This window comes from Sulfolobales archaeon, from assembly GCA_038897115.1.
In the GTDB taxonomy this organism is placed as follows: domain Archaea; phylum Thermoproteota; class Thermoprotei_A; order Sulfolobales; family AG1; genus AG1.
Genome location: JAWAXC010000007.1, coordinates 1 through 46,254 on the forward strand (window position 1 = coordinate 1; position 46,254 = coordinate 46,254).

Consider the following 46,254-nt stretch of genomic DNA (forward strand, 5'->3'; position numbering starts at 1 on the left):
CTACCCTCTTTAAGGATTATAACAGGGATCCCCGCTGGCTCTATATACTGGGCTGCCATTTTCTAGCACCACAGATAAAGTCTCAGGGGTTCTATATAAGCTTTTAGCTGTGAAATGATCTAGTCAAACATATATATCCATCGCATACCTCATATTACAGGGAAGGATAAGGTGGGTAAGGTAAGGCCCACACCAATCAAAAGAATATCGAGGGAGCTCCTCGAGAAATACCCAGATCTATTCACTAAGGATTTCCAGAAGAACAAGGAGATCCTAAAAACACTTTTAAGGACACAGAATAAGAAGCTTAGAAACCAGATAGCAGGCTATATAACACATCTTGTGAAAATAAGGGAGAGAATGCAGGAGAGGAAAGTAGAGCCTGTGGAGGAGATCCCAGAATAGATTCGTGAAGGTGGCTCCTCTGAAGATAAGGCTTCTAGGCTCGCTCAAGCTATATGCTGGTAAAGAGGAGATAGAGATGAAGATAGATAGGGAGGTAAGGCTTAGAGATGTGCTGAGGGATCTAGTTAGAAGAGAACCCTCACTCTCAAGAGCAATAGAGGAGGATGGAAGGGTTAAGCCGGGCTATCTAATTTTTATAAACGACGCTGACTACATGGTCTTTGAGGGACTAGAAACGATTGTGAGGGATAGCGATATAATAACTATATTACCTGTAAGCCATGGGGGAGCTAATGTATAGAGATCTCGAGGAGTATTTAAACGAGCTACAAACTATTATAAACAGCTGTAGGATTGAATATTATAGGATCAAAGATAATGTTAGAAATGCAATAGATCTTATCGAGCAGAGAATCCGATGGAAATGTGGTGAAGAAATAGTCTTCCAGATATATGGAGAAGGAATCGCGATAACGGATAGGGTGGCCATCGCATCTCTTATAAGGCTTAGAAGAGCCTATCAGAGGAGAAGGACGGTTGCAAAGAAGATCTCTATTGAATATCTCTTAAGAACACTTGGTACGAGGAAGATCTCGCAGGCTCTAGAGCTTTCCAGGGCCAGAGAGGGGGGAAAGATCCTGGTGGCTGCTATATGTGGGGAATGCAGGATAGATGATCTGGGGTTGCCGATAGAGAGGATATCCATAGAGGAGGATGATCTTGTAATGGGGATGAAGACTTTGATATCGGCTTGTTTAGAAGAGAATATATATGGAAAGATCCATTTAGAAGGGGGGAAAGAAGAGCTTGAGAAGATCATGATAGGCTGTGGCCTGAGATTAGAGCTTGAGACCTAGATCTTTTCCATAGTATCATAGCCTTTATATAGTTCTGAGGGTAGAGATTATGGGGAGAATAGTTGAGTGTAAAGAAGAAGAAAAGGGAGGGCCCAGGACCCGCTACTGCTGCAGGGCTTGTATCCTTCTATAGAGATGTAGAACCTACTATCCAGCTAAAACCCCTACTAGTGATCTTAATATCCTCAGCATTTGTGATAAGCGTCTTTATTCTAAGGCTATTCATAAACCCCTTCTCCTAGCCCTCGGGCTGCCGGCTTTGTCATCACCATATGAAATATTAATCGAGGCTAGGAGGCTAGCTGAGAAGGGCGAGATCCGCAAAGCTCTCCAAATGCTTACCTCCCTAATACCTCCAGGAGAGGACTATGGTGTAGAGCTCGCCTCTAGCCCAACTATATCGTATTACATAGATAGGGGAGGGTTGCTATCCATTAGCAAGAGGGTGGAGGAGGGGATACCATATATGACTTCAACTGCGAGAAGGATTCCATGGGATCTTCTTCCGAGCTGGGTTATAGAGGATCTAGACTTCTGTAGAGTTATAGAAGATATTGTGAGGATCAATATTGAGTGGCTTAGCAAAGAGGGAAGAAGACACCCATATCAAGAAAAAGCTAGAGAGATAGCTAGCATTGATATCAAGGAGCTTTGCAGGGATAGCTTGGGTGGGCTCTCTGAGCAGATGTAGAGCTATAGCGATATCAGGCACACCTGGGGTTGGGAAGACAACCGTTGCAAAGATCCTGGCAGATATTTTAGGAGCAAAGACAATAGACCTCTCCCAACTAGTAATAGAAGAAGGCCTCTATATAGAATATGACTATGAGAGGAATAGCTATATCATAGATGAAGATCGTGTGCAAAAGCGTTTAAAAGAGCTTATATCTCAATGTAATGAAGAGAAAGAAAGTAGATATATAATTATAGAGGGTCATTATGCTGAAATAGTTGATGATCAAGATCTGGAGATCCTCGTAATACTTAGAACAGATCCTAGAGAGCTTTTAAAAAGACTATGTAGTAGAGGCTGGGGGAAGGAGAAAAGTATGGAAAATAGCGAGGCAGAATATCTAGGGATATGCCTTGCTAACGCCCTTAACGAGCATCCACCTGAGAAGATATGTGAGCTAGATGTAACTGGAAAAGAGCCGAGTACTGTGGTAAAGGAGATCCTTGAAATCCTAGAGGGAAAAGCTAGATGTGAGCGTGGTATTGATTGGACAACATCAATAGATCCTGAAGAGCTATATAGGGTAGCACATATATACTGTAACTAGGCAACTAAAGCTAGCAAATACCCTCTAGCCTCTAGCCACATAATCACATTCTATAGATAGCAACTATCTATTCTCATAAAAGATGTTTCTGATAGACCTTTTAATCGCATTAATGGACAGGTAACCATAAGGTGTGAAATATAGATTTTGCTGATATTATTAAGATGGGGAGGGCTATAGAAGAAAGGGATCCACTAGATGCGAGGCAGATCCTCTATACGCTCTTAATGTTGATACCAGTAGGGAGAGTTACAACATATGCCTCACTAGCTAGGGCTATTGGAACTAGTCCGAGAGCTGTTGGAAGGCTTCTCGCTATGAATGATAACCCTGTGATCATACCATGTCATAGGGTTGTGAAAAGCGATGGAAGCCTTGGAGGCTACACACCTGGAGGGCCCATGATAAAGAGGCGTATCTTGGAGCTTGAGGGTGTGAGGTTTAGAGGTGGAAAGGTTGATCCTGAGTGTATAATAGATATAGCTAGTGTCTTAGGGGTTAGCGGGAAGAGATCTAAATGAAATGCCATATCCCAAAGAAGATCAATATTATACCTATCACCGTTCCTAGCACATTCACCAATAGATCCTCAGATCTGCCGAGGACAACTGGAAACCTATAGTATTTCCCTCTGAAGGGATATAGAATGGCTACCCCCCTTTTAGTCATCAAATCCCCTATAATATGGGATATATATCCAAGTGCATAGCTAGCAGCTGGTACCCAACCCATCCCAGCTCTTAAGACTATAATCAGTACCACAATAGAGGTCACAACTAGAGATAATATGTTATGGAGCGCCTTTCTATGCCTAAACCTGGTATCTAGATCCGGTACCACAGATCCTATACCACTTATTATTGTTACGATTGGTAGATAGGATATATGGATGAATGGTGAGAGAATAGAGATTGATAGACCAACTCCAAAGATTATATGTGTATATCTCCTCATCCATATCCATGCCAAGATAATCATAGGCGGTATTTATGTAACATGAGGAGATCCCACCAACAAATTGTAGATCGAAAGGGTTCCCTTATCAATAAATATAAATTCATATTTACTATCAACAAATTAGAATGGTGACACTATGTCTTGAAGCCCAGACTAGGACTTGTTGGTGCTGGTAGATGGGGATCTACAATTGCTGAGAGAATATATAGGGAGGGTGTTGCTGAGATTGCTGCTGTATATGATAAGGATTTAAATAGATCTAGATCTCTTGCCTCAAGAATAGGTGCTACCGCCCTAGATGATCTAGATGGTTTTGAGAAGCAGAGAGATCTCCTGGGGATCATAATTGCAACATCTATAGAAAGTCTTGCAGAGGTCTCTATGAGGATAATTGAGCTGGGATTCAATGTGTTCATAGAAAAGCCAGTTGCAGATAGCCTTGAGAAGGTTAGAGTGCTAAGGCGTGTAGCTGAGAAGAAGGGTGTGATAGCAATGCCTGGCTTCATAGTTAGATTTGATCCTGTTACCATATGGATAAAAAACCACATAGAAACCATGGGGGAAGCTATAGAGGATCTCTATCTATTCAGACTTAGTAGAAGGCCTCCTCAAAATAGGTTAAGCAATATATTACTAGATCTAGCAATCCACGATATAGATTTAGCCAGATACCTATTACTGGAAGAAGATTTAAAACCTGTAAGCTGGTATATACATAGCCTAGATATAGATCAGGGGGTATCGATATATGCAAAACATAGCAGAGGCTATATATACATAGCAGTTGATGGTATATCGAAACAGAAGATAAGGAAGGTAATAGCTGTATCCAGTCAAAGCTATATTGAGGGGGACTATATAAATCGATATATAATCCTCAGAAGAGGTGGTGGGGATAGCCATAAATATGTAGAGGTAAAGGGATCGGAAGCCCTGTTAAATGAGATAAAAGCCTTCATAGAGAGGTGTCAGGGGAAAGATATAGAGATCCCTACATTATTAGATGCTGAAAAAGCTCATGAGATTATCTCCCGTATAATGGGATCGCTACAGAAGAGCTGATCCCTATAACATCTATTTAGAATCCTAGCTGGGGGATAACAATGAAATATAGATATAGATCAAAGCTGTATCTTAATATTAATAATAATAGTTTTTATATATAGGGGCAACATGGATCTTAAATATGGGGCTAGGAGAAGTGTTTCGATCTATGCTGCAGATCTCATTGAACATTGTATAGGATGCACTATAGCTGTTGGAAGCGGATCTACTGTAAAGATCTTCATAGATGAGCTTGTTAAAAGGGGAATTATTACAAGATTTAGATATGTTTCTACAAGCTTCGACACAACTCTATATCTAAGAAAATCTGGAGCTAGAGATATAGAGACTGGGATATGTCCTGGAGATATAGATATCTATATTGATAGTGCTGATGAAATAGATCCGAGGCTAAATCTGCTAAAAGGAGGTGGTGGAGCTCTATTTAGAGAGAAAATAGCTATGCTGAGCTCTAATAGAAGAATCATAATAGCTGATGAAACAAAACTCGTGGATAAGCTTGGCTCGACAAGGGCTGTACCCCTAGAGGTTGAGGTCTATGCGATTAACTATGTTATGAGAGAGATAGAGAGGCTGGGATATAGAGCCAGCTATAGGGAAGCTGAGGGAAAGTTAGGACCTCTGATAAGCGATAATGGGAATATATTGATAGATGTTTACACAGGCCCCATGGAAGATCCCATCTCTATTGATAGGCTTTTGAAAAACATAGAAGGTGTGATTACTACGGGGATTTTTCCGTATATGGGCTATGAGGTGGTGATAGGTAGGCTGAACGGGGCTGTGGAGGTCTTAAAAAGATAGTGGGATTTAAGTGGGCTCCACAGGAAGCAAAGGGGTCATATATTTTCATGGCCTCTGTACCGTTGATACCGTCATAACTTCAGGTAAAGAAGATCTATAAGATCATATGCATACCCAGAGGCCCCATAACTTCTTGTGGAACATGTGGAAATCTTGTTCAATATGCAAGCGTTACCAAAAGTTAGTAACGATCTTATACCTCTCAACATCAATAGATCTACTCAGTATCAAATATTAACCTTGATAACTCTCCAATTATATTTAAAAGCTTATCCCCCTTAGCAGATATCTTATTATATACACATTTCCTTTTACTAGATCTGCAATAGTCGGTATACCTTATTACAAGCCCCAAAGCCTCTAGCTCCTTCAACAACGCATGAGAGTCTCCCCAGCTTCTTAATACGCTTAGAAATTCACGTGTATACAGAGGCCTTTTCTTCAATACTTGAAGAGCCTTCACATACCTATAGATCTTTCTCAGCGTGTCAAGAAATTCGCCCTCCTCAAGTGATAGTAGCTCCTGCTTTTGCATCAAGCGGTCATCATATAAACCTGATATAATTAACATAGGTTATAAGTATTCCTATCCATAACTATAACCCTCCATAGGAAGTAGGGGGGTGACCGCGTTTGTTGGCTTAAAACACAATACCTTCATTGTTAACATAAAGTATTTTAGAGCCTTAGCTAGATCAACAGCCTATATACAATATTTTCCATGGTATATCCTTTCGAAACATGATCTATTATGATTAAGGCTTTATCACTCTCTCAGATCTACAATGATCAAAATTATATGGTTTTCACGCTCTAACCACATGTTTTAGGAAAACATATGTGGGATTTAAGTGGGCTCCACAGGAAGTAATGGGGTTTTCTTTAAATTTAAAGTTAGAGCTAAGCTATAGAATCTAATAGATCGGTTCCATATATTTGATTATCGATTAATATCTTGATATCAATAAGACAGTAAGATCTATGTTACACGGCGGCTCCAGGTCGTGCTATATATAGAGCCGCAGGAGAAGCCCTCCCCCCTACGCTCCCCCCGGTGACCTGTGAACGCTTGCGCCGAGGGTTAGGTTGCTCCCTTCCGGGCCTGGCCTGTTTCCCCTCGTGAAGGCGGTTTAGCCCCCTCCTCCGAGGAGGCCCCCGCCACCGCAAGCCCCACAGGGCGGGTTTCATAGCTGGGGGGAGGATCCTGCGGCTCTATATATAGCACGACCTGGTTACTGGCCCCCGCGTTACGCCCTTTTCGGGTATGGGGGTGGGCGAGGCCCCCGGCCCTACCCGCCATATAGATATACTGTTTCCCTGTTATTAAAAATATTCTACTTATTACCTTGCTATGAGGATCTATAGTTGAGAGTAAGGTATATGGGGTTAGCGGTTGGAATAGATCTTAAGGATCTAATAGAATATATAGAGAGTAGGAAAGCAGTTATAGAGGCTGAGCTTGAGAAGGCTATTAAGGGCTATGAGGGTGAGGTTCTAGAGATAATCAACTATATGTCAAAGGGTGGGAAGAGATTCAGAGGGATCCTCACTATACTGGTATGTGAGACCCTAGGAGGGAGGGTTGATGATGCATTAGATGCTGCGGTTGCAATAGAGCTTGTACATGCAGCATCACTAGCTCTAGATGATATAATAGACTTCGATACAATTAGAAGGGGATCTCTGGCATCTTGGATAAGATATGGTATCTCGAAAACAGTTTTGATCTCGAATATGCTTATACCGAAGGCACAGCTCATGATAGAGAGATATGGATTTGATGCTCTAGTAAAGGTTATAGAAGCATGGCTCCAAGCAACTAGCGGCGAGGTCATGGATGTATTTGGACCAAGCTCAGCGGTAGCAGGATATGAGACACTCGCTAGGCTGAAGACAGGCTCCGTCTTTAAAGCCTCTACATTCCTAGGTGCTAGAGCAGCTAGGGCTGGCAAGAACCTCGAAGATCTATCAACATCTTTCGGCGAGAACCTAGGTATTCTATATCAGATAGCAGACGATCTTGTAGACGTGTTATTAGAAAAAATTGATGAAAGAACACATGGGATAAAAATGTTTATGGAATGGCTAGGGAGTAAGAAGAGGGAGGAGGTTATCGAAAGAGCCCTCTCAAAGATATCTATATATATAAAGAGGCTTGAGACAATGATATCTAGATATCCCAAGAATAGGTATAGGGACTATCTATCAATTATACCTAGATATATGGTGTATAGCATGTTAAAGGAGGCAGGTAGAGAGGGTGAGGAGGTATATAGAAGCATTGTGGAGGCAACCGGCTAGCATATCTCTAGTTAAATACCGTATAGTTAAAGAGCCAAGGGATCCCAATGGTTACTAGGCTATCTACAGGGATACATGATTTAGATCTAATGATTGAGGGAGGGATACCCGAAGGATTCTTTATAGCAATAGTAGGAGAGCCGGGTACTGGGAAAACGGTTCTGAGCATGCACTTCATACACCAGGGCATCCTAGATGGGGATAGATGTATATATGTTACCACAGAGGAGGATAGAGAATCAATTATGGATCAGGCTATGAGATTTGGATGGGAGTGGAAACCCTTCCTAGGGAAAAGGCTCATAGTTATAGATGCTCTGAAGACACAAGAGGATCCATGGTCTCTGCAGGAGATGGAGGTGGAGACATTGATAAACAAGATTATAGAGGCTAAGAAGGCTCTGGGCTATGGAAGAGCTAGGCTTGTAATCGATTCCATATCTGCTTTCTGGCTTGAGAAACCAGCTATGGCTAGAAAATATAGTTATATGATTAAAAAGGCTCTCAGTAGATGGGGCTTCACTACATATCTAGTCTCGCAATACGCGATCACAACAATGTTTGCCTTCGGCTGGGGTGTTGAGCATATAGCAGATGGTATTATAAGGCTTAGAAGAAGGATTTCAAAGGGGGTTTTAAAGAGATACCTCATGGTGGAGAAGATGAGGAATACAAACCATGATAAGAAGATCTATGAGATAGATATTACAGCGAGAGGCCTCACAATCTTAGGGCCTGCCGATCTTGATATAGAGGATGTATCATCACCCAGCTATATATCTGGTAGATAGAGCCTAGAAATATACCGATTATAGATCTATAGAAGGGTAGGATAATATGAAGAAGGCATTGAACACTCTCATTATTCTAGGCTTTATTACAGTAGTAATGAGCATCTACATACATGATCCCATCTTTCTAGGCCAATATACCGATTATATAGCAATATATATTAGAGATCCATCTAAAACTATAACCGGATATCCATATCTGGATTACCCCTTTGAATACACACCTCTAATAGCTCTTCAATGGATGGTTGCATCAAAAATAGCTCTCTATATGCTCTCCCATGGATTCGATCCACTCTCATCTATCACAAGGGCATTCTATATAACCAATACTATCTTCTACGCACTATATATACTCGCTATATATTTCATAGCACAAGAGGCTAATGCGTCCAGGGTATCAAAAGCTTTAGCTATAATCTCTCCATCTATGGTCTACTATCTCTTCTATAACTGGGATATATCTGCATCAGCTTTAATGGCTATAGGTCTTTTTCTGCTATTGAGAGCTAGGTATTATATGGCATCGTTTTTTCTCGGGCTCGCCGCATCTATAAAGATATTCCCTGGAATAGCTATTCTTACATCAGCGATCATCATGTATAGAGAGGGACTAGGCCTTAGAAAAATACTTATAGCCCTGGCTATAGGTGTATCTACAGCGTTAGCACCATATATAATTCTTCTCCTAGTATATGCTCCAGCGTTTTTCTATATAATTAGCTATCACTCTAACTGGTATTGTGAGAACTGCTTCTATGTGCTCTTTACCAGCGATATATTTGATCCACGTTTCAGAATGGTGTCTACCGCGCTTATGATCTCTATACCCCTTCTCTATTCCTTTTATATATTTAAATATAGTTCTATCACAAAGCACCTATCTGTAATGGCCCCCCTGATCTCTACATCTCTCTCGATAAGCTTTTCATATGTATATTCACCCCAGATGAATATCATGATCTCCCCCCTCTACATAGCTCTCAGAGATAAGAAAACCTATTTGCTCCTCCTCCAAGATATTCTTAACACCCTTATCATGATACTATGGTTTCATGAAAGTACTATCTCAGGATCTCTGGGTATTGAGAGTAGGGGTCCCTGGCATAGAGAGAGTCCTATACAATGGATAGCGTTTACCAGGATATTACTGCTATGGATAATAGCGATTCTTATTGCTAGAGAGTTGAAATTAGAGACGCGTTTCAAATCAATATAGCTAGGATCTCATCACTATTTAAGCCGTGATAACGCTTTACTATCACTAGGTATTCTTCTCCTCCCTATATGGGCTTCTAAGAATCCTAACAATTTCCTGAGCCTTCCACTCAGAGATACCCTCGACCCTGCTTAGTTCTGAGGGACTTGCGCTGAAAACAGCCAAAACGCTCCCGAATTTTCTAAGCAGCCTTCTAGCTAGCTTTGGGCCTATATATGGCAAGCTCTGAACTATATATAACTGCCACTCCTCAATACTCTCTAGCTTCGGCTTTTTATGTGCTACAGGATATCTATAAAGGCTACTCTGGCTCTTCTGGGCTAGTGTGTGTATAAAATAGGCGGCTTCCTCATCATCTGAGGAATATACAATGCTAACACCATCTTCTCCTACAAGCCTCGCCAATGATCCATACACCGATTGCCATCTATCAGTATAGAGTCTGATCTCGGAGGGCGAGCCCTGAACTAATATAATGGCTCTCTCATAAACCTCTAAAAGCCTTCTCACCTGATCGAATAGACGACCATCAAATATGCTCCTAACAAGATCGTGGATGTTTTTCCTCTCCACAGCGATTGTATCTGCTACCACATAGTCTCCAACATCTAGCATCTTATATACAATATAATCTCCTAATCTACTCAGTATCTGGGGTATCCCTGACATCCTTTCCCTCTCATCAACAATTATCTTTGGCATTGTCCCCATGTAATATTATAGAATATTACTAGGCTATATTAGGCATCCTGACTTTTATAAATGGAAGAAGCTATCTATGGGAATATCTATTGATACTTCTAGCTATATTGAGGGCCTCTGACATTAATTAATAGATCGATCTAGCTGAGATATAGCTTAGGCCCAGAATTTTATATAGATCAATTTTTATATTCTTGTAATAGAATTTTCCGTCTTTATCAATAATTAAGCAGAGATATTAATTACTGATGATATTAAGCTAACGAGAAATATTTTCACTAACCTCTGAGGGTTTTTAAATATGAAGTATTTTTATGGAGATGAACATGGGTATCGGGAAAAGGTATATAAAGGGTTTGAGCGAGCTGGTAGTGATCATGATAGCTGTTGCGATAGCGATTCCAGTGATGTTTCTCCTCCAGGCATGGTTAACAGGACAGATAGCCAAGATGCCTGAGCTGGAGTCTGTAGCAGCTACCTATAATGCTAAACTCATTAATACGAATACTATATTGGTAAGTATTACTGTTACTAACAATGGTAATGATCCTATAAGTGTTGATAGCATCTTAGCCGTGTATACCACGAGCAACGGATCTATAAAGCCGCTAAACACAACCACAACGCTATCTGGAAATCTGCCAATAACTATAGATCCCAAGTCAAGTAAAACCATCATAATAAATATTGATGGAGCCTCGAATGTCGATAGCATAGTTGTGGCTGTAAGATCGCTAACTACAAATGCTCAGAAAATGATAAAGGCAACAGGAATTTGATGGTGATCTAGTTGCTTAGATTTTACACAAAAAACCTTTTTTCTAGATCTAAAAGCATTGAATCGATTCTAAGAAGGAGACTCATAGGAAGCAAGGGATCCATTATGGCTAAGAGGGTTAGCACAACAGATGAGGAGAATATAAGCACTATTACCATAAATCAGGATAAAACGAATTCAGAGTTTGGAGAGATCCTATTTGAATATAGCGTGGGGCCATATAAAATCTCTGTCATGAGCCTAGATGGAGAGTATATATATCTTTCTGAGCTGGTTCCTAAGCCCTCTAAAGAGTTATTAACTATTATAGAGGGGGCGGCGCGGGAGCTAATTAGATATGTTCCTGAAGATCAGGATCTGGATGACTATTATATAGCAGAAGTACTTAAGAGGATCTATAGTATTCCGCACGACTATATAGATCTCTCTATCTACCTAGTTAAGGAGAAGCTTAGATATGGTAAAATCCAGGTTCTTCTAGACGACCCCTATGTAGAGGATATAAGTGTAAGCGGTCCAGGCCCTGTTTGGATCAGGCATAGGAGTATAGTTGAGATAAACCCTAATGTAGATATGATTAGAACAAATATAGTGCTTAGCATGGATGACGTGCTCTCTCTACAAAGATATATATCTACTAGATGTGGTGTATATCTATCTAGATCGAATCCAATAGTGGATACACAGCTTCCAAACTCCGACGGCGGGCACAGGGTTCATATGGTTGATATCATAGTAGCCGGTGAAAGGCCAGAGATATCTATTAGGAAGAAGCTGAGGGAAAGGGTAACAATTGAATGGCTAATCGAGAGGGGATCTATCCCGAGGGCTGTAGCAGAGTATCTAAAGCTTGTGGTTTGGAGTAGAGGCTCCATCGTAATTGCAGGGCCCCCTTCTAGTGGTAAGACCACGCTTTTAAAGGCAATACTATATAGCTTTGTACCTCCAACCTGGAAGGTAATTATTATAGAGGATACCCCAGAGATAGAGATACTTGAGAACAGCCCCTGGATAAGATATTCCACATATGATCTCGGATCTCTTCACATAGATCAATTTCTTCTCGCAAAGGCAGCACTTAGATCATCTGCTAACAAGATCCTAGTCATAGGTGAGACTAGAGGAGCTGAAGCACAGGTTCTCTCACAGGCCCTTAATATGGGTATGGGTGCAATAACAACATTCCACGGCGGATCCTCGGAAGAGGTTATTACAAGACTTATGTCCCCACCAATAAGTCTCTCAAAACACCAGATCAGCAGTATATGGACAATAGTTGTAATGAGCTCTGAATGCCAGGAGATCCGTAAAACATCGAGATGCGTGCGTAGCGTAGATGAGATAATACCTATAGGAGATGATATTAAGATTAAGAACCTATACTCTCTAGGGATAGGAGAGCCGAACACTGGAGAGCTTATATTGAATAGCTCTAGACTACCCACCTATGTAAAGGAGAAGGCGGCGATAGCTGTAGCTGAGAAGGGGGGTAATGGTGGGGCTTCTAGCTGATATAAGAAGAAGATATATAGATCTTGTTTCGCTCTCGATTTCCAGCTATAGAGACTATATATCGCTTGGGGCTGAGGCTAGATTAGCTCTAATCGGATCTTTAGCTTCTATAGTATCATCGATCTTAATTATAATCTTTATAGAGATACACTATAAGTTTGAACTATCCTTTCTAATAGCTGTGGTTGGAACACTGTTATCTAGTTATAAGGTAATAGAGAGGATCTCAAAATCTCTTGAGAGGAGAAAGGGGCTTGTGGAAGAGCTTCCCTATCTAATGTTCATGGCATCTGTCACAGCCAAGACGGGTATGGAATTAATAGAAGCGTTAACATTTATAGCTACTAACGATAGCAAAGGGAGGGTTTTTAGATATTTCTCAGGTATATCGAAGAGACTGGTTAACATATCTAAATATATAAGCATCTATGATGCCTTAGAAAATATATCGGGTATACCAAGAGCTGTTAAGAGGGTATTTCTTAGCTATATAGCTAGCATCGCCCAAGGTATAGGTGTCGAGGCCTTAAGATCTATGGGGGCGGAGATGATCAGGGAGTCATCGAAGCAGATCTCTAGAATAATAGATCTTTCCGCCCAGGGAGGGCTACTAGCTGTGATGATTATGACAACAGCTCCTATGCTGATCCTAGGTATTTCCCCAATAGTTGGAGGCTATATAGCACTTTCAGCGGCTATCATGATTACTATTGCGACACCACTTATATTGATAGCTATACCTCCAACGCCATACCCATTTAGGCAGATCCCCGTATTATCGCCTAAACTATATTCAATACTTAGGGCACTATCTATTTCAACCCTTATTGGGCTCTACATAAGTCTGTATATACAGATGCTTATACAACCAGTTAATTTACCATCTAGAGAACCCATTATGAGCTTGATCTATATTTTCTCCTTATTACTAATAGTTCTAGGCCTTATCTTCACAGCTATTTATATCTTCTATATTAGAAATATGAGATCGATTAGAGATCTCTTAGAGGCGGCTGGTAGCTATGTTAGAGTATATAGAACCCTAGCAGGTTTCGATATAGATAGATATCTTAGTGGTATAAAGCTATCGGTTCCATGGATACTAAGCTATATAGCGCTTTCAGTTAGATTTCTAATGGAAAGGGGAGAGATAGATCCATACGTATTTAGTAGATTTTCAGATGAGATAGGGGATATTCTTTCGAAGAGTGTTAATAAGCTCTTCACATCTTCGATCCCTCTAGCATCCTCGCTTCTGCAACCAATATTTCTCTCCCAGATTATCTTAATGATGCATGTTGGAGAGCTATATACATTCATATTATCAGCTGTATCCATACTTGCAGCATCACTTATATCCTCTAAGGTGTTCTTCGGCGAGATCTATAATACTCTTATCCCTGGGATATCGATGATCCTTCTCTCACTGCTTATGCCTTTGAGGTGACGAATATGATCCAAAGGATTGGAAAGACCTATAAAGTGGAAGAAGTGAGGAGGATAGAGGTACCGCAGCTTCTAGCCAGCTATGGTCTTACGCTAAAGCCCTCTAGAATTAACCTGGAAGCGATATTTGTTGAGGTTCAAAGCAATATAGATATTATAGTGAGGCCCTCGATCGGGATTAAAACTAGCTCTATAAAGCCATGGATCTTCTATGTTGAGTCAGATGTTCCCAGGCTCTGTATAGATTCAGCATGTTATAATCTAGAGAATAGGCTCAAGATCGCTCCGCTTAGCGAGAATACCTTTATAGCCTCCTCTGGGAAAAAGGGCTATCTGATCGAGGTACTGGGGGAGGGGTTGAGTGTGAGAAATATAGATGTTGGGGGGATTATAGGTTATGCACCATTCACAGATAGGATAGTGCTTCTCATATCATCGAGAGGGCTTAGGAGGAAGGTGATGGCAGTTGATCAGGGATACACCTATAGTATTGATTCTTATTGTATTGAGAGGGTGGAGGGGCATTCACTAGTAGCTTATGAGTCTGAGGGATACACAAGGATCTACTTTGGAGTAGACTATGGTGGCTACTCCTTCTACGATATCAAGGGATCTCCAAGTATATGTAGCATAGGTCATCGTGTTGCAAGCATAGGAATCAATGGGAAGGGCTCTATATACATTGGTAGAGGCCTCTATCTAGAAACCCCTCTAAACTCAAAGGCCATTGCATGGATACCCGAGAAGAGAGAGCTTCTCCTATATGATGAGAAAAGTGGATGGCTCATAGAGAGTGACTTAAAGAGTTTTAAACCTATAGCTAGGCTGCCGGAGAAACCTATATATATTGGCTCTACTAAAGACTCCCATATAGTATCTGTATCAGGCAATATTCTAGCTATAAAGGATTCTATTCTAGTTAGACCCGATCTACATGGGCGGATGATTAGAGCTGTTTCAGCAAGCCATAAGGGTATTGTTATCGACACCGGTAATAATACGTTGATCGCATCTATAGATGGGAGGGTTCTAAAAGAACTGAAGAAGAGAGAGGATATAACCTGTTGGGGCTTTACGGATAAGCTTCTCTGTATATCAGGTTACTTCATAGGTATTATAGATCCTGATAAGGAGGAAGAGATCATTGTAGGTGAGCTTGAACAAGAACCTGGGATCTATGTAAAGGGATCTAAAGCGATCCTAGATATAAGTTTAGAGGGGCCAATAGATATTCTAGATAGTATTAGAGATGGAGATAGGTATATTGCTAAGATAGCATCGAAGACGCTTACAGGTGAAGTAGAGGTTAAGATGGTGCTTAAAAACCTATTGGAAGATCATGTGTTAAATGCTAAGCTACATATACCGCTACCTGAGATCGAGGTAGTAGAGGCTGAAATGATCACAACACCAAGTGGGATTTTTATGAAGTGTAATAGCCCTGGTTATGTAAAGGCTATTATCAATATGAGAGGAAAAGAGGGATTCCACGAACTCTATAAATATGTTGCAAGGGTGAAGACTGGAGAAAAGGTTATTGGTAAGAAGAGCTTCATATATATAGGAAATGCAGAGCCGATTAAACTAGAAATATGTATAGATGCAGGAGTTGAAGAAGCGGAGCTCGAGATAGTAGGTTTTAGAGAGGTAGAGGGAGAGGCATTCTATAGATCAACTGTTAGGGGCAGATCTATAGATATGATACCAAAGCTGGAGATAATACATAGAGAAGGATTTAGCAGAATATATCTAAAGATAAACACAATCGGAGATCTCAAGGTAGATAGAGCTACGTTGAGACTCTCCTGCCTAAACACCGTCTTTGAAAAGAGCGTTGAGGGGGAGGATGAAATAGTTATGAATATCGCTGGATGCGAAGCACCCGCCTCAATATCTATAATCGCTGAGGCTGGGGGATTTATATGGCGATTCTCAAGAAATATCACTCTTAAGGAGTTAGAGATATGCTTAAACAAATATATGAGTCAGGGCACACTAGATAGGGTGAGATGTTCTGAGGGAGGGTTCTACAAATATGTTGATGGTATATCCTATGAGGATAGATCCCCTATAAGAAGTATGGATATATTTTATGGAAGAGGATGCACCCTTATACTAGATACTACTAAGGATGCTAGCTACATCGTTACAAGCATCGTGGGAGGGCTATATAGATATGGCTCTCTAAAGTCTGGGATAAACCGCATTGATCTCGATAGATGTTGCGTAGATATGCCTCTCCGCCTATGTATATATGATGGGGCTTCATATAGAGAATACCTGATCAATCCCCCACCTGTGGAGAAGCTGGTTAAACATGCATATGTAACATCATATAAGCTCTATAATATTCTGGAGAGGATAGTCAATGAATATCAAGAAGATCTTGGGGATTAGGGATGATATTGCAAAGATCCTATATGGATCGTCAGATCTAAGGCTAGTTAAGGGGAGAATCGTTAGCTGTTGGAATAAGGGGTGTGTGGCAAAGGGCTTTCTAATTGTAAGAGATTTTATCGATATGCCAGAGGATCTCAGTGAAAGAGATCTAAGGAAAATACTGAATTCATATGTAAGGACACTTGCAGAGAACGCCCCAATAGATCTAAGGGTTATAGTGCTTCCAACAAGATCAGATGAGGTTATAGCTAGGATAGAAAAGGCTATACAGGTGAAGCAGATCATATTAGAATCTGATCCTTCAAATGAAAAGCTAAGAACCGAGATCGAGAGGCTCAAAAGGATAAAGAAGAGGATATTAGATGGGGAGATGCCCTTCTCGATCAACATGATCTTCGGTGTAACAGCTTTAGGAACCACAGAGGAGGAGGCAATTGAGAAGCTATCTCGCAAAATGGAGATCCTGAAGGAGGAGCTCAGAGGGTTGGGTATATATGTAGAGGATCTCAGAGGCCTAGGGGCTATAGCATTTATTAATGAGTTTTTTCGCAGAGCCTAGAGGACTCCTTCTAAAAATCATTAGCAAGATAGTTAGCAGACCTTTCCTAGCATCATCTATCCACTCTATATACTTCTCCCCCTTCCTAAGAACATCTCTCCATTCAAGGGGGATCCATAAAAGCGGGATTCTAATAGGTAGAATAATAAATAGTGGGAGAAACATCTTTTGGAACCCCAACAACTCTATGAGCCCTCACGTAATAGTTGTGGGGCCAACAGGTTCCGGTAAGACGGAGACCTTGATAAGCATCGCTACAAAGATGCACTCTATTTTCTCAACAACCATTCTCGCTATAGATGTGAAGGGGGATATAGAGGCTAGGCTATTGAAGAGGGGATATCCATTTAGATCTATAGATATACCTAAAACCCCCCTAGGATCTCTCTACCCATTCTACATAGATCCAAATGCTAGGGCTGGTCAGGTTTTCGATGCTATAATCAGCTCCTTCGATGTTAATGATATAAAGATGCAGGCAGCTATATACAAAGCGATTAGAGGGGCTTATGAGAAAACTCCAACGCCTAGCTGGCAGAATGTGCTCTTTGAACTCTCTCAGGAGGATGAGCATGTTAGGATACTAGTATCGAGGATTGTGGATGAGATCTCCTATCTAGATGGTGGAAGACAGCAGGCTGGACATTATGAGATTGTTGAGGGAGAGGTAAATATTATATCGCTCTCGAGGATCTCTAAGGAGAAAGAGGAGATGCTAAGCTATGCAATGAACATGATTTTTCAAGATATGCTTAACTATATGTCCTCTAAGCATGTAGATCCTAGATATGTTGGGGGAGCGATAGTAATAGATGAGGCATGGATCCTCACTAGGAAGGGGAAGAGCCCGGCTAGACTATTAAACCTAGTAAAGCTATCCAGGGGATATGGGCTAGCCGTTCTTCTAGCCACACAGAGTTTCAGAGATTTTGGGGATGAATGGGATAGGATTTTAGAGAACTCAGGTCTCTTGATAGCGCTTAGCAATCCAAGTAAAAGGTTCTGGAGCGATGCGTCTAAATTCCTGAAAATAGATAGAGAAGCTATAGAAGAGCTCATGGTTATAATGAGAAGGGGTGATGCCCTTATAAGAATCCTCCCAGATCCCAGGCCCCTACCCGTTTCCCTCGAGATAGAAGCTATAGAAGATCTTATGGTGGTGAGGTGAAGCCAGATTCTGGGGCAAAAGTTAATTAAGATCATTCCATGTATTGCGATAAATAGGTCTCTCCACAATCGATCTTCTTATATCTTGTCTTAAGCCAAATATAGATCATGGAGATCTCTAGGGTAGAACCTTATAAGAGATTGTGATAGAAGCAATACAAGATAAGATCGTAAAATCTCCTACTTTATTAGCTCTAGAATGCTATTAGGTAGTGAGTGATAAGTGATGAATATTATGGCCTCCAAGGAGGTAGCAATGATATCTAGAAAAGCAACATATTTCTATAAAAGCACTATTTTCATAGGGAGATATTTAGCTATATATACAAGAACATAAGCTGGGTGTATATCTATGAGGATACTGATGATCCATGCAGAGGAGTTTAGCTATAGAGTTCGTGAGCCAGCAATTGAGAAGCCGGAGGAAGTAGCGGAGAGGGAGAATCTTAAGAAGAATGTGTTAGTTGTGTTCACAACAATAGAAAGGGGGGATGAGCAAGATAGAGGAATTATAGAAAGGGCATCTGAGGAGATTATAGATGTGATGAAGAAGGTTAGTGCGAAAAGCGTTTTATTATATCCCTATGCCCACCTCTCACAAGATCTAGCACCTCCTGAGACAGCTCTTCAAATGCTTAGAGAATTAGAGAGGGTTTTAAGGGAGAGGGGTGTAGAGGTATCTAGAGCCCCCTTTGGCTGGTATAAAGAGTTTATGCTAAAATGCTATGGTCACCCGCTGAGCGAGCTTTCAAGAACTTTGAAGCCAGGTGCAAGGGTTAGGAGGGCTGTTGAGAAATCCTATTACATATTAGATTTAGATGGAAAGCTCTACAAGCCCGAGGAGTTTGACTATAGTAAATATCCTGATCTAAGGGTTCTGGTGGAGAAGGAGGTATTTAAGAAGGAGGGGGAGGGGGGAAGATCGCGTGTATCTGAATATATGAGGAAATTCGGCTTTGAGTGGGAGGAGTTCTCAGACCCAGGTCATATGAGATATAGCCCGCATGCCACCGCTATACTAGATAGTGTTTCCCAATATTCATACTCAGTTGTGAGAAGCCTGGGAATACCTGTCTTCAGGGTTAAGGGGACAAATATGTTTGATCTTTCGGTTAGGGCTGTTAAGGAGCATGCGGATCTATTTGGCGATAGACTGTATGAGGTTGAGAGCGAGGGCTCGAGGCTTGTTATGAGATATGCTGCGTGCCACCAACAGTTTGCGATGCTCAAAGACTGGATATTAAGCTATAGAGATCTTCCTATGGGGATGTTTGAGGTAGCTGATAGCTATAGATATGAGCAGAGGGGCGAGCTCCTCCTAGGATTCAGGCTTAGAAGGTTCCACATGCCAGATATGCATATACTGTGCAAAGATCTTGAGGAGGCTATGAGGTTAACCCTAAAGATAAGGGATAAGATCTTTGAGGAGGCTAAGAAGGTGGGGAGGGATTATGTAGCTATTATAAATGTTACCAAGGGCTTTATGGAGAGATCTATGGATTATCTAACAGAACTCGTTAAAAGAGATGGGAAGCCAGCCCTGGTGGTGGTTTACCCAGATAATATCTACTACTGGGTGATCAATGTTGAGTATAACATAATAGATGTCACACAGAAGCCTAGGGAGATAGCTACTTTCCAAATAGATATTGGTAATGCAGAGAGATTCGGCATATCATATGTAGACCCAAATGGCACACAGAGAAGACCCCCAATAATACATACAGCTATTATTGGAAGTGTTGAGAGATATATATACATGCTCTTCGACACAGCAGCTAAGATAGAGGAAAGCGGTAGAACCCCCTACCTACCCTTCTGGGTATCGCCTATCCAAGTAAGAATCATACCGATAAAGCAGGAGCATATGGGATACGCACTTGAAGTGTACAAAGCTATATCTGAGAGGGGCTTTAGAGTAGATATAGATGATAGGGATGAGAGCCTAGCTAAGAAGCTCAGGGATGCAGGGATAGAATGGGCATATTTCGTGGTGATAATAGGCGATAGAGAGGTTAAAACGAGAACCATAACTGTTAGGGAGAGACCATCAGGGGATCAAAAGACATATACTATAGAATCCTTCTTAAACCTGTTAGAGGAACTCTCAAAAGGCTATCCAAAGGTGGAACTCACAATGCCCGAGCTAGTTAGTAAGAGACCCTCCCTCCCATATCTAAGGGAGGTATAGTTATTTAACAACCGCCTCTCTCCACCGCTAAACAGAGATCTTGGTATCTCTATGAGCTACTGTTGAGCCTAACGGCATATGACCTCCATCACTTGGAGGGTTTTCACTAATAATTATGAAATAGTTATAAGAATGAGATATAAATCTCAGCATAGCATAGAAAGACAGGATCCAGGATAGAGAACAGTAACTCAAAGCTTCTGCCCCAGCGGTTATACATAACACATTATTTTAAAAGGGGAAAGTGTCTCTATAGCCACCCTCAGATCTTCTTTAACTTTATCAACATCTATACACATATATTTGGATACATTATCGAGTATTTTAAGTGCTCTTTTCGCTAATAATTCGAATTCTCTAACCCTACCCTCTTGAATCTTTACGAAGGAGGCTGCTGTTAAAATAAGACCGTGTAGAGCTTTCTCACCAGATACTCTCCATAATGGCTCTAAAGCCTCATGGGCTTCCCAGAATCTCTCCTCGTTAAATAGATCTACAAATTTCTTTAGGATCTCATGTCTATTTACTGTATAAGGCTGTGAGGGCTCCTCTCCAAGAGATCTCCAGAGAACTATCTCTCCTATAATATTCTTTATAGTAGCTATAGCTAGAGGAAGATCTGGATCCCAAATCTCTATCTCAACATGCTTAGAGGCAATCCTTATGTTTGGGATCTTCATAGAGCATCTAAGGAGACTCAATAGGTACTCCCTATCACTTGGCCTATAACCTCGATTGTTTCTTGTTATAAATAGATATCTTCTCAATCTATACCAGCCTTTCTAGTTATATATAGCTCGCCTGCTTTTCTAGATATACCTTGAATAGGCTCTTCTGATACTAAATATATCTCTTTATTCCCAATCCTCATGATTTTCCCCCTTATATCAAGCCTTAGATCCTTGATCTCGGTGTGTATCTCTTCATGGATTTTAGATCCTGTTAAGGCATTATAGGTTGCTATCCTCACCTCATAACCCGAGACACCGTTATCCCTTATATATATCATGGAAAAGCCTTCTGGGGTCTCTCTATTCATATTCTACGCCATATAGTAGAGTAATGCTCAAAATAATAATTATAATCAAGGATCTTGGATCCTTTGATAGAGATAACAGCAATTAAATCATAGTCCCTAGCATGTCTAGAAGTTACATAAAAGCATTTTCCAGTTTTATTAAAAATATGGAGATAAGCTAGTAGGATAGAGGCTAGGTGCTAGATATGAAGCGTTCACCGCATTGTATAGAAAGGCGTTCTGAATATTACTTCTTATTATCCCAAGATCATCCTGAGATGTCATATATAGAGATGGTAAGCATGTTAAAATCTATTAATAGGGATTACCGCCTACTCTATATGGAGCCAGGGCTAGCAATTATTAGATTTAATAACTCAATTGAGGATCTAGGTAATATCTCGCCTGCATATATAAAGGAGATAGGTATTTCACTATATATAGAGCCTCTAAGGGATGGATTCACCCCTTACGCAGCAATTAGATCTTTAAAAATGCTATTCAAATGTAGATCTAGGGTGGATATTAAAATATATAGCCTTGGTAGAAGAAAATTAGCCTGTGATTATACATTAATTATCAAAGAAATTATAGAGGGACGTGAAAAAATATTTAGCAAGGATCTGAAGGGAATTGAGGTTAGAGGATCTGAAGATAGTTGGGAATGTCCCACTCAGATCTCAATAATCGCAGGAAATATAGTAGTAATTGGATACCCAATCGCTACGAGAATAAAGTATTTGAAAGGGGATGTAGAGGATAGAAAATATATGAGGAGGGAAGATATAGTCTTTATGGCTAATATATATAGTTATTTATATAATGGTAAAAGAAAAGTCTTTGATCTATTTTCTGGCTATGGCTATATACTAGATGAGCTATGTATCAGAGCATCTCCCAAGATAATTATTGGAAGTGACATAGATCCTAGGAAAGTAGCTGTATCTAAAAAGATGGTTAGGCATCAATGCACCTTCGATCTAGTTGTAGCAGATGCCATGTATCCGCCTTTCCGAAGAGCCTGTGTAGATGCCATTATATCGGATCTTCCATATGGGAGGAGGAGTAAGGTTTACAGCGATGAGACGCTTAAACTACCTATATCGTTTCTCAATAGAGCTTCAGATGTGCTTAGCGAGGGCTCAATAGTTATTCTAGCATTATCTCTAGATCAGTTTAGGCATCTTAAGACCTTTCTCAGAGATAACCCCTACTATAAATTAGTATCCTTCTGCATACAATACGTCCATGGAAGCCTTTCGAGAGTATATATTATCCTTCGATTTACTCAAAAAACAGTTACACAATAATTAAAATATTGCTTAGATACGTCTTTGCTAAGGAGAGGAATCCCTTGCTGTGAATCCAGCCACACGCCTTCTAAGATGCCTCCCACTAGATCCTTTAAACCTCTCCTCCTCCCAAACATTGCCCCTTTCGTGATAACCGCGCTCTTCCCAGTATCCATCAACATAATGATCTATGAATACTAGCCTTTCAACCCATTTAGCCCCTTTCCAGCCATAAAGGTGGGGTATGAAGATCCTGGCTGGGAAGCCTTGTTCAATTGTTAAGGGCTTTCCATTGATCTCTATGGCAATTATAGCCTTGGGATCTCTAATATCCTCTATTGGGATAACAGTTGTATATCCATCTAAGCTAATTGTATATAGCCACCTAGCATCACTTCTTACCCCAGCCATATCCATGATCCTTGCCAGAGGCACACCCCTCCATCTAACATTAGCAACGCTCCAACCTGTAACGCAGTGAAAATCTGATATATACTCGAGATCAGCTAGCTTCTTCAGCTCTTCATAGTTGAACTCTAATCTCTTTTCCACAAGCCCCTCCACCTTTAATCTATATCTCTCAATATCTACCTTAGGAATCCCGAACTCCGCATATATTATAAATCTCGGTATATATCTTTGCCCCGGAGGGATCTGTTTAGCCTGTGCCTGGCTCATCTTTCTTCACAACCACATTTCTCACTAGATTATACTAGCTTGGTAATAAGCTATAATGATATAAAGCTCTCCCTTACTTTTTATAATTGAATGTTGGGGAAAGGAGTCTGTTTTTATAGCTCTATTATTTCTATGCTCTTCTTATTAGAGGTGTTGTTTATCAATAATAGCTTATCATATGTATGGGCTTCTGATGCTTCTTTTAAGATCTTCTCTTTTATATATTGTATTATGTTAGTGCTTTCAGAGAGGTCCTTTGTATAGATCGGCTCTACACCCCAGAGTAGGTGGGCCTGTCTATATGGGTCTATGTTATTTGTTATGAAGTAGATCTTATGTTTTGGCTTATTTACAGAGATCGGAATAGCATCTCTAAGATCTATATCTATTATTGCTATTGGGGCTTGCATGCTTTCAGAAAGTCTGTAGATCCCATATGGGAGCCTGCCTCTCCTTCCAATGCTAGGTACTATTTTCTTCTGCTCTGTGCCTCCATATATGATCTCGGGATCTTTTTCAGCCCTCTCTATAACCCTCTTCGCCCACTTAACAGCCTCTATAGGGTACATACCCACAGCGGTTTCTCCTGTTAGCATTATCCCATCAACACCTTGTGCTATTACACCATAGAGGTCTCCAACCTCAGCTCTTGTAGGGACTGGTGAGTTCATCATGGATTCGAGGATCTGGGTTGCAACTATACATGGCTTCCCCATCTCTCTACATATATTAATAATTCTTCTTTGGATCGCTGGAATCTCTTCTAAACCTATGTTCATCCCTAGATCCCCTCTGGCGATCACAATCCCATCTGCCTCCTCAGCTATAGTCTCTATATTTTTAACAGCGCTCATGTTCTCAATCTTAGCAAGGATCTTCTGCTTCCCGCCTAAGCTCTGTATAGTTTTCCTCACAATCCTTAGATCCTCAGGGCTTCTCACATGGCTAGCACCGATGTATGAGAAACTGTTTTCAACAGAGAATCTAAGGGCCTCTAGATCTCTCTCCCTTAGGATCTGGGAGCTTATCTCCTTGCCCCTGATCGCAAGCCCCTTTCCAGATCTAAGGATCCCATCGGTTAACGCTATAGTCTCTACCCTTCCCCAGCTAGAAGATACAACTTCAAGCACAACCCTCCCATCATCAAGCAAGATTATATCGCCCTCATCAACCAATTCATAGAATTCCATATCGCGTACAGGAACACCGTCTCCGGCATTTGAAAACACGATCTTGCTGCCTCTTTTGAATGGGAGCTCGCCAAAGTCTCCTAACCTTATCGAGGGTCCTGGGAGATCCCCTATTAGGCATATATAATCCTTCACTAGAGCCTCTAGATCCCTTATAGCGCTCACTATCTCCCCCCAAAACCTGGCATCTCCATGTGCAAAGTTTATCCTCATACATCTAACACCTAGCCTATAGAATTCTCTCAAAATATCATGGCTCTTGGATGCTGGTCCAATAGAGGTTATTATCTTTGTCCTCAAGAGTCTTCACAAGTAATAATATGTATCAGGGGATATTAGCTGATACGTAACTAACTATAACAAGCAATTAATAATACTTATAGGAGTCGAGTAATGGGTGGTTATATAGTGTTTAGCTATATATACACAGGATCTTTTTAATGATTACTAATCATTAAAAAGATCTTAGTAGTGTTTTAAAGAGACAATCGATCTAGTAGCTAGGTAAGTTTCTCTAACGTTATATATGAACTAATAGGAAGAAATTCTAGGAGGATAATATAGTTGCGTCTAGGCAGGTTGTTCCTGCTATACCTCTCTGTAGCTGTTGTGAGGGCTGCTAACGCTGTATTTATAGTATCAATAGCTCTAACATATCCGGAGATAGGCGCAGCTACGATAGGTCAGCTATTAGCTGTCTACTCAATAGTTGAGGCGCTATCTGGTTTTTTATGTGGGGTTATATATGAGATTCTAGGAGTAAGGATCTCTCTTCTAATTTCCTCAGCTGTGCTCACATTGTCTTATATGGCTATGAATAATGCATCTAAATTCTCAGATCTTTTCATATTCAATGCCCTCGCAGGACTATCTGCATCTATGATACTGGTTTCGTCCCTATCAGCTATAGCTGAGGGGACTATGGGGGTTGGCACTGCTAAGAGGATCTTTGGGGTCGGCGGTTTTGAGGCATCGAATCTAGGGGGATATGCTATTGGCTTTGCTCTAGCAGGTCTCCTAGAAATCCTGGGGATGTTGAGAGGGTTTATAGTGCCATCTATTCTAGCTTCTATAGCGGTTGTGACAAGCATATTTATAACACCTATTAGATCAGAGCTGAGGAGAGGTTATAGAATTTACCAAATTGAAAGGAGATCCCTCTTTCTAATCCCCATGTGGCTTGGGATGGCGTTAATACTTGGCGTAGGTTTTCTCTCACCAAAGATACTAAGTAGCCTGAAGCTAGGGGTCTCAATACCATTTCTAGCTAATATCTCTATTACCAGTATATCTAGCAATTACATAGGTTCTCTTGAAAATATAGGAGCTAATCCTAGCATCGGTTTGTTATTGATACTAGCCCTTCTAGGCGTCTCTCTAGGCATTATGGTGGGTAGTGGAATATCGGCGAAAATAGGTAAGGAGAGATCATTAGTGCTGGGCGCACTATCCTTTCCCGCAGCACTAATCACAATAGGCTTTACATATGAAAACCTCTTATTATATCTACCATTAATAATAATTATAGCTATACCTGCCCTCTCAATCCCCCCAACACTTCTAGCTCTTCTAGCTGATTATACAGATGAAAGCAGGCAGAGGGGGCCCTCCTCAGGCATCTATGTAACGGTTCTTGGGATAGGTATAGGGGTGGGCGAGATTCTAGGTGGAATGATCTTTGACCTATATGGGCTTAAAATATTGACATTCCTTCTAGCCCTATTCTTTATAATCCTATCATTACCAACGATAATATATGTTAATAGATCTATGAGAAGAAGATCTTCGATCTTCTAGGATGGATTGTGTTTCTAATTAAAGCAGGTTTAGAAGCTTCAGGATCATTTGATCTTCTCTATAACGATCTCTCTATCAGATACTCTATTTACCACTTGGATTAACCCATATCTCAGAAATAGATCTATTGCCTCGTTAAGCTCCTTAACCTGGCTCTCTGAAGCATTTATTCTTATCCTCTCACCCTTTTTGACCTTCCTCAGACTTGATAGTATTGCTGCTACAACACCTCCACATCTTTTAGCCTCCTTCTCTAAATCAAGTACCCTGGCCTCTAGCATACTTCCTACCTAATTTCTATGGTGACTAGAATGCTTATATTGATATCCCTCAAATATATATTTGGCTTGCTATATAAATCTCTGGTGAAGAGGCCAAGGCGCTTCTGAAAGGTGATGTAGAGCTCCGGTCTGATCTCTGTATAGCTTATAATAATTTATAGCTCTACAGATCAAATTCCTAAGCAACATAATCTGTTAGATACTCACATAATAGGTGTATGTATCTCTCCACAACCCTCAATACCCCTTGTGCTTTTCATACTAAGAACCCTTATCTCAGGATCCACATTATCTCCCATAGCAAGCCTTGCCAGCTGGATCCCTAGATATGGTGATCTCATGGTTCCATATGTGCTTAATCCATACGCCAGGAAGAGGTTTCTATACCTCGAATCTCTACCTAGGAAGGGGAGATGATCCTGGGTTAGATCGCAGGAACCACTTATAATAGTTACAAGCCTTGCATTATCCGCACCAATAATCCTATCCATGAAATCATCCAACACCCTCTCTAGTATGGAGCTGCTTGGCGAAATATTATCGGGGTCTTCAAGAAACTCACATTGGCCATCACCTATTATTGCTCTCCTAGCTGTTTCAGGCACTATGTATAGATGCGATACGTTATCATAGATCACCGGTATATCGCCTTCTAACCCAAGCTCTATCGCGTGACTTTGGCATAGTAGGAATACTTGCTGTGGTGATAGCCTCTCCCCAAAGCTCTTCATATATACGCGAGATGTATTTACACCAATGTTTAGAATAAAGATCTCTCCATATATATTACAATTGCTTTTAATAGATATAGTCCTTTCGATCCTATCCCCATCTGGCTTTAAATATGTATCGCCACATACCTCATATATAGATCCTCCTAGACCCTCTATTTCCTTGCGAAGTCCATACGATATAGAGCCTATATCTAGAATACCATCATCTTCAGTATATATTCCCACCTCGTTATCTCTGATCTTCACTATATTCCATATACTCCTAACCTCATATGGATCTAGGAGTTTATAGTTGATACCAACAGATCTATATATTGTTTCAAGTCTGCTAAGCACACGACCTCTGCTATTTATTGTTAAAACCCCCTTTCTTCTAAAATATATTTTATTGTGGTTTTTCTCAAGCTCCCTAATGATCCTTATGGATCTTTCTGCAAATAGTATATCAGCCCTTAAAACCAGCTGCCTCGTAATAATACCAGTACTTCTTGAGCAGGATCCTGAGCAGAGGGTCTCTTTCTCAACTATAGCTACCCTATATCCTCTTCTAAGCATCTCAAGGGCTGTGAAGAGTCCTAAAAGCCCTCCACCAACTATTACCGCATCATATTTCATTTCCATCTAAATATCAATATGCCTAGGTATTATATTAAGCTCCGATCTTTAATTGTTGATCAAGCATATTACTATTTATACTAGATATTAGAGCCCAGGTATCTCCATCTTTGGTGGCTTATATGGAGAGAAATGTGCCAGCTATGGATATTAAGGAGCTCTTTAGATTGCTAGTTAGAATTGCTATAGAGGCATCTAGATTTGCTAAGGAGAGAAGCGATGATCAGAGTATGTCTAGGGTTTTATCCAAAAACCCTGCAGGTGATATTACGCGGAGAATAGATCGTGAGGTTGAGGATCACGTATATCAAGCTATTAAGCAATCTGGGATCAATGCCTTAGTAATAACCGAAGAATCAGGCGTGCTAAATACCAGTAGGGAGAATCCAGAATATATAATCCTCCTCGATCCTCTTGATGGCTCTATAAATTATGTGGCAAACGTACCATACTGTAGTGTTAGTATAGCAGCACTCCCATATAAGGAGAATGCATCTATAGACGATATAGCGGTTGGAGTGGTATCAGAGATCTTTAGAGATAAATATTATAGCTTTATAAAGGGAGATGGCGCCTATATAGATAACGAACCAGCATCTAAATATATAGCGGATATCCGTGATGCGATCCTTGTATACTTCGAGGAGCCAGATCTGATTGGAAGGATACATAAAATCTGGTTAAAGCTAGGCAAGCCTAAAATAAGATCCTTGGGCTCTGCATCTCTAGATATAATCTATACATCCATTGGGAGATTTAAGGCTTTCATAGATCTCAGAGGAAGGTTGAGAAATGTTGATGTAGCTGCAGCAATAGGATTTGCAAGAGAAGTTGGGGCATATGTAACAGATGAGAGAGGTGGGCGTATAGAAATTCCTCTAAATAGATTATCGAATATAGGATCCATAGTTGTTACAAGAGATAGAGAGGTAATAGAGTTATTAAAATCACATATAGATCATTGAAAATCGGTGTATAAGTTGGAGAGCCCTGATCTTATCTGGACATCTATACTCGGAGTAATCCTGGGAGGACTGGCTCTAACATATCTAATACTGCTATTGATTATCAAGCTTCATCTTGGGAGGAGAAGATCTCATAGCAAGAGCTCTTCCAATAGCTGATGCGATTACATCTGCATGTCTCAAGGGCTGTGGAAGTGGATGATAGGTTTGGTTATCAGCTATAAGCTTTAGACATATATCCCATTCTAACCCTATACACAGAATTCTTATATATCCTCTAGGTGTTGCAATTACTCTAGAGCTTTTATAAGATTTCTCTATAATATTATATCTATCAATATGGTTCTCAAAATGGCTTTCAAGGGCGGCTCTTATCCTTACGAGATCCAATGGATGGCTAAATATAACTATAATAGGTAGACCGATTTTCCTATTCAACCTCCAAGGATCATAGACCGAGAACCCTCCATATATAACGTTATCACAAATAATAGCCTCAAAACCTTTATCACTAAGCCTTATGGCTTCGTTATATATATCAACCAATAGATCTTCGATATATGGAGAGTCAACTAGAAGCATTTTAATAACAACCCCATAGATCCTAGACCTACGCCCAATAACACCTACAACCGGGGTATATCCTCTCAACGACTTATATTCAGGCAGGAAATATCCATCATCTACCGCCAGCACTATACCCTCTTTAGAGAAGCTTATCACCCCATCTTCTCTTTAACAATTCCTTGTCGAGGTTCCATCTAAGTATAAAACCTACCATAAATATAGCGTTCACGGGTGTGTCTTCTTTCTACACTTTTCAGCTGATTTCAAGAAAGATATAAAGCGATTTAGAGGATAGCTGACCTCCTCCCCTTTCAATTCTATAGTAGATCACTGATCTCTCGCCTGGTTTAGCCCTGGGCCGGGTCTCCGGCCCATTACCCCTATCCCCTCTCGGGGCTATGGTTGCTAGCCCCTATCTCTCATAACCATCATCTGAGGGCTAAGCTGTCATGCTTAATCACATCATCTAGCTATAGTACCTGCATCAAAAATTATAAGCATTCCGTCACCCCCGCCCTAAAGAGGCGAGGCTTTCAGTTGTAAGAACGTCAGAGCGTGGATAATCGTTATACTAATAGATGAGATCATTGATAAAATGATCTAGGGAGCCTCCATAGATGAGAAAGCGTAGGTTGAAATAGCATAACTATATTAGATATAGCTGGTAGATTGTTCTTTATACCTTGTTATGTTAATAGATATATGGGGGATTTAATATGGGATTTCTTGTCCTTAACTGGTCCGATATATCTAATGGCGCGATCGAGCTTACAAAGAAGATATCTGACAGCGGTTTTTTTCCTGACATGGTTATTGGTATCTTTCGAAATGGCTGGATCTTGGCGAAGATCGTATCAGATCTTCTTGGAGTAGATGATGTTGGTGGGATAGGTATTAAGTTCTACAGAGGCATTGGTGAGACTAGAGAGAGGCCTCTCGTTACCTCTGGACCAACATTGTCTCCAAGGGAGAAGAGGGTTCTAATAGTTGATGATGTCTCAGATAGCGGTAGAACCTTACAAACAGCGATAGAGCTTATAAAGCTATATGGGGCTAAAGAGGTTAGGACAGCAACCCTCTATGTGAAGCCCAGAACAATTCTATATCCAGACTATTACTATGCAGAGACTACCGATTGGATCGTATTTCCATGGGAGTATGGTGAGACAATTAGAGAGATCTCTCTAAGGCTATATGGCAATCTAAATCCTGAGTCTCTATTAAAGGCTGCTGAAAGTGTTGGAATAAAGGATCGCGATCTACTTCAGGGCTTGATATATATAGAAAACGGTAAGAGAAGGTAGTAAGTCGTCTAAGCCCATTTGCTTTTTCCATATTCAGGCTCATCCACTGTTTTCTTTCCCTAGCCAGTCTACGGCTCCGGAGGGTCTCAATATCTTCATAGCCATTTACGGGCCAAGGCGCATAGCCTTGTCCCTAGTCAAAAACTTATCGGCTCATCTATATCATAAGAGATATAGTTTTCGATCCTTATATGCTACTCTGTTAAAGCAATACCGAGAAGCTATAGTAGCTGGAAACCTTAAAGCTCGCTACTAAGCCAGCAGCTTCGCTACTCTTAAGTCTTAAAAACAAAAGAGATCTATACCATAATCGAGATAACCCCCTCTTCATCTTAAAGGCAAGGCTTTCAGCTACAACCTTTTTATATTCTAAGATTACGAATATTTGTTGGATAGATTTGCACAGACATTCGATGAGGCATCTAATAGATCTTCCAAGGCTGATATTAATAGGATCTGGGATACGGTATGAGGTTGGTAGCAAAATAGAGGCTCTAGGCATAGGTAGGAAGATCCTTATTGTGAGTGGTTCTAAAGACACCAGGGTATATGCGAAAGAGGTTTCAGATATACTATCTGATAAAGGTTTTGATGTAGCATCTATCGATGTTAAGTCATCATCTATAGAAGATGTTATAAGGGTAGTGGATGTCTCTAACGAGTTCAAGGCTAACGCGATCATAGGCCTTGGCGGTGGGAAAGCTATAGATGTAGCTAAATACGCTGCTAGACAGACTGGTAGAATATTCATAAGCTTTCCAACAGCACCATCGCATGATGGGATTGCATCGCCCTTCGCATCTATTAAGGGGATTGGCGAGGTAAAATCTGTAGAAGCTGTAACGCCCCTAGCTATATTCGTTGATCTTGATTATATGATTAGATCTCCGAGGAGATTGCTAATAGCAGGGGTGGGGGACTTGATAGCTAAGTTCACAGCGGTACTGGATTGGAGGCTTGCCCATCTCCTTCATAATGAGTATTACGCCGAGTATGCAGCATCACTAGCTATACATAGTGCTAAACATGTGATAAGCTCTTGGAGGAGGATCAAGAGCGCCTCTATAGATTCATATAGAATAGTTGTTGAAGGTCTAATTAGCAGCGGTGTGGCTATGTGTATTGCAGGCTCGACAAGACCTGCAAGCGGATCGGAGCATCTCTTTAGTCACGCCCTAGATCTTGTAGCTAACTACCCAGCTCTCCATGGCGAGCAGGTTGGGGTTGGAACAATTATGATGGCCTATCTACATGGGAAGAATTGGAGAAAAATAAGATATATACTTAAAGCACTCGGCGCCCCTACATCAGCTAAAGAGCTTGGCGTCTCAAGGGAGAAAATTATAGAGGCTCTCACAATAGCTCATAAGATTAGGCCTGAGAGATATACAATCTTGGGAAGGGATGGGCTCTCGAAAGAGGCTGCTGAGAATCTAGCGATTGCCACTAAGGTGATTGATTAGAAGCTAGATGGTTCTTCCCTCAGCAATTTCAGATCCGCTATAAACCCCAGAGATCGAATATATCTTTAGGTATATATTCTTTATATCCTCCTTTACCATATGTAGATATATCTGGGTAGTCTTTATATCCTTATGCCCCAATATCCTTTGCAAAACTGGAAGGGGTAGACCCCTTTTAAGTGATTCGGTTGCAAATGTATGTCTCAGTATATGGGGCCTCACCCTCTTAGGATCTATACCAGCCCTCATAGCAAGGGTTTTAAGCCTCTTATATAGAGCGGTATATGTGATGGGAATAACCCTCTCATCCTCCGAAGATATAGATGGCTTCACAGCCTCTAACACTCTTTTAGAAAGATCCCCTATGAATACTACTCTCTCCTCACCATACTTAGCCCCCCTCACATAGATCTCCCTAGCTTCTAAGTCTATATCCCTCCATCTTAGAGAGAGGAGTTCAGAAGCTCTAAGACCTGTTTCCACGAGAAGAGATATTATTAAGAGATCTGTGGCATCTCGAGCAGCATTTAAAAGCTTAAAGATCTCCTGGGGCTTTAGAGTCTCTATAAGCCTCCTAGATCCCTTTTTAAATCCACCAACATTGATCTTTAGCCCTAACCATCTTATAAAAGATCTAATGAATAGCGAGTAGTAATAAAGAGTGGTTTCAGAGCCCTTCCCTCTAATGCTCTTATTAAAGCCTCTCTTAATCCTCTCTAATCTCCACCTCTGTATATCTCTCTCACTTAGCTCTGAAACCTTTTTATTACCAACTATAGATATAAAATCCTTTATAGCTGCCCTATAGCTTCTCACAGTCTTCTCACTAGCTCCTGAAGCTCTTAGTTGTAATAGGAATTCCTGCATCGCATCTTCTAACGAGCCTCTGAGAGTATCTTCGCTAGGCCCTATCAAGTCAAACTTTGTCATATATTATCCGAAATATTTACTAGATAGAGATCTAGGGATAAAAAAGTGTATGGGATATCACGTAAGTACTAGCCGGTTATATCTATGCTGGTGCGTAGACCCCTCTCTCTAGTCTCTTTACAAGACCCTTCTTAAGGAGTCTGTTGAGGGCTCCCCTTACTGTATTATAGTTAAGCCCTGTAGACTGGCTTATCTCTTTAGGAGAAGCCTTTCCCTTGCTCTTTAGAACGTTTATCACCTTCTCGGTGCTGCTCATATATCTCACCTAGATCTGATCTTGATTCTGGGTTAATAAGCGTTACGCTAATTACAACTAAAGGATTTATTATTTGGTATGTTAATATGGCGGATTCAGCTTCTCTCTAACGCTCTTAGCTATTCTCCTCAAAAGCCTCAGCTTTTTCACCGCTATTATCTCTGGGAGGAATTCTAAGCTAGTATTATGGGTTATATATAGCTCTCCACCATTTCTCTTTCTAGCTATCTCAAGGATCCTATGTACCAGATCTTTATAATTCTCCATCCTAGTTGTTCTAGCATTGACAATAGCAAGAGCTAGGCCTCCCATAGATGCTAGATCACCTATCCTATCCCAGGGAGGGGATGTTTCAGCAACATCTACTGTGTAGAATATATTATCATACCTACTGGCTAATCTCACGAATATCTGTAGTACTTCCCATCTATATCCAAAATATGTGATAATCCAAAATCTGGAATCCGGGAATCTCTCTAAAAGCTCCCTATATATATTCTCAATATATCCTAGCGGTGCCTCATAAACTACTAAAGATGGCTCATGAAGATCTATGTTTTTAACACCAATTCTAAGGCTTCTCTCTACCTCTAGAAAAACGACTTTCTCAATATAATCCCTCATAAATTCCTCAACACTATATATACTTTGATCTAGGAGAGAGTTTGTAACCATAGTAAATGGTCCTGGAAGGCTTAATGCTATTCTGTTAATCGGAATATCAATTTTCTTTGCAACTTCAACGCTTTTCTCGAGAATCGCTGATGCCATCGCTTCTCTATAGCTGATTTTATTTTTAATAACTGGTTGTCTGAAGAAATAGTTATTGTCATAGAACCTCTTAAGCCCATCAATCTCTATACCATCGATCCCAGAGATCATAGGGTTAAATATATCATCCCATCTAAACATTCCATCACTAAATCTATCGTACCCCAGGCTTAACATGTATTTAAAAAATCTCTCAGTATATCGGGCATATATTTTATCTAGATCGTCTTTCGAGAGCTTTCCAGACATATACCTTGATATTGCTCTAGCGAGCCCTCTGGGCCTGGGATATAAGCCGTGTTGCATTAGATATACCTCCATATCTACCCCCTCAACTCTATCTTAGACATACCCCTCGCTATATATTCTCTTCTAGCTATATTGGTTCCCTGCACCATAACCTCAAGCTTCCTCCTAGCAATATCTCTAGGGAGTAGCTTGAGCCCACAGTCTGGGTTAATATATATTCTATCTGGTTCAACATATTTTGTCGCCTTCTCTATAGCTCTAGCGATACTCATAGGATCCTCAATAGCTCTATTATGAACATCGATAACCCCTAGGCCTATCTCTTTATCCCCCAACTTCGAAAGAACATGAAGATCCCTGTAGCCTCTATTGGCGAATTCAAGCGCGAATTGGCTGAATGCCAGTCTTTCGAAGTACTTAGAGAGGAGCTCATAATCACTATAGCATACATGAATACCCAGCTTTATATTAACACCTCTGGTAACCTCATTTATAGCCTCTACAGCCCATTCCATCTCCTCAGGGTGTGTTGTTAGAGCTGGCTCATCTACTTGGATGAAAAGGGCTCCCGCTTCCTGTAGTGTTAAAATCTCTCTATTTATTATCTTTGCCAACTCGAATACGAGCTCCTCTTTAGAGTTATAGTATTCGTTGAAGCTCCAATCCGCAATAGTATATGGGCCTGTTATAGTTACTTTCACAACACTCCTCCTACTAACTCTCCTGAGAAACTGGTATTCCCTTAGCACTATAGGCTCTCTATAGCTTAGCTTAGATACAACAGCTGGTTTGTTGAAAAAGTTGTTACCCCATACCCTTACAGGGCCGTAGAATTTAAAGCCATCGATCCTAGCTGCGAAATATTCTACCATCTCATCTCTTCTCATCTCACCATCACTAGGTATATCTATACCAGCCTCCTCCTGCTCCCACACAACGATCCTCACGGCATCGTTAAACGCCTCCTCAAGGGCTTTATCATCTACCCTTCCAACGGACCACTGTCTAATCATATTTCTAAGCCATCTCGGCCTTGGATAGCTACCTATCACACTAGTAGGGAATATAGGAAGCTCTATACCCAGGCTTCTCCTCAATTTGGTCAACTATGAATAGATATTGAGAAAAACAATATATAGATTTCGAGAACCATCTGTTTCTGTCTTTAAAGATGATAGGATCTAGAGGCCTATATAGCTTTTATAGCCCTCCCCGTAGGTAGTCTAGCCTTAGCTATGATCCTATATCCACAGCATGGGCATCTAAGCGTTTCTACCACAGTTATCCTGCTATATGGAAAATACTTACCACAGCGCCAGCAAACATAGCATGGCTCCTCCTCCCTACACCCTATCTCAGGGCTCCTCCTCTCATCTTGGGCTTTACATATGCAGAATGTGAGATCCTTATCCTTACACATCTCCTCAATCGAGATACTCACTCTACCTACCCATAACATATCAGCTGCTAAGCCTATATTCTAGCGCTTCCCATACTCTCTAGATGTTTAAAACAAATTCAACAAGATCTATCCTCTAAAACCATTAATCTACAGATAGCATGTGAAATCTCATTCACCTTCTGCTTACTACATCACCTTTTCTCCACTCTCAACACGCTCTTCGAAGATCCATTCCCCTTAGGGGGCAGAAACTTTGAGCTACTGTTTTCTGTTCTGGATCGTGTCTTTCTATGTCATGCTAAGACCTATATCTCTCATTCTCATAGCTAATTGGAACCATCCAGGCAATGGGAGCCCTGCTCCAAGCCCGCGCGGGTTAAACCTAGATGGGAGCCCCGTGCCGCTAGGCTCAACAACCATCTGTGAGTGAGGTGGAACTCCTCATCGCTAAACAGGGCAAAGCGATAGGGAGAGGCTGTTGGAAAGCCTTCCTTATATAATAATAAAGATGGGAAGCTAAACATCGAAGAACATAGATCAAATCAATAATGTTTCTGGAGCCGGGGGCGGGATTCGAACCCGCGATATAGCGGGTTACAACGGCCTACCACTGCAGCCCGCCGCCTTAGGCCGCTCGGCCACCCCGGCCCTCTAATATTAAATTCTATTTCTGAGATATTAAGAATTAACGCCTAAGCTTTTAAGATAATATTTAGATAAATATTGTGGAGGCCCATGCCGCTAAACGATCCTGAGTTGATGAGGATCGTTATGGATAGAGTTCTGGATAAAAAGATATGTAGGAGATGTGGAGCTATAAATCCTCTCAGGGCTGTAAAGTGTAGGAGATGTAGAAGCTATGATCTAAGGCCTAGAAAGCTCAGATTTGGAGGAAAGAAGATAAAGTAGCTCTCCCCTACTTTAGAGGACAGAGCTTTCTATGGTATCTCAGGGATAAGTCTGGGAACTGACCTCCTTCCCTTTCAATTCTATAGTAGATCACCTTGGTCTCTCGCATGGTTTAGCCTTGGGCCTGGTCTCCTGCCCATTACCCCTACCCCCTTTCAGGGGCTAGTGGCTATTGTTGCTAGCCCCCATCTATGATCATCCGGGGGCCTGGTTGCCATGCTTGACCGCCTCATCATCTAACCTAGTGCTAACATCAAAGATTATAAGCATTAACAACATCCCCACCCTAAAGGACGAGGCTTTCAGTTGTAATGATTAGAAAGCTTTTATATCCTCTTATTGATTATGTTTAAAGGCCTAGTATATCTAGATCGTGAGATATTTGGAGACTAGGTGGAGAATCTCCATAGCGTCCCCCTGTTTATTGATTTTTAATCATGGTAAGTGGGTTATTATGCTATCCGCAGATCCCTTATCGCAGTAGCTCGCCCCTAGCTGTCTAGGAGTTCATAGCCCTACAGTTCTTGGGCTTTGATCCAATTATCTATTCGTTTATGTGGGTTGTAAGGGCTGAGGATGCGAAGATCTCTTTAGCTAGATTAGAAGATGAGGAAATATCGGGGTTTGTTTATTGGGCAGCGCTTCTCAGAATTTTAATAGAGAGAAGAGTCTGAGGTATTGGATGGTTGAATCTCCTACATATAATTTTTCAACTTCTCTCTCAACCTCGCTAGCCCAGCCATTTGGCATAAGATTTCTTGGAATGGATGTTGCTGGCTTGGGTATATTAACATCTATACAGCTGGGCTTCGTAGGGTTGGGAGCGTTTTTTGGTGATCTCATTATCAATAAATATAGGTTTAATAGAAAAGCTTTCTGGACAATATTTGGTGCCATCAATAGAGTCGGTTGGGCCTCGATAATACTAACCACTATATTTCCTGGAGAGACGCGTATCCCTATTTTTTATATATTAATAGCTATATCGCAGTTCTCAGGAGCAGTTGCTGGGATCGCTGCTGGGGATATTGGAGGCGATCTAGTTGATAGGGAAAGGGCGCCAAGATTCTTTGGATTCCTCAGCTCTATCAATAACGTTGCAGCTCTAGCCTCTCTAATTATATCTACAGTATTGTTTATCTTAGCAGGAGGTGGAAGTTATTACGCATACCTATTGCTCTACATAATATCCCTTGTTTCTGCTGTGATCTCAACTATTTTTCTAATAATGATTAAAGATGATCCTGAGGTGGTTAGGGTTTTTAAGACCTCTCTTATAAAGTATCGCAGCACATCTCTTAATATATATAGAGAACTCTTGCTAGGTATTAATACCAAGAACTATGTGCTAGTCATAGTGCTATATACAGCCTCGGTAAATATACCTGCATCACTATGGAACTACTATTTAATCTATGGGATAGGTGGTGATGAGGTTTGGATAACAGCAAAAACAGCGACCACATATATGGTGAAAGCTATTATGCTCCATATATGGCCCATATATATACAGAGATATGGAATTAGAAGGATATTTATAGTATCTCTAATAGCCATATCGCCTATACCGCTAATATTCATGCTCGCTAGAAACTTTGCCCTGCAGATAATGTTAGAGATATACTCAGCTATATGGTGGTCATCATGGGATCTCTGCACAGGTTTATATAACCTCTATCTACTCCCTAGAGAGAAGAGAGCCTCGATGCTCGCAGTAATAACACTTGCTACTAACATGAGTGCCTCCATATCTTCGCTCACAGGCTCAGTCATAGCATCTACATTATCTCCATATGGTGCGGAGACCACATTTATCATCTCTTCCCTATCAAGGCTAGTGATAGCTCTAACTGCATATAGAAGCATGCCCAGCCTTAATCTAAGATCCTAAATCTCTGCAAGTTCCATCTAATAATTAAAGCTAATAATAATCAGCATATTAAGTGTTATCTGGGGAGGGTAATCAAGCTGATAGCCAATAAGGGCTATACGATCAGGTGGTTTGGTGATCTAAGACATGTATATGTGAACACTATATGGTTCTTCGAATATATATTGAAATATGTTGTGCCAGAAGATAGAGCTCCCCCAATATATTATAGATGGGTACATGAGCTATATATAGATGAGGATTCAAAATATGTATTTAAAGTCAGAACGGGCGATGATGCCATTATAGATTCGAAGATTTTGGGGGATGTAGAAGAACTTGATGCAGGAGAAATGCTATTTAATCTATCGAAGCTATATATATCTACATATCTTGATAGGCTCAGATCCATTGATGCCTATAGCGAAGAATCCTTCAACATAGAGGATACAGTTAAAAGGCTATATAGCGAGATATATAGATCATCATCGATTCCAACAAGGGTCGTTCTCTTAGAAACACTCAGAGACCACGGTGACTTCAGAGAGCTAAATCAAAGCGTTCTACATGTCAACTGGATCTATATAATGTCATTCAACTAATTCATAACCCCTATACTTTAGTAGAAGGGGATTTGATGTTAAAAGCAAAGCAATCTAGATCTGCATAGCTTTTAATAACTAGCGGTAACTTCTATCTACCCTGCATATTTATAGCAGAGGCTGTAACAGTTCACCTGAGGATGGTTTGAGCCGCCCTCGGGCTCATCACTCCTATATATTAAGCTCTCTGTCATGTTAATCAGCTCTGGTTATATGTCAATAAAAGCCATATATATGGTTAAAGGAGTTCTTCTCCTCACAGGCTCTGAAAGGATCTCTGATTACAGCTGCAAGCCTCGCTCTTCTAGGGTGGGCTATCATGTTTTCTTATAGGAAATTCCGAGTAGCAAGATTAAGAAGAATCGAGAGGGCATTGAGCTTCCTTGCCTAACTATAGCATATTCATAATCTCAATGCTTGCTAACAGCTTTTATCTTACATATTATGGCTTTATTATTTGATCTGTTTATATGAGCTAGTTATAGTTTTATCTACTTCTATATACATTATAATACAAGATCGTATTAAGATTAAAGGTCTATATTACTTGCTTCCCTGAGGCTATGTGGATATCTAGTAGGGGCTTAGTTTTTATTTTTTCTAGTTAATATTAGTGGTGGAGAGATAGTTAGCTTGCTCAAGGTTGACAGAAAGACGTATATGTGGCTCTATAAGGGGTTAAAGGTGGCTTCAGCTACGGTTCTCCTAATCATAGGTTTCACTGCTCTAATATATCTGCTGTCAATTGGTTCAGAGATTATAAATGCCAATACGAGATCTATGGATGGTAACACTGCTTCTTCTAACTATTTTCTCCAGGGCTTCTACGGCTTTCTTAATACCGCTCTATGGATCTTTGTTATCTTCTCCGGAGCTATATTCTTGCTAGCCTATGCTATATATGTTATAGATGTAATTAGGGGTAAGAAGGAGGAAAATACCGAGCTGGAGGCTCTATAATTCAGCTTAGAGCACTCGTAGTTATATTAGAATTCATCTTCATGAATAGCCTCACGATCTATAGGATAGAGAGAGATCTAATTCTCCACCTCCTCCCAGCTCTTAATGGTGGAGGTGATGTTAGAGCAACTCTATCTAGATAACTATAAAAGTCCTATAAACCCTCTGAGCCTATCTCTTAGGGGGTAATCCTTGATTAGGGCTGAGGATATTATGACTCCTAATCCTATCACAGTTAGGCTTGATGAGAGTGTGGCTAAGGCTGCGAAGATTATGTCTGAAAACAAGATTGGCTCTGTGATTGTTATTGATAGTGGGGGTAAACCCATTGGTATTGTGACTAGTCATGATATCTTAGAAAAGGTTGTGGCGAGAGGTCTAAATCCGAATGAGGTTAGTGTGGGTAGGGTTATGTCGAGTCCTCTAATATATGTTGATGCCTCTACACCTATAGATAAGGTTATAGAGGTTATGCTTAGAGCTGGGATAAGACATGTTCCTGTGATGAAGGGGGAGAGATTGGTTGGGATAATAGCTGAGTATGATATAATAGCCCTAGGCCCTGAGATCTTCCAGGCGTTAGAGCTCTTTGAGGCTGCAATGATGGAGAGGGCTAGGAGGAAGAGGGGTTCTCGAGGCTAGATCCTCTAGCAATATTTATCCTATGGAACACCCTTTTACCTGCAATATATATGATTCCATGTAAAGGCTCTAGAGATCTAAGTGTTCTTCTGATCTCCTCCCTAGAAACTTCATCATACGCTACAAAGCTAGATATAACATCTATTACCTTTGGATCTGTCTGTCGTAGGAAGAAAAACAATCCAGCGTTATTGATGATCTCAGAGGGGAGTTTTTCGAATTGCTGTGTTGAAATCACAACTGCGAGGCCATATTTCCTGCTCTCCCTAAAGATCTTAGATATAAACTCCTCAGCAGATCCCTTTAGCAGGTTGTGCGCCTCATCTATAATGACAACCAGATCTACCTCTCCCCTCTGCCCCGTTGATATCTTATATCTCCATATCTGCTTCAATAGATATTCAACATATAATGTTGAAGCATATTCAGAGCCTATGTTACTCATATCTAGTATAATGTGGTTCTCTCCCCTAGATAGTGATGCCTCGATATCTATAGGTTCTCCCTTAATATGTGTTGCGAGAATCCTTAGATATGGGATTATGCTGAGTAAGAGCTCTCTAGCCTTCGGATCTTCTTTAGATCTCTCAAGCATCTCCTCAGCAACGATGAGTAGCTCTCTAAAGCTCTTACCACCCCTTCTAATAGTCTCCACAGCTACAGCCGATAGTATTGATACTTGGAGAGCCCCTAACCTGAAGATCTTCCTTATACTGTCCACAAGCTCTAGAACTCTGGCCTCGGTAAGTGTGTTTGGCAGTATCTGTGGAGACGCTTCTGAGGCATCTATAACTCTAAAACCCTCTAAGCCTCTATATTCTCCGTGATAGTCAATCACTATAACACCTATCCCTATACTCTTAAAGCCTTTTGCGAGGATCTTGCAGAGAGTAGTCTTCCCACTACCAGTATTCCCACTAATTACTATATGCGGTGATGAAGCTGTATCGATGGGTATTCTAAGTTTAATACCCTTTTCAAGGCGAATATCTGGTATCTCTATGGATTTTAAATTATTCATAGATATGAGTTGTTCTTTATAATATGCTATAGATGTGTAGAGATAGATAATGGAACCCCAAGACCCAATAGGGAGTAGGAGCCTCGATATTCTATGTCTATTGCCTCCAGCAGCTATTATGAGGCTTGCTATTACAACTCCTATCATAACTATCGGATCCATCAGCAGTAGAGATCTATATGTGATATCTAGCAGAATCAATATAAGATCTATGATAGCTATTATAACTACAGCTATCCCTAGTGATATCATAGAAATATAGGGTGTTTGCTTTAGACTTCTAATGATATATAGCATTATTTCTCTAGCATCTCTAGTCATTATAATGGGTCTCCTTCTCTCCTTCAAAGCATATCTAGCTATCACTAAAGCAATAGTAATCTGTATACCCAATATGCTGCTAGATATCATATCAAACCCAGATCCTATGTAGAGCGTTAACAATGTATAGATGCTGAGAAAAAGGGCTGGTAAGAAGGGGAGCATTATTTCTAAGGACTCACGTAGGATTATATATATTGCAACATAGATCACCAGGAATATAGGGGTAGATATTATAGCATAGGAATTAATAGTTTTCACCAGGGCTAGCAGTAGAGGTGTATATGTTAAGATAGTTGTGAGGAGCGATGCTAAAGCTATTGATCTATATGATTGCAAATAGAATCACCCCTACATATTTCTCAATCACTACATAGCAGTAGGAATAGTCAAAGAGTTTAAAGCTATAATAGAGCATCATAGAGCCCCTTAATATCTGCTTGATCATCATTATCCTGGCCCTCTATAGTCTTACTACTCTAGAATCCTCTCCCCATAAGTAGGAGAACCCTTAAATCTTAATAACGAATTACAGCTTACGTTCCATAGTATTGCTTTAGGCGAGGTATTACTGATCCAGACTCCCTATTGCTTAGATCTAGCTATTTCTTTAAAGCTATAGCTTTGGCTATCCTAGTGACAGGATTTCTAGCTAAAGAGCATTATCTAAAGCCATATATTCCTCAAATATCAAATATCTCTTGGTGTTTATTTGGGGGCAATTTTGCTTGTAGATCTTGATAGAATCGATCGAGATCAAAATCTCCTGGGAAAGATCCTAATGAAGGTAAGATATGGGAGGCTTGGAAGCCTTACAATATATCTCATAACAGGCAATGCGGAGATCAAGACATGGGCTGAGAGGGTTAGGGATGCGCTTTCCAAGAACTTTGATGTCACTATATATCTCTATTCTATCAGCGATATTGAAAAGGGATTTAAAAAGGTGGTTGAAACATGTAGCAATAACTATGTATACGTATATAGGGAAATCCCAGATCAATATCTAAAGGAACTAACGAGCTATTGTGAAAAAGTCGAGATAGTATAGCTAGGCAATAGTTTCCTGAATCAATACCCTGGCCATCCTAGTCTTTGGGTATGGATTTACCCACTTGTCTTTCTCCCTACGACTTGTATAAAGCTCCAGGAATCTCTAGAAGCCATTGAGAGATCGAGATATATAACCTCCTCTGGTCTATGGCTTATCCACTTATCTATTCAGAGAGATCAGCTATGATGAGGTTTAAACATTTGGAGCTAGCTGGAGGAGGTGAGAAAAATATTATCCTCTAAGGGGGTCTTATCTATTGAGGTGTAATAGATGGTTTGGCCAAGGTCTTTTTCGATCTTCACGATCTTTATTATATTTCTCTTCATGTTAACCCCATATCTAGTGTATACATCATCAATATCTGTTATAGGTTATGCAAGGGTTCCAGCTCTAGCTGTTTATATGCTTGAGAATGGGAGCTATGTTGGTTCTATATCGTGGATAGAGGTTAAGATATTGGCACCGGGGAGTGGTGAGGTCTATGTGTCTACAGAGCCTCTTAGTGATATAGATCTCCAGGCCTCTGGTAGGGCAGCGGTTTTAATTGCATCTTATCTAGCTAACATAGATCCCTTTAAATATGACTATCTAATCTCTATCAAGGCCAGCGCACCTATTGTAGGAGGGCCTTCTGCGGGTTCTGCGATGGTTGCAGCTATATTCTCAGCTCTTACAAATATATCTCTAGATCCTCTTGTTGCATCTACAGGGATGATCCTGCCAGATGGGCTTATAGGCCCTGTTGGGGGTGTTCCTGAAAAGGTTGTTGCCGCAGCTTCAAGCGGTTATAAAACCATCTTAATCCCGTGGGGACAGTCTATATATCCAGAAACTAGATATGTTAGACAGAGTATAGGTCCGATTTCTGTTATAAGACCTGTAAGTGTGAATATTAATGTAAGCGATCTAGCATCTAGATATGGAGCAAGGGTTGTTGAGGTTGCATCAGCCGAGGATCTTTTAGAACTATTTACCAGAGGCGCATACCAAGCTCCTAAAGAGCTTATGAGCCCATATATCTCTACTGGCGAGGAGAGCATTCTTAAGAGCTCATATGGAAACTTTACACAGCTTCAAGAAAGATCTGCTTCCTCTGCTAATCAGAGAATAGGATCTATAAGGGATCGCCAGCTAGTCTCCTTAATAAATAGCCTTCTAACCAGCTCAGAGAGATATAGAAATGAATCTTCCGCTCTATTTGAAAGGGGGCTATACTATCCAGCGCTCTCGATGATCTTCACATCCTATACTCTAGCTAGATATGCAGAAAACATAGCAGGTGTATTCACAGCCCAAGATGCTACTACGTATACGAAGAACTATATATCGTATGTGGGATCTATGCTGAATAGCTATAGAGATCTCTGGAGATCTCTAGCATATGGTAAAAAAGGCTATAGCATTGAAGAGCTATATATATTGCCGGAGATTTTCAGAAGACTTCAAGATGCTGAGTATAGTCTAAATATCTCTACACAGCTAGCATCTTCAGGCAATATAGTAGATTCGCTTTACTACGCATCATATGCCGAGGCGAGGCTGAGGAGTATAGACACCTGGCTATCCCTACTAGGTCTAGGTACTGACAGCATGGTTAACATAACATATGTAGAGAGGATCTCATATTGGATATATAGCTATGCAGCAACTTCCCTAGCATATCTCGAATCACTGTTAAGCTCGCTAGGCTATCAGCTACAATCTACCCAGAGTCTTGAGGATATGCTGAGGAGAGCATCAACATACCTGGCTGGTGGAGATTATATCGCATCTATATCCATCTCAACCGACATTATAACCAATACAACCCTTACAATACACTCTATGTTCTCAATAAATGTAACAGGGCTTGCAGACGTGGTTAGGAGGGAGGTTATGAGGGTTCTCTCAACAATTGGAGGAGACTCTCCTATATCTGCAAGGCTATATGCCCAGATGGGAGATTATTTAGCAAGCTCTGGGGAATATCAGCAGGCGATATCATTCTATGAAGAGGCTCTCTTCATACTCAGGATCTCGAAGCTATTAAATAGCCAAGGGATATCGCTAAATAGATCCACAGCAGCTGTGGTAGAACCAACCAGCACAGAGGTTTCCAGCGTGACTAGGTCTATATCTACTAATACATCTACCCAGATCATCTCTATAGGCGGCAAAAGCGGTGAAACATCTAGCGGGGCTAATAATGTGAGACTCATGTCTATGGTCATAACGATAATAGCTATTGCGGTTGTTCTTGTATCTGTAGCCCTAGCTATATACATCTATAGAAGATCTAGATCCAGTTAGTCTCAGACGAGAGATCCTGCCCTGGTGGGTAGGTGCTATGTCTTATACAGAACTTATAGCTATCCTTAGATGCCCTATCTGTGGCTCAGATCTGGAGAGTTTAGATGATATACTGCGATGTAGTAAATGCGGTAATAGGTACAAGGTTATAAATAATAGGATAATAGATCTAGTAATGACTGGTGAACGCGGCTGGGTTAGCTTCTTTGAAAGGTTTCCCAAGATATATGATCCTTGGTCGAGAATTGGTTGGAGATTGACGGGGCGAGGCTCTTTAGAGAGCTTCTATAGCGAGTTCATAAAAGGGTTTAAAGGCTTAGAGGAGGGGATTGCTGTTGATGTTGGATGTGGCACAGGTACCCTAATATCTATGTTGGAGAGGAAAGGGTTTAGAGGAATAATAATAGGGATCGATATATCTATGCCCATGCTAAGGGTTGCGATGGGGAAGACGAAGAAAGCTATATTTCTCAGAGCATCTATGGATAATATACCGTTGAAAGACTCCGTAGTTGATCACTATATCTCTAGCTTCGCAATACATATTGCTGAAGATAAAGAAAAGGTGTTTAAAGAGATGAGGAGGATCCTTAAGAACATGGGTAGCTTTAGAATAGCTGTTGCAACAACTAACAGTATT

47 protein-coding genes, 1 tRNA gene, 1 other RNA gene and 1 pseudogene are annotated in these 46,254 nt (G+C 40.7%); 32 read left to right on the forward strand and 18 right to left on the reverse strand.

Annotated elements, in window-relative coordinates; all coding sequences use genetic code 11:
- Window positions 1-171 precede the first annotated feature (171 nt).
- From QXE01_01955 to QXE01_01985, 7 genes are all read left to right on the forward strand, one after another.
- On the forward strand, window positions 172-405 hold the full coding sequence (locus QXE01_01955; protein MEM4969998.1) for a 30S ribosomal protein S17e: 234 nt from the start codon (window positions 172-174) through the stop codon (window positions 403-405).
- A 10-nt stretch (window positions 406-415) separates the two neighbouring features.
- Entirely contained in the window at window positions 416-706 is a 291-nt protein-coding gene (locus QXE01_01960) for a MoaD/ThiS family protein (GenBank protein MEM4969999.1), read from the forward strand.
- Window positions 699-1,262, forward strand: a complete 564-nt coding sequence (locus tag QXE01_01965; protein MEM4970000.1) for a hypothetical protein — start codon at window positions 699-701, stop codon at window positions 1,260-1,262. The genes QXE01_01960 and QXE01_01965 overlap by 8 nt, the downstream gene beginning before the upstream one ends.
- Window positions 1,263-1,324: 62 nt before the next feature.
- A complete protein-coding gene (locus QXE01_01970) occupies window positions 1,325-1,504 on the forward strand; it encodes a preprotein translocase subunit Sec61beta (protein ID MEM4970001.1) in 180 nt (59 codons plus the stop codon).
- 17 nt (window positions 1,505-1,521) lie between these two features.
- A complete protein-coding gene (locus QXE01_01975; GenBank protein MEM4970002.1) occupies window positions 1,522-1,953 on the forward strand; it encodes a hypothetical protein in 432 nt (143 codons plus the stop codon).
- Window positions 1,931-2,542, forward strand: a complete 612-nt coding sequence (locus QXE01_01980) for an adenylate kinase family protein (protein MEM4970003.1) — start codon at window positions 1,931-1,933, stop codon at window positions 2,540-2,542. Before QXE01_01975 ends, QXE01_01980 begins: the two co-directional genes overlap by 23 nt.
- Before the next feature lie 164 nt (window positions 2,543-2,706).
- A complete protein-coding gene (locus tag QXE01_01985; protein MEM4970004.1) occupies window positions 2,707-3,063 on the forward strand; it encodes an MGMT family protein in 357 nt (118 codons plus the stop codon).
- Here the strand turns inward: QXE01_01985 and QXE01_01990 are convergent.
- Window positions 3,056-3,496: a metal-dependent hydrolase gene (locus QXE01_01990; protein ID MEM4970005.1), complete on the reverse strand. Its 441-nt coding sequence runs from the start codon at window positions 3,494-3,496 to the stop codon at window positions 3,056-3,058. The two genes, QXE01_01985 and QXE01_01990, sit on opposite strands and share 8 nt — an antisense overlap.
- A gap of 144 nt (window positions 3,497-3,640) precedes the next feature.
- Here QXE01_01990 and QXE01_01995 point away from each other — a divergent pair, with 144 nt between their 5' ends.
- Window positions 3,641-4,561, forward strand: a complete 921-nt coding sequence (locus QXE01_01995) for a Gfo/Idh/MocA family oxidoreductase (protein MEM4970006.1) — start codon at window positions 3,641-3,643, stop codon at window positions 4,559-4,561.
- A gap of 111 nt (window positions 4,562-4,672) precedes the next feature.
- A complete protein-coding gene (gene rpiA, locus QXE01_02000; protein ID MEM4970007.1) occupies window positions 4,673-5,368 on the forward strand; it encodes a ribose 5-phosphate isomerase A in 696 nt (231 codons plus the stop codon).
- Window positions 5,369-5,585: 217 nt separating this feature from the next.
- Here rpiA and QXE01_02005 read toward each other — a convergent pair whose 3' ends face one another.
- Both QXE01_02005 and ffs read right to left on the reverse strand, forming a co-directional pair.
- Window positions 5,586-5,903: a hypothetical protein gene (locus QXE01_02005; protein MEM4970008.1), complete on the reverse strand. Its 318-nt coding sequence runs from the start codon at window positions 5,901-5,903 to the stop codon at window positions 5,586-5,588.
- 454 nt (window positions 5,904-6,357) lie between these two features.
- Window positions 6,358-6,667: signal recognition particle sRNA (gene ffs / locus QXE01_02010), an RNA gene on the reverse strand.
- Window positions 6,668-6,733: 66 nt separating this feature from the next.
- Here ffs and QXE01_02015 point away from each other — a divergent pair.
- From QXE01_02015 to QXE01_02025, 3 genes are read left to right on the forward strand one after another with little or no spacing between them, the layout of a single operon-like run.
- On the forward strand, window positions 6,734-7,669 hold the full coding sequence (locus QXE01_02015; protein MEM4970009.1) for a polyprenyl synthetase family protein: 936 nt from the start codon (window positions 6,734-6,736) through the stop codon (window positions 7,667-7,669).
- 47 nt (window positions 7,670-7,716) lie between these two features.
- A complete protein-coding gene (locus QXE01_02020; GenBank protein MEM4970010.1) occupies window positions 7,717-8,460 on the forward strand; it encodes a KaiC domain-containing protein in 744 nt (247 codons plus the stop codon).
- A gap of 46 nt (window positions 8,461-8,506) precedes the next feature.
- Window positions 8,507-9,679 carry a hypothetical protein gene (locus QXE01_02025; GenBank protein MEM4970011.1) on the forward strand — a complete coding sequence of 391 codons (1,173 nt, stop codon included), beginning with the start codon at window positions 8,507-8,509 and terminating at the stop codon, window positions 9,677-9,679.
- Between the two features lie 45 nt (window positions 9,680-9,724).
- Here the strand turns inward: QXE01_02025 and QXE01_02030 are convergent, their stop codons facing one another.
- Window positions 9,725-10,381 carry an ERCC4 domain-containing protein gene (locus tag QXE01_02030; protein MEM4970012.1) on the reverse strand — a complete coding sequence of 219 codons (657 nt, stop codon included), beginning with the start codon at window positions 10,379-10,381 and terminating at the stop codon, window positions 9,725-9,727.
- A 326-nt stretch (window positions 10,382-10,707) separates the two neighbouring features.
- On the opposite strand from QXE01_02030, the gene QXE01_02035 reads away from it, so the two are divergent.
- The 7 genes from QXE01_02035 to QXE01_02065 all read left to right on the forward strand — a co-directional run bounded on the left by QXE01_02035 (window position 10,708) and on the right by QXE01_02065 (window position 20,434).
- On the forward strand, window positions 10,708-11,160 hold the full coding sequence (locus QXE01_02035; GenBank protein ID MEM4970013.1) for a hypothetical protein: 453 nt from the start codon (window positions 10,708-10,710) through the stop codon (window positions 11,158-11,160).
- Window positions 11,161-11,264: 104 nt separating this feature from the next.
- On the forward strand, window positions 11,265-12,671 hold the full coding sequence (locus tag QXE01_02040) for a type II/IV secretion system ATPase subunit (GenBank protein ID MEM4970014.1): 1,407 nt from the start codon (window positions 11,265-11,267) through the stop codon (window positions 12,669-12,671).
- Window positions 12,652-14,118 carry a hypothetical protein gene (locus tag QXE01_02045; GenBank protein MEM4970015.1) on the forward strand — a complete coding sequence of 489 codons (1,467 nt, stop codon included), beginning with the start codon at window positions 12,652-12,654 and terminating at the stop codon, window positions 14,116-14,118. Before QXE01_02040 ends, QXE01_02045 begins: the two co-directional genes overlap by 20 nt.
- Before the next feature lie 5 nt (window positions 14,119-14,123).
- Window positions 14,124-16,514 (forward strand): hypothetical protein, encoded by a 2,391-nt coding sequence (locus QXE01_02050; GenBank protein MEM4970016.1) that lies wholly within the window; start codon window positions 14,124-14,126, stop codon window positions 16,512-16,514.
- The gene (locus tag QXE01_02055; GenBank protein ID MEM4970017.1) at window positions 16,486-17,076 is read left to right on the forward strand and encodes a hypothetical protein; all 591 of its coding nucleotides are present in this window, start codon (window positions 16,486-16,488) and stop codon (window positions 17,074-17,076) included. The genes QXE01_02050 and QXE01_02055 overlap by 29 nt, the downstream gene beginning before the upstream one ends.
- Complete coding sequence (locus QXE01_02060; GenBank protein MEM4970018.1) at window positions 17,054-18,244, forward strand: ATP-binding protein; 1,191 nt, start codon at window positions 17,054-17,056, stop codon at window positions 18,242-18,244. The genes QXE01_02055 and QXE01_02060 overlap by 23 nt, the downstream gene beginning before the upstream one ends.
- 351 nt (window positions 18,245-18,595) lie before the next feature.
- On the forward strand, window positions 18,596-20,434 hold the full coding sequence (locus QXE01_02065; protein MEM4970019.1) for a threonine--tRNA ligase: 1,839 nt from the start codon (window positions 18,596-18,598) through the stop codon (window positions 20,432-20,434).
- A gap of 212 nt (window positions 20,435-20,646) precedes the next feature.
- Here QXE01_02065 and QXE01_02070 read toward each other — a convergent pair whose 3' ends face one another.
- Together QXE01_02070 and QXE01_02075 are read right to left on the reverse strand one after the other, a co-directional pair.
- Window positions 20,647-21,135, reverse strand: coding sequence for a DUF309 domain-containing protein (locus QXE01_02070; GenBank protein MEM4970020.1), 489 nt, complete (start codon window positions 21,133-21,135; stop codon window positions 20,647-20,649).
- A gap of 62 nt (window positions 21,136-21,197) precedes the next feature.
- Window positions 21,198-21,473 (reverse strand): hypothetical protein, encoded by a 276-nt coding sequence (locus QXE01_02075; GenBank protein ID MEM4970021.1) that lies wholly within the window; start codon window positions 21,471-21,473, stop codon window positions 21,198-21,200.
- A 185-nt stretch (window positions 21,474-21,658) separates the two neighbouring features.
- On the opposite strand from QXE01_02075, the gene QXE01_02080 reads away from it, so the two are divergent.
- Window positions 21,659-22,762 carry a hypothetical protein gene (locus QXE01_02080; protein ID MEM4970022.1) on the forward strand — a complete coding sequence of 368 codons (1,104 nt, stop codon included), beginning with the start codon at window positions 21,659-21,661 and terminating at the stop codon, window positions 22,760-22,762.
- A gap of 27 nt (window positions 22,763-22,789) precedes the next feature.
- Here QXE01_02080 and QXE01_02085 read toward each other — a convergent pair whose 3' ends face one another.
- Together QXE01_02085 and pyk are read right to left on the reverse strand one after the other, a co-directional pair.
- Window positions 22,790-23,422 (reverse strand): sulfite oxidase-like oxidoreductase, encoded by a 633-nt coding sequence (locus tag QXE01_02085; GenBank protein ID MEM4970023.1) that lies wholly within the window; start codon window positions 23,420-23,422, stop codon window positions 22,790-22,792.
- A 113-nt stretch (window positions 23,423-23,535) separates the two neighbouring features.
- Entirely contained in the window at window positions 23,536-24,912 is a 1,377-nt protein-coding gene (gene pyk / locus QXE01_02090; protein MEM4970024.1) for a pyruvate kinase, read from the reverse strand.
- 264 nt (window positions 24,913-25,176) lie between these two features.
- Between pyk and QXE01_02095 the strand changes: the two genes are divergently transcribed.
- Complete coding sequence (locus QXE01_02095) at window positions 25,177-26,409, forward strand: MFS transporter (protein MEM4970025.1); 1,233 nt, start codon at window positions 25,177-25,179, stop codon at window positions 26,407-26,409.
- Between the two features lie 44 nt (window positions 26,410-26,453).
- Here QXE01_02095 and QXE01_02100 read toward each other — a convergent pair whose 3' ends face one another.
- Together QXE01_02100 and QXE01_02105 are read right to left on the reverse strand one after the other, a co-directional pair.
- On the reverse strand, window positions 26,454-26,690 hold the full coding sequence (locus tag QXE01_02100; protein ID MEM4970026.1) for a hypothetical protein: 237 nt from the start codon (window positions 26,688-26,690) through the stop codon (window positions 26,454-26,456).
- Window positions 26,691-26,893: 203 nt separating this feature from the next.
- On the reverse strand, window positions 26,894-28,045 hold the full coding sequence (locus QXE01_02105; protein MEM4970027.1) for an FAD-binding oxidoreductase: 1,152 nt from the start codon (window positions 28,043-28,045) through the stop codon (window positions 26,894-26,896).
- A 116-nt stretch (window positions 28,046-28,161) separates the two neighbouring features.
- On the opposite strand from QXE01_02105, the gene QXE01_02110 reads away from it, so the two are divergent.
- Window positions 28,162-29,004, forward strand: a complete 843-nt coding sequence (locus QXE01_02110) for an inositol monophosphatase (protein ID MEM4970028.1) — start codon at window positions 28,162-28,164, stop codon at window positions 29,002-29,004.
- A 93-nt stretch (window positions 29,005-29,097) separates the two neighbouring features.
- Here QXE01_02110 and QXE01_02115 read toward each other — a convergent pair whose 3' ends face one another.
- Window positions 29,098-29,727, reverse strand: a complete 630-nt coding sequence (locus QXE01_02115) for a DUF99 family protein (protein MEM4970029.1) — start codon at window positions 29,725-29,727, stop codon at window positions 29,098-29,100.
- A 560-nt stretch (window positions 29,728-30,287) separates the two neighbouring features.
- Between QXE01_02115 and QXE01_02120 the strand changes: the two genes are divergently transcribed.
- Complete coding sequence (locus QXE01_02120; GenBank protein ID MEM4970030.1) at window positions 30,288-30,875, forward strand: phosphoribosyltransferase; 588 nt, start codon at window positions 30,288-30,290, stop codon at window positions 30,873-30,875.
- A gap of 413 nt (window positions 30,876-31,288) precedes the next feature.
- Complete coding sequence (locus tag QXE01_02125; protein MEM4970031.1) at window positions 31,289-32,338, forward strand: NAD(P)-dependent glycerol-1-phosphate dehydrogenase; 1,050 nt, start codon at window positions 31,289-31,291, stop codon at window positions 32,336-32,338.
- Window positions 32,339-32,341: 3 nt separating this feature from the next.
- On the opposite strand, the gene QXE01_02130 is transcribed toward QXE01_02125, so the two are convergent.
- The 6 genes and pseudogenes from QXE01_02130 to QXE01_02155 all read right to left on the reverse strand — a co-directional run bounded on the left by QXE01_02130 (window position 32,342) and on the right by QXE01_02155 (window position 36,594).
- The gene (locus tag QXE01_02130; protein MEM4970032.1) at window positions 32,342-33,268 is read right to left on the reverse strand and encodes a tyrosine-type recombinase/integrase; all 927 of its coding nucleotides are present in this window, start codon (window positions 33,266-33,268) and stop codon (window positions 32,342-32,344) included.
- Window positions 33,269-33,350: 82 nt separating this feature from the next.
- Window positions 33,351-33,524 carry a winged helix-turn-helix transcriptional regulator gene (locus tag QXE01_02135; GenBank protein MEM4970033.1) on the reverse strand — a complete coding sequence of 58 codons (174 nt, stop codon included), beginning with the start codon at window positions 33,522-33,524 and terminating at the stop codon, window positions 33,351-33,353.
- Window positions 33,525-33,605: 81 nt separating this feature from the next.
- Window positions 33,606-34,616, reverse strand: a complete 1,011-nt coding sequence (locus QXE01_02140) for a hypothetical protein (GenBank protein ID MEM4970034.1) — start codon at window positions 34,614-34,616, stop codon at window positions 33,606-33,608.
- Window positions 34,617-34,618: 2 nt separating this feature from the next.
- Window positions 34,619-35,629 carry a methionine synthase gene (locus QXE01_02145; protein MEM4970035.1) on the reverse strand — a complete coding sequence of 337 codons (1,011 nt, stop codon included), beginning with the start codon at window positions 35,627-35,629 and terminating at the stop codon, window positions 34,619-34,621.
- A 104-nt stretch (window positions 35,630-35,733) separates the two neighbouring features.
- Window positions 35,734-35,811: pseudogene (locus QXE01_02150) on the reverse strand (DNA-directed RNA polymerase subunit P).
- Window positions 35,812-36,501: 690 nt separating this feature from the next.
- A tRNA-Cys gene (locus QXE01_02155) sits at window positions 36,502-36,594 on the reverse strand.
- An 87-nt stretch (window positions 36,595-36,681) separates the two neighbouring features.
- On the opposite strand from QXE01_02155, the gene QXE01_02160 reads away from it, so the two are divergent.
- The 5 genes from QXE01_02160 (at window position 36,682) to QXE01_02180 (ending at window position 40,929) form a co-directional block, all read left to right on the forward strand.
- Window positions 36,682-36,855: a 50S ribosomal protein L40e gene (locus QXE01_02160; protein MEM4970036.1), complete on the forward strand. Its 174-nt coding sequence runs from the start codon at window positions 36,682-36,684 to the stop codon at window positions 36,853-36,855.
- Window positions 36,856-37,537: 682 nt separating this feature from the next.
- On the forward strand, window positions 37,538-38,746 hold the full coding sequence (locus QXE01_02165) for a hypothetical protein (protein MEM4970037.1): 1,209 nt from the start codon (window positions 37,538-37,540) through the stop codon (window positions 38,744-38,746).
- Window positions 38,747-38,880: 134 nt separating this feature from the next.
- On the forward strand, window positions 38,881-39,327 hold the full coding sequence (locus tag QXE01_02170) for a hypothetical protein (GenBank protein ID MEM4970038.1): 447 nt from the start codon (window positions 38,881-38,883) through the stop codon (window positions 39,325-39,327).
- 633 nt (window positions 39,328-39,960) lie between these two features.
- Window positions 39,961-40,287, forward strand: a complete 327-nt coding sequence (locus tag QXE01_02175; protein ID MEM4970039.1) for a hypothetical protein — start codon at window positions 39,961-39,963, stop codon at window positions 40,285-40,287.
- A gap of 192 nt (window positions 40,288-40,479) precedes the next feature.
- Complete coding sequence (locus QXE01_02180; protein ID MEM4970040.1) at window positions 40,480-40,929, forward strand: CBS domain-containing protein; 450 nt, start codon at window positions 40,480-40,482, stop codon at window positions 40,927-40,929.
- On the opposite strand, the gene QXE01_02185 is transcribed toward QXE01_02180, so the two are convergent.
- On the reverse strand, window positions 40,901-42,610 hold the full coding sequence (locus QXE01_02185) for an ATP-binding protein (protein MEM4970041.1): 1,710 nt from the start codon (window positions 42,608-42,610) through the stop codon (window positions 40,901-40,903). The two genes, QXE01_02180 and QXE01_02185, sit on opposite strands and share 29 nt — an antisense overlap.
- 373 nt (window positions 42,611-42,983) lie before the next feature.
- Here QXE01_02185 and QXE01_02190 point away from each other — a divergent pair, with 373 nt between their 5' ends.
- The 3 genes from QXE01_02190 to QXE01_02200 form a co-directional block, all read left to right on the forward strand.
- Entirely contained in the window at window positions 42,984-43,322 is a 339-nt protein-coding gene (locus QXE01_02190; protein MEM4970042.1) for a hypothetical protein, read from the forward strand.
- Between the two features lie 273 nt (window positions 43,323-43,595).
- Entirely contained in the window at window positions 43,596-45,614 is a 2,019-nt protein-coding gene (locus QXE01_02195) for a S16 family serine protease (GenBank protein MEM4970043.1), read from the forward strand.
- A 37-nt stretch (window positions 45,615-45,651) separates the two neighbouring features.
- A partial coding sequence (locus QXE01_02200) for a methyltransferase domain-containing protein (protein ID MEM4970044.1) occupies window positions 45,652-46,254 on the forward strand: 603 nt, incomplete at its 3' end.

Bases quoted from the DNA above. Each gene is read 5' to 3' on its own strand.
- QXE01_02060 (MEM4970018.1), top strand. From the start codon at position 17,054: ATGAGTTTTTTCGCAGAGCCTAGAGGACTCCTTCTAAAAATCATTAGC.
- QXE01_02055 (MEM4970017.1), top strand. From the start codon at position 16,486: ATGAATATCAAGAAGATCTTGGGGATTAGGGATGATATTGCAAAGATC.
- QXE01_02105 (MEM4970027.1), bottom strand. From the start codon at position 28,045: ATGGAAATGAAATATGATGCGGTAATAGTTGGTGGAGGGCTTTTAGGA.
- QXE01_02165 (MEM4970037.1), top strand. From the start codon at position 37,538: ATGGTTGAATCTCCTACATATAATTTTTCAACTTCTCTCTCAACCTCG.
- QXE01_02100 (MEM4970026.1), bottom strand. From the start codon at position 26,690: ATGCTAGAGGCCAGGGTACTTGATTTAGAGAAGGAGGCTAAAAGATGT.
- QXE01_02025 (MEM4970011.1), top strand. From the start codon at position 8,507: ATGAAGAAGGCATTGAACACTCTCATTATTCTAGGCTTTATTACAGTA.
- QXE01_02110 (MEM4970028.1), top strand. From the start codon at position 28,162: ATGGAGAGAAATGTGCCAGCTATGGATATTAAGGAGCTCTTTAGATTG.
- QXE01_02080 (MEM4970022.1), top strand. From the start codon at position 21,659: ATGAAGCGTTCACCGCATTGTATAGAAAGGCGTTCTGAATATTACTTC.
- QXE01_02040 (MEM4970014.1), top strand. From the start codon at position 11,265: ATGGCTAAGAGGGTTAGCACAACAGATGAGGAGAATATAAGCACTATT.
- QXE01_02035 (MEM4970013.1), top strand. From the start codon at position 10,708: ATGGGTATCGGGAAAAGGTATATAAAGGGTTTGAGCGAGCTGGTAGTG.
- QXE01_02020 (MEM4970010.1), top strand. From the start codon at position 7,717: ATGGTTACTAGGCTATCTACAGGGATACATGATTTAGATCTAATGATT.
- QXE01_02065 (MEM4970019.1), top strand. From the start codon at position 18,596: ATGAGGATACTGATGATCCATGCAGAGGAGTTTAGCTATAGAGTTCGT.
- QXE01_02050 (MEM4970016.1), top strand. From the start codon at position 14,124: ATGATCCAAAGGATTGGAAAGACCTATAAAGTGGAAGAAGTGAGGAGG.
- QXE01_02195 (MEM4970043.1), top strand. From the start codon at position 43,596: ATGGTTTGGCCAAGGTCTTTTTCGATCTTCACGATCTTTATTATATTT.
- QXE01_02135 (MEM4970033.1), bottom strand. From the start codon at position 33,524: ATGAGCAGCACCGAGAAGGTGATAAACGTTCTAAAGAGCAAGGGAAAG.
- rpiA (MEM4970007.1), top strand. From the start codon at position 4,673: ATGGATCTTAAATATGGGGCTAGGAGAAGTGTTTCGATCTATGCTGCA.
- QXE01_02125 (MEM4970031.1), top strand. From the start codon at position 31,289: ATGAGGCATCTAATAGATCTTCCAAGGCTGATATTAATAGGATCTGGG.
- QXE01_02120 (MEM4970030.1), top strand. From the start codon at position 30,288: ATGGGATTTCTTGTCCTTAACTGGTCCGATATATCTAATGGCGCGATC.
- QXE01_02085 (MEM4970023.1), bottom strand. From the start codon at position 23,422: ATGAGCCAGGCACAGGCTAAACAGATCCCTCCGGGGCAAAGATATATA.
- QXE01_01985 (MEM4970004.1), top strand. From the start codon at position 2,707: ATGGGGAGGGCTATAGAAGAAAGGGATCCACTAGATGCGAGGCAGATC.
- QXE01_02030 (MEM4970012.1), bottom strand. From the start codon at position 10,381: ATGCCAAAGATAATTGTTGATGAGAGGGAAAGGATGTCAGGGATACCC.
- QXE01_02005 (MEM4970008.1), bottom strand. From the start codon at position 5,903: ATGCAAAAGCAGGAGCTACTATCACTTGAGGAGGGCGAATTTCTTGAC.
- QXE01_01965 (MEM4970000.1), top strand. From the start codon at position 699: ATGTATAGAGATCTCGAGGAGTATTTAAACGAGCTACAAACTATTATA.
- QXE01_02160 (MEM4970036.1), top strand. From the start codon at position 36,682: ATGCCGCTAAACGATCCTGAGTTGATGAGGATCGTTATGGATAGAGTT.
- QXE01_02045 (MEM4970015.1), top strand. From the start codon at position 12,652: ATGGTGGGGCTTCTAGCTGATATAAGAAGAAGATATATAGATCTTGTT.
- QXE01_02075 (MEM4970021.1), bottom strand. From the start codon at position 21,473: ATGAATAGAGAGACCCCAGAAGGCTTTTCCATGATATATATAAGGGAT.
- QXE01_02130 (MEM4970032.1), bottom strand. From the start codon at position 33,268: ATGACAAAGTTTGACTTGATAGGGCCTAGCGAAGATACTCTCAGAGGC.
- QXE01_02140 (MEM4970034.1), bottom strand. From the start codon at position 34,616: ATGGAGGTATATCTAATGCAACACGGCTTATATCCCAGGCCCAGAGGG.
- QXE01_01990 (MEM4970005.1), bottom strand. From the start codon at position 3,496: ATGAGGAGATATACACATATAATCTTTGGAGTTGGTCTATCAATCTCT.